Genomic DNA, 55999 nt, shown 5'->3' on the forward strand with positions numbered 1-55999 from the left:
ACTTCCGATCTACGACGCCATCTTCCAGCAGAACGACATCAAGCACATCCTGGTCCGGCATGAGCAGGCCGCCGTGCACGCCGCGGAAGGCTACGCCCGCTCCACCGGCAAGGTGGGCTGCGTGCTGGTGACCTCCGGTCCCGGCGCCACCAACGCCGTGACGGGCCTGCTCGACGCGCTGTGCGACAGCATTCCGCTGGTCTGCCTGTCCGGGCAGGTGCCGACCCACCTGATCGGCAACGACGCCTTCCAGGAGGCCGACACCACCGGCATCACGCGCCCCTGCACCAAGCACAATTACCTGGTGAAGGACGTCAACCAGCTCGCCCGCACCATGCACGAGGCCTTCTACGTGGCGCGCAGCGGCCGTCCCGGCCCGGTGCTGGTCGACATCCCGAAGGACGTGCAGTTCGCCGACGGCACCTACATCCCGCCGACCGAGGTGAAGCACAAGACCTACCGCCCGCAGGTGAAGCCCGAGATCGCCCGCGTGGAGGAGGCCATCGAGCTGATCGCCACCGCCAAGCGCCCGATCTTCTACACCGGCGGCGGCGTGGTGAACGCCGGCCCGATCGCGGCCAAGCTGCTGACCCAGTTCGTGAAGATGACCGGCTTCCCGATCACCTCGACCCTGATGGGGCTGGGCGCCTTCCCGGCGTCGGACCCGCAGTGGCTGGGCATGCTGGGCATGCACGGCACGTACGAGGCGAACCTCGCCATGTACAACTGCGACGTCATGATCAACATCGGCGCCCGCTTCGACGACCGCGTGACCGGCAAGCTGTCGGAATTCGCGCCGGGCTCGAAGAAGATCCACGTCGACATCGACCCCAGCTCGATCAACAAGAACGTCGCGGTGGACATCCCCATCGTCGGTGACGCCGGCGCCGTTCTGGAAGACATGATCCGCATCTGGAAGGCCCGCCAGAAGCGCGCCGACCAGACCGCCCTGAAGGAATGGTGGGGTCAGGTCGAGGGCTGGCGCGCCCGCAACTGCCTGAACTACAACCGCACCGAGGCGGTCATCAAGCCGCAGTACGCGCTGGAGCGGCTGCGCGAGGCGCTGCGCGGCAAGAACCACTACGTGACGACCGAGGTCGGCCAGCACCAGATGTGGGCCGCCCAGTTCCTGCCCTTCGACGAGCCGAACCGCTGGATGACCTCCGGCGGCCTGGGCACCATGGGCTACGGCCTGCCGGCGGCCATCGGCGCGCAGCTCGCCCACCCCGACGCCATCGTGGTGGACGTGTCGGGCGAGGCGTCCTTCCTGATGAACATGCAGGAGATCGGCACGGCGGTGCAGTACCGCGCCCCGGTCAAGATCTTCATCCTGAACAACAAGTACATGGGCATGGTGCGCCAGTGGCAGGAGCTGCTGCACGGCTCCCGCTACTCCAACAGCTACTCCGAGGCGCTGCCCGACTTCGTGAAGCTGGCGGAAAGCTGGGGCTGCGTCGGCCTGCGCGCGACCACGGTGGCCGAGGTGGACGAGGTCATCGAGAAGATGCTGGCCGTCACCGACCGCCCCTGCATCATCGACATCGCCGTGGACCCGAAGGAGAACTGCTTCCCGATGATCCCCGGCGGCAAGGCCCACAACGAAATCCTGTTCGGTCCGGAGGACAGCCCGTCCGACGCCACGCCGGAAGACGGCATGGTGCTGGTCTGATCGCGGCGACCAAGACGAACGGTTGAAGGCCCTCTGGCGGAGTACGGATCGTGGAAGAGAAGATCGAGAAGCACACCATCGCCGTGCTGGTGGACAACGAGCCGGGCGTGCTGGCCCGCGTCATCGGCCTGTTCTCGGGCCGCGGCTACAACATCGAAAGCCTGACGGTGGCGGAGGTGAACAACGCCGACCACCTGTCCCGCATCACCCTGGTCACCTCCGGCACCCGCATGGTGGTGGAGCAGATCAAGGCCCAGCTCGACCGCCTCGTGCCGGTGCACAAGGTGCACGACCTGACGGACGAGGGTCCGTCGGTGGAGCGTGAGCTGGCGCTGGTCAAGGTCGCCGGCACCGGCGAGCGCCGCATCGAGGCGCTGCGCCTGGCCGACATCTTCAAGGCGAAGGTCGTGGACGCCACCCTGACCTCCTTCGTGTTCGAACTGACCGGCACGACGGCCGAGGTCGACGATTTCGTCGGGCTGATGGCTCAGCTCGGCCTCGTCGAGGCCAGCCGCACCGGCGTCGTCGCCATGTCCAAGGGAGCCACCGGCTTCTGATTTTGGCCCTAAGCGGCGGGCTATGACGCCACCCATGACAGGGAGACGACCCAGCCCGCCGTCCTTTTGCAGGTCTGCCGAACAGTCTTGTGCTTGACGCGGCCCTTTCGCCGGTGGAGTAATTCCGCTGCGCAAAACTCGCACCACCAGATCGAAAAATCCAAGGAAGACCACCATGCGCGTCTATTATGATCGTGATGCCGACGTGAACCTGATCAAGGGGAAGAAGGTCGTCATCGTCGGCTACGGCAGCCAGGGCCACGCCCACGCCAACAACCTGCGTGACAGCGGCGTGAAGGACGTGCGCATCGCCCTCCGCCCGGGCTCGGCCACCATCAAGAAGGCTGAGAACGCCGGCTTCACGGTCATGTCCCCGGCCGAGGCCGCCGCCTGGGCCGACGTGGTGATGATCCTCACCCCGGACGAGCTGCAGGCCGACCTGTACCGCGACGACCTCGCCAAGAACCTGAAGGAAGGCGCCGCGCTCGCCTTCGCGCACGGCCTGAACGTGCACTTCAACCTCATCGAGCCGCGCGCCGACCTCGACGTGTTCATGATCGCGCCGAAGGGCCCCGGCCATACCGTCCGTGGCGAGTACCAGCGCGGCGGCGGCGTGCCCTGCCTCGTGGCCGTGCACCAGAACGCCTCGGGCAACGCGCTGGACATCGCCCTGTCCTACGCCTCGGCCATCGGCGGCGGCCGCGCCGGCATCATCGAGACCACCTTCAAGGAAGAGTGCGAGACCGACCTGTTCGGTGAGCAGGCCGTGCTCTGCGGCGGCCTGACCGAGCTGATCAAGGCCGGCTACGAGACGCTGACCGAGGCCGGCTACGCCCCGGAGATGGCCTATTTCGAGTGCCTGCACGAGGTGAAGCTGATCGTCGACCTCATGTATGAGGGCGGCATGGCCAACATGCGCTACTCGATCTCCAACACCGCCGAGTACGGCGACTACAAGACCGGCCCGCGCATCATCACCCCGGAGACCAAGGCCGAGATGAAGCGCGTCCTGGAGGACATCCAGACCGGCCGCTTCGTCCGCGACTGGATGCTGGAGTGCAAGGCCGGCCAGCCGTCCTTCAAGGCGACCCGCCGCCGCAACGCCGAGCACTCGATCGAGCAGGTCGGCGAGAAGCTGCGCGCCATGATGCCGTGGATCGCCGAGCGCCGTCTGGTCGACAAGTCCAAGAACTGATCGGTTCCTGGATCGAGAAACGGGAGAGCGCGCCGCGAGGCGCGCTTTTTCGTTTGTGGATAGTTCTGCTGTTGGCTTGTCCCCCTCCCGACCTCCCCCCCGCTTTGCAGGGGGAGGAGAAAATTCCCTCCCCTGCGAAGCGGGGGAGGGTTAGGGTGGGGGCAAGTGCAACCGGCTGGAAAACCTCACACATCCCCCCGTGACCGGTCCGCCTTCGGCCGCTCGTCGAGCAGCGGCCGGCCGGTGTGCACGAAATGCACGACCTCGGCGATGTTGGTGGCGTGGTCGCCGATGCGCTCCAGGCTCTTGGCGATGAACAGCAGGTGCATGTGGGCGGTGAACATCTCCGGCAGGCGGGCGGCCGACTGGTTGATGCTCTCGCACAGGCTGGTGTAGAGCGCGTCCACCTCGTCGTCGGTGCGCCAGACGCGCAGCGCCAGTTCGACGTCGCCGTCCACATAGGCGTCCACCGCGGTGGTCAGGCGCTGGCGCACCAGACGGCCCAGGTTGGGCAGGGTGCTCATCGCCGGGGATTCGGGGAACTCGGCCACGGAGACGGCGCGGCGGGCGGTGTTGGCGGCGTGGTCGCCGACGCGCTCCAGGTTGCCGGCGATCTTCAGCGCGGCGATCACCTCGCGCAGATCGTCGGCCACCGGCTGGCGTAGCACCAGCATGCGCATGCAATTGGCCTCGATCTCGTGCTCGTAGCTGTCGAGGCGCGCGTCGGACTCGACGATGGCGCGGGCCTGCTCCGGGTTGCGCTGGGTCAGGCAGGTCAGCGCGCCGTCGAGCTGGGTTTCCGCGGCGCCCGCCATCTGCACGATGCTGGCCTTCAGCCGCTTCATGGCGTCTTCGAACGCGGTGACGATGTGCGGGGCGGGGTGCTTCATGGGGCTGGCCTTATCGGTGCGGGCGTCGGTGGCGGACGGCCGGAAACCTTACAGTTTTGCGGCCCGGCAGGCCAGTACCGTCGCCGCGCGGCACGCGGCGGGCGCCGCATGGGAATGGTTGATTTCGCATGTGCGAAATGGCAAGAGTCCGGCCCTGCTACCCCTTATGACCAAGCACGGACGCCGACCGTCATGATCGAACGCCGTTTCGAACAGATCATCTTCGCCAGCCGCTGGCTGCTCGCCCCCTTCTATCTGGGGCTCGTCGTGTCGCTGGTGCTCCTGCTCGCGAAGTTCACCCAGGAGATCTTCCACATCGTCCCGCACGTGCTGGAGATGCAGGAAAAGGACGTCCTCCTGGCCGTGCTGACCCTGATTGACCTGTCGCTGGCCGGCAACCTGCTGCTGATGGTGATCTTTTCGGGATACGAGAACTTCGTGTCCAAGATCGACGTGGCCGACCACAAGGACCGCCCGGACTGGATGGGCAAGGTCGACTTCGGCGGGCTGAAGCTGAAGCTGATCGCCTCCATCGTGGCGATCTCCGGCATCCACCTGCTGAAAAGCTTCATGAACATCGACAACACCAGCAAGGAAAACCTGATGTGGATGGTCATCGTCCACATGACCTTCGTGGTGTCGGGCGTCCTGCTGGCCCTGATGGACCGGCTGGAAGGGAGCCATCACGGAGCGCACGGCAAGGCGGCGGCCGCGGCGAAATCCGATCATCATTGAGGGCGCCGGAGCGGTTTCAAACCCGACACAAAGCCGTTGCGGCGGGTTGGGAATCAGCCTAAGGATACCCCCGCCGCGAGCGGAGCGGTTTGGCCGGACGCCGGAGGTTCCCGCCTCCTGTTGACGGAAAATTAACCCTGACGCGGCAGTGTGGCGGGCACCGGAGGACGGCGTTCCGCCAGGACTTCGGGGACTGGACATTCCGCCGGGACCGGCCTTGCCTCAAGGACCGCCTCCCATCGACCAGAGCGCCGGACCGGCGCCGGCGTCCGCCCCACGGGCGCCGGAGACAAGGGTTCGGCAAGGCGTGCCGGTTGCACTCTCCGCTTGAGCGCGAAGGGGCATTCGTCTATGGAACCGTTGGCGGGCGTGGCCCTCCGCACCGGAGCGGGCACATCGCCGGCAAGGCCGTCTCAACCGCATTGAAGAGTTAGTCGGGTCCATGCTTTCCAAACTCCTCGGCGTGCTTTCCGCCGACATGGCGATCGATTTGGGGACGGCCAACACCCTGGTCTATGTCAAGGGCCGCGGCATCGTTCTGAACGAACCCTCGGTCGTGGCGATCGCCAACGTCCGCGGCAAGAAGCAGGTGCTGGCCGTCGGCGACGAGGCGAAGATGATGCTGGGCCGCACGCCCGGCAACATCCAGGCCATCCGCCCCCTCCGCGACGGCGTCATCGCCGACTTCGAAGTCGCCGAGGAGATGATCAAGCACTTCATCCGCAAGGTGCACAACCGGCGCAGCTTCGCCAGCCCGCAGGTCATCATCTGCGTGCCGTCGGGCTCCACCGCCGTGGAGCGCCGCGCGATCCAGGAATCGGCGGAGGCCGCCGGCGCCCGCCGCGTCTTCCTGATCGAGGAGCCGATGGCCGCCGCGATCGGCGCCGGGCTCCCGGTGACGGAGCCGACCGGCTCCATGGTCGTGGACATCGGCGGCGGCACCACCGAGGTGGCCGTGCTGTCGCTGGGCGGCATCGTCTATTCCCGCTCGGTCCGCGTGGGCGGCGACAAGATGGACGAGGCCATCATCGGCTACATCCGCCGCACCCACAATCTGCTGGTCGGTGAAGGCTCGGCGGAGCGGATCAAGAAGGAAATCGGCTCGGCCTGCCCGCCGGAAGACGGCGAGGGCCGCATCCTGGAGATCAAGGGCCGCGACCTGATGAACGGCGTGCCCAAGGAACTCATCATCTCCGAGCGGCAGATCGCCGAGTCCCTGGCGGAGCCGGTGTCGGCCATCGTCGAGGCGGTGAAGGTCGCCCTGGAGCACACGGCGCCGGAACTGGCCGCGGACATCGTGGACAAGGGCATCGTGCTGACCGGCGGCGGCGCCCTGCTGGGCAACCTGGACTTCGTCCTGCGCCACGCCACGGGCCTGCCGGTGTCGATCGCCGACGACCCGCTGTCCTGCGTCGCGCTGGGCACCGGGCGGGCGCTGGAAGAGATGAAGACGCTGCGAAACGTCTTGGTCAGCGCCTACTGATTGGTGTATTGCTCGGTTGGGTTCCCCCGGTGGTTCGTCCATTCGCCAGCGTAGCCGGGGGCGGATCGCGTACCTGGACGGGATGATCCTGTGAAGCCTCGCAATTCCGGTTCCGTCGTGCGCCTTGCCGCCCCGCTGCGGGCGCTCGCCCAGCGCTTCTCCTTCCTTCTGCTGGTGCTCGCCTCCGTCGCCCTGATGATGGTGGGCCGGATCGACGCGCTGTCGGTGGACAGCGCGCGCGCGCGGGTGACCGACGCTTTCGCCCCGATCCTCGACGCGATCTCGCGCCCCGCCGCCACCGCCGCCCATGTCGTGGAGTCGGTGGTCGAGGTGCAGAACGCCTTCGAGGAGAACCAGCGGCTGAAGGCGGAGAACGCTCGGCTGCTGCAGTGGAAGCAGGCGGCGCTGCGGCTGGAGGCGGAGAACATCAGCCTGCGTTCCCTTCTCAAGGCGACGCCGGAGCCGTCCTCCTCCTTCATCACGGCGCGGGTCATCGCGGCTCCCGGCAGCTCCTTCCTGCGCACGCTGGTGGTCACCGCCGGCCGTCGCGACGGGGTGCGCAAGGGGCAGGCGGCCATCGCCGGCAGCGGGCTGGTCGGCCGGGTGATCGAGGTCGGGGAATGGTCGGCGCGCGTCCTCCTGCTGACCGACATCAACACCCGCATCCCCGTCGTGCTGGAGCGCTCGCGCCAGCGGGCGGTGATGGCGGGCGACAATTCCGACCAGACCCGGCTCCTCTACCTGCCGCCGGAAGCGCCGGTTCAGGTGGGCGAGCGGGTGGTGACCTCCGGTCACGGCGGGCAGTTCCCGCCGGGGCTGCCGGTGGGCGTGGTGTCCTCGGCCGGTGAACGTGGCGTCCGGGTGCAGCCGAACGTCGACCTGTCGCGGGTTGAACACCTGCAGCTGGTCGAGTTCAGCCTGCCGGGAAGCGAGACGGAACCGTCGTCCGAGTCGAAATGACGCTGACCTTGTGGCAGCGGCTGGACAAGACGGGGCGGAATCTCGCGCCCTTCGCGGTGACGGTCATGCTGGCGCTGGCCGGGATGATCCCGGTGCCGCTGCCCGGCTATGCGTCGGTGGCGCCTTTCCTGACCGCCATCGCCGTCTATTATTGGGCGATCCACCGGCCCGACCTGATGGGGCCGGGCACCGCCTTCCTGATCGGTTTGCTGCAGGACCTGCTGACCGGCGGACCGCTGGGGGTGAACGCGCTGGTGCTGGTGCTGGTCCATTGGGCGGTGTCCAGCCAGCGGCGCGTCCTGGTGTCCAGCACCTTCGCCCTGATGTGGTTCGGCTTCGGGCTGATCATGATGGGCGTGGCCTGCATCCAGTGGCTGGCCTTCTCGGCGCTCCAGGCGACGGTGCTGCCGTTCCGGCCGGCGCTGTTCCAGGCGCTGCTGACCATGGCCTTCTTCCCGGCCATCGCCTGGATGCTGATCCGCGTGCACCGCGCGTTTCTTCAGGGATGATGGGCCAGGTTGATGGACTGGGGTGAGGTCAGGGATAGCCGGCAGGGATGATCTGGCAGGGGATGTGAGCCTTTGACTGCGATGGACCGCGACACCGACCGCTACCGCCTGCTGACCCGCCGCGCCGCCGTGCTGGGCGGGTTGAAGCTCGCCGGTCTGTCCGCTCTGGTCGGGCGGCTCTATTACCTGCAGGTGGTGGAGTCCGCGCGCTTCACCATGCTGGCCGAGGAGAACCGCATCAGCCTGCGGCTGGTCGCCCCGTCGCGCGGCACCATCGTCGACCGGTTCGGCGCGCCGCTGGCGGTGAACCAGCAGAACTACCGCGTCGTCGTGGTGTCCGAGCGCACCCGCAACATCCAGGACACGCTCGACAAGATCTCCAAGATCGTCCCGCTGACCGACGGCGACCGCCGCCGCGTGATGCGCGAGCTGCATCGCAAGCGCCGCTTCGTGCCGGTCACCGTGCGGGAGAACCTGACCTGGGAGCAGGTCGCCACCATCGAGATGAACACGCCGGACCTGCCGGGCGTCGCCATCGAGGTCGGCGAGATCCGCCACTACCCGGAGGCGGAAGCGACCGCGCACATCCTGGGCTATGTCGGCGCCGTGTCGGAGGCGGAGCTGAACGGCGACCCCGTGCTGTCGCTGCCCGGCTTCCGCATCGGCAAGGCGGGGATGGAGAAGTATCACGAGAAGGCGCTGCGCGGCACGGCGGGCACCAGCCAGCTCGAGGTCAACGCGGTCGGGCGCGTCATCCGCGAGCTGTCGCGCGACGAGGGGCAGCCGGGCCGCGAGGTCCAGCTGACCATCGACATCGGCCTGCAAAAATTCGTGCAGCAGCGGCTGGCGCAGGAGGTCAGCGCCTCCTGTGTGGTGATGGACGTGCACACCGGCGGCATCTACGCCCTGTGCTCACACCCCAGTTACGACCCCAACCAGTTCACCATGGGCATCAGCGCCGAGCTGTGGGAGGAGCTGCTGTCCAACCAGGCGACGCCGCTGAACAACAAGGCGGTGGCCGGGCAATACCCGCCGGGCTCCACCTTCAAGCCGGTGGTGGCCCTGGCGGCCCTGGAATCGGGGCTGATCAGCCGCAACCACTCGGTGTTCTGCCCGGGCCACATGGACCTCGGCGACCACCGTTTCCACTGCTGGAAGAAGGGCGGGCACGGCACGGTGGACGTGGTCGGCGCGCTGCGCCATTCCTGCGACGTATGGTTCTACGACGTGTCGCGGCGCATCGGCATCGACCGCATCGCCGAGATGGCCAACCGCTTCGACATGGGGCAGCTGACCGGGCTGGACCTGCCGCACGAGCGCCCAGGCCTGATCCCGTCCATCGACTGGAAGAAGGGCGCGCTCGGCAAGCCCTGGGCGCAGGGCGAGACGCTGATCGCGGCGATCGGGCAAGGCTACGTGCTGTCCACGCCGATGCAGCTCGTCGCGATGACCGCGCGGCTGGCCAACGGCGGCTTCGCAGTGAAGCCCCACCTGACCAAGCAGATCAAGGCGCTGTCGGGCGAGCAGACGAGCTGGCCGCCGATCGGGGTGAAGAAGGAAAATCTCGACCTCGTCCTGCGCGGCCTCTACGAGGTGACGAACGCGCCGAACGGCACCGCCTACAAGTCGCGCATCACCGAACCCGGCTATGAAATGGCCGGTAAGACCGGTTCCGCCCAGGTCCGCCGCATCACCATGGCGGAGCGCAGCACCGGCGTGCGGAAGAACGAGGATTTGCCCTGGCGGGAGCGCGATCACGCGCTGTTCATCTCCTACGCCCCGGTCAGCGCCCCGCGCTACGCCTGCGCGGTGTTCGTGGAGCACGGCGGCGGCGGGTCCACCGCGGCGGCGCCGATCGCGCGCGACATCCTGCTGGAATGCCAGAAACGCGATCCGGGCCGCGCCGCCGTGGCGGAAAGCGCCCCGCCGCCCCCGCCGCCGGGCGGCACCCGGGGCTGAGGGGCTTTGGGGCTGTAGGGCTTTGGGACTGTAGGCTTCGGGACTGCGCGGCCGATCAGGCCGCACGCACTTCGGACAGGAACTGATCCACCTCGCGCTTCAGGCTCGATGCGCGCGCGGCCAGCTGGTCGGCCGCCTCCTTCACGCTGTGGGTGGCGGCGCTGGTCTCCGACTCCGCCTGCTGGATGCCGGCAACGTTGCTCGACACCTCGGCGGTGCCGTTGGCGGCCTGCTGGGCGTTGCGGCTGATCTCTCCGGTCGCGGCACTCTGCTGCTCGACGGAGGCGGCCATTTCCGCGGTGGAGCGGTCGATGTCCTCGACCTGGGTGATGATGGCGCGCATGGCCTCCACCGTCCGCCCGGAGGCGCTCTTCACCGCGGCGATCTGGTTGCCGATCTGCTCGGTCATCGCGTGGGTCTGGTTGGCGAGGTTCTTCACCTCGCTCGCCACCACGGCGAAGCCCTTTCCGGCCTCGCCGGCGCGGGCGGCCTCGATGGTCGCGTTCAGTGCCAGCAGGTTGGTCTGCGAGGCAACAGCGTTGATCGAGGCGACGATCTGGTCGACCTGCTCGATGGCGGCGGACAGGGCGTCGAGCTGGGCCTGGGCCTGGTTGGCCCCCTCGGCGGCGGCCTTGGAGCGGGCGGCGGAGCGGGCGACGCGCTCGGCCAGCTCATGGATGGAGGCGGACATCTCCTCGGACGCCGAGGCGACGGTCTGGACGTTGGCGCTGGCCTCTTCCGACGCGCCGGCGACGGCGTTGCATTGGGCGCCGACCTCCTCGACCGCCGAGGCGAGCTGGGCGGCGGTGGCCTGCAATTCGGTGGCGGCGCCGCCGACGTCGTTCACGATGACGCCCACCTGCGACTCGAAACGGCCGGCCAGGGCGAGCATCGCGGCGCGCTTTTCCGCCTGGGAGCGGGCCTCGGCCTCCTTGGCCTCGCGCTCCATGGCGCGGCTGTGCAGGAGATTGCGCTTGAAGACGTCGGCGGTGGCGGCGATGGCGCCGACCTCGTCCTTGCGGTCGGTCCCGTAGACCTCCGTGTCGAGCTTGCCGTCGGCCAGCCCGCGCAGGCAGGCGACGACGGCGGTCACCGGGCGGACGATTCCGAACTGCGACATCAGCCAGCCCAGCAGCAGGCCGACGAGAATGCCGACAGCCGCCGCCGCGATGAGCTGGACGGCCCGCCGTTCCGCCAGTTGGGAAGCGTCGTCGGATAGACGTGACGCCTTGTCGTCGGTGTAGGCGGTGTATTTAACGCTCAGATCCTGGAGATTCCGCGCGGCGATAGCGCTGTTTTCGACCGAAGCGAGAATGTCCTTATGAAATCCGACGGCACCCTTCGCGTTGATCTCACGGGCTACGGCCAGAGTCTGCTCCAATTGAGTCTTGTAGAGCGACAGCGCCGCTTCGAAGTCTGCCAGCAAGCGCTTCTGCTCGGGGTCGGCGGTCTCCTTGACCCTGGTGAGGTTTGCGGACAGCGAGTCGCGGCTCATCGCGATGGAGGGCAGAACTTGCGGCAGATCCGCAGGGTTGGCGGCAAGGCGGTATTCGTCGCGGAGCAATTCGACCACCAGGCGATTCAGTCGTGCACCGAGCCTCATCTCATCGCCGGAAGCCTTGATCTCGTCGGTGGCGCGGCTCAGCGCGTCCAGTCCGGTGACCGACGTGGCAGTAATTCCTGCGCAGATCGCTCCCAGCATGATGATGATGGACAAGATTTTCGTAGATATCTTGAAGTTGCTCAGAAGCATGGCGGTTCTCTCTCTTCTCACCATGGCGGAGTGAATGCGTCATGGCCGGTATCGGACAGAGACGTTCGACTGCATACGGGGGTGTGTACGTCTCTTGCCTATTTTATATCTAAGCATCTATCGCCCGAATGTGACATGCGGTTTCGCGCCGCGACATGGTTCAGGAACCGACGGCCTGCCGGCCTGTTTTTTCGAGGGATTAAAATTCGGGTGGGCAGACATGGCTGGCGGACTGACCAATTGGCTGGTCGATGTGATGCACACGATGAATTACGTGGGCATTTTCCTGCTGCTGGTCCTGGCGCGGGTGATCCCGCCGGTTCCCGCGGAGTCGGTCATCCCGTTGGCCGGCATCGCGGCGGCGCAGGGCGAGTACAATCTGTTCGGTGTCGCCTTGGCCGGTGGGCTGGGCTCGCTGGTCGGGCAGTTGGTCTGGTTTCTGCCCAGCCGTCTGATGGGCCGCGACCGGCTCGAGGCCTTTCTAAAACGCTACGGCCACTGGCTGACCATCCACCCCAAAAAGGTCCGACGAAGCACGGAGTGGTTCGGAAAGCATGGCGGGATCGCCGTGTTCCTGACCCAGCCGGTGCCGGGGGTGCGGACGCTGATCTCGATCCCGGCGGGGGCCTGCCGGATGTCGATCCCGCTCTACTGCCTGTATTCCGGGATCGGGTCGATCCTGTGGACGCTGCTGCTCGCCTGGACCGGCTACATGCTGTCCCGCTGGCCCTTCGCGCACAGCCTGGTGGGCTATTTCACGGTTGGGCTGCTGGTGGTCCTGGTCGGGCTGTACCTGTACCGGCTGGTCAGCCATTTCCACGGCATCCGCCGCGCCCAGAAATCGTCGCGGGGGCCGGGCGGCGATCCGCCGGTGGCGGGAGCCCCGCTCAGCCCTTGAGGTTCAGCGTTTAACGCTCATCCCATGGCCCAGCCGGCCATGCCGGTGACGGCCATGCCGAGCGCCCACAGGCCGAAGGCCGCCAGCGCCACCCCCGTGCAATGGTTCAGCCGGGTCAGCCCGCGGTCGGAGATGCGGTGGCGGACGGCGGCGACGCCCATGGACAGGGTGAACCACCACAGCGAGGCGCCGATGAAGACGCCGGCAACCAGCGTGGAGGCGTCCACCCGCCCCAGATTGCCGCCCAGCCCGAAGCCGGCGAAGATGGCGATGAAGGCCATGATGGTCGCCGGGTTGGTCAGGGTCAGGGACAGGCCGGTCATGAAACCGCCGAGGAAGGACGGCGTGTCGGGCGCGCTGGCGGCCTCGCGCTCCTCGTCCTCCGGCTTCTGACGGAAGGTGCGGATGGCGACGACGATCAGGAAGATGCCGCCGACGAGTTGGAAGGCGATCTCGTGCCCTTGCAGGAAGTCCAGGGCGGCGGAGACGCCGAAGGCGGCGATGGCGCCGTAGATGGTGTCGGCCACGGCGGCGCCGAAGCCGGTGAAGAAGCCCATCAGCGGCCCGTGCTGGAGCGTGCGGCGGATGCAGAGCAGGCCGATGGGGCCGACCGGGGCGGCGATGGCGATTCCCAGGACGATGCCCTGCAGCAGCACCACCAGACCATGCACGCCGATCACCTCGTCCAATCTGCGATTCCCTCCTCCGGGCCCCTCCTCCGGGCAATGGCGGGCGTGATAGCGGGCCACCGCCCTTCCGTCAACCGGCGTCGCGGAGGGAGGTCCCCCAGGGGCTGTGACCTGCGGCGGAATTCCCCCTGCCATGTGCCCCCTGTCGCGGGGCGGGAGGAGCGGCTATCCTGGCCGCCACGACCCGGCAAGCGGGCGCACCGGAACGGGGAAGCGGAACGATGACGATGACGCGCATTCTGACCATCCTGGCCCTGTCGCTGACGGCGGCGACCGTTCCCGCCGCGGGCCCGGCCCTGGCGGCGGACGAGTTCATGCCGGCGGTGGTGTTCGACCAGGGCGGCAAGTTCGACAAGTCCTTCAACGAGGCGGCCTACAACGGGGCGGAGCGCTTCAAGAAGGAGACCGGAATCGTCTACCGCGAGTTCGAGGTCACCAGCGAGAGCCAGCGCGAGCAGGCGCTGCGCAACATGGCGCGGCGCGGCGCCACCGTGATCACGGCGGTCGGCTTCTCCCAGTCCGCCGCCGTCGACAAGGTGTCGCGCGAGTATCCCAACACGAAATTCTGCCTGATCGACGACAAGCTGGACCTGCCCAACGTCCAGTCGGTGACCTTCAAGGAGCATGAGGGCTCCTTCCTCGTCGGCATGCTGGCGGCGCTGGCCTCGCAGAGCGGCAAGGTCGGCTTCATCGGGGGCATGGACATCCCGCTGATCCGCAACTTCCTGACCGGCTACGAGCAGGGCGTTCGCCATGTGAAGGCGGACGGCGAGGTCTTCACCAACATGACCGGCACCACCCCCGCCGCCTGGAACGACCCCACCCGCGGGGCGGAGCTGGCCAAGAGCCAGTTCGGGCGCGGCGCCGACGTGGTCTTCGCGGCGGCCGGGGCGACCGGGCTGGGCGTGCTGCAGGCCGCCGCGGACGCCGGCAAGCTGGGCGTCGGGGTGGACAGCAACCAGAACTGGATCCACCCGGGCAAGATCCTGACCTCGATGGTCAAGCGCGTGGACGTGACCGTCTACGACTGCATGAAGTCGGCCAGGGACGGCAGCTGGACGGCCGGGCACCGCGTCGTCGGGCTGAAGGAGGAGGGTGTTGGCTACGCGCTCGACGAGAACAACCGCAAGCTCGTCACGGCGGAGATGGAAAAGGCCGTCGAGGACGCCAAGCGCAAGATCATTGCGGGCGAGCTGGCGGTGAAGCCGTATCAGCCGTGAGCTGAGTTTCCGCGTCGCCGAGCATTGCCCCCTCCCTAACCTTCCCCCGCTCTTGGCGGACCAAAGGTCCGCCTGTCGCGTCAGCGCAAACCTCCGGTTTGCGCGAGAGCTGCGCAGGGGAGGGGATATAGCTCCCTCTCCTGCGAAGCGGGGGAGGGAAGGGGCCCGCGGCGAAGCCGTGGGAAGGGTGGGGGCACGGACCTTCCAATCATGAAAGTCCCCATGCCCCAACACCCTCCCGCTCTGGAAACCCGCGGCGTCAACAAGTGGTTCGGCGCCAACCACGCCAACCGCGACGTGTCGCTGGCCGTGCCGAAGGGCACCATCCACGGCGTGATCGGCGAGAACGGCGCCGGCAAATCGACGATCATGAGCATCGTCTACGGCTATCTGCCCGCCGACGGCGGGACGATCCTGGTGGACGGCCGCCCGGTGGCGGTGCACAGCCCGCGCGACGCCCTGGCCGCCGGGATCGGCATGGTCCACCAGCATTTCATGCTCGTCGATCCCTTCACCGTGCTGGAGAACGTGCTGCTGGGCGCGGAGGGCGGCATCACCCTGGCCGCCGGGATGGCACGGGCGCGGGCGGAGCTGACCCGGCTCGCCCGCGACTACGGGCTGGAGGTGGACCTCGACCGCCCGGTCGGCGAGCTGCCGGTGGGGGCGCAGCAGCGGGTGGAGATCCTGAAGGCGCTCTACCGCGGTGCCGACATCCTGATCCTCGACGAACCGACGGGAGTCCTCACCCCGCAGGAGACCGACCATCTCTTCCGCATCCTCCGCGCGCTGCGCGAGCAGGGGAAGACGGTCGTCATCATCACCCACAAGCTGCGCGAGATCATGGAGCTGACCGACAACGTGACGGTCATGCGCCGCGGACAGGTCGTGGCGAACGTCGCCACCGCCGACACCAGCCGCGAGGCGCTGGCCGAGCTGATGGTCGGGCGCAAGGTGCTGTTGGGGGTGGAAAAGGCGCCGGCCACGCCCGGCCCGGCGGTGCTGGAGGTCTCCGGCCTGCGCGTGCGCGACGGCGCCGGGGTGGAGCGGGTGAAGGGCGTCGGCCTGACCGTCCGCGCCGGGGAAATCGTCGGCATCGCCGGCGTGTCAGGCAACGGCCAGTCCGAACTGTTGGAGGCGCTGGCCGGCATGCGACCGCCGGCGGGCGGTTCCGTCCGCCTGCGTGGGGAGGAGCTGGCCGACCGGCCCGACCGCTTCACCGCGCGGGGGCTGCGCGCGCTCGGCGTCGGCCATGTGCCGGAGGACCGGCAGCGGGTCGGCCTCGTCACGAGCTTCGAGGCGCAGGAATGCGCGATCCTCGGCCATCAGGGCGATCCGGCCTTCAACGGGCGGCTCCTGATGGACCGAGGCGCGCTGTTCGACCGCTGCGCCGCGGAGATGGACGCCTACGACGTGCGCCCGCGCGACCCGCGCCTGCCCGCCGCCAACTTCTCCGGCGGCAACCAGCAGAAGATCGTGCTGGCCCGCGAGATGGAGCGGAACCCCGACTTGCTGCTGGTCGGCCAGCCCACCCGCGGCGTGGACATCGGCGCCATCGAGTTCATCCACCGCCGTCTGGTGGCCCTGCGCGACCAGGGCAAGGCAATTCTGCTGGTGTCGGTGGAGCTGGACGAAATTCGCGCCCTGTCCGACCGCATCCTCGTCATGTTCGACGGCCGGCTGGTCGGCGAGGTCGCCCCCGACGAGGCGGACGAGCGGCGTCTCGGACTGATGATGGCCGGGGTGGCGGAGGCAGCGTAAGGTTGACCCCGAACGCTCCCGCTTGCGCTGAACGGTGGCGCGGGGCACTTTCCTTGACGCTGGGACGCGGACGCCGTCCGGCTTGTGAACGGGCGTGACCACGGATGGAGCCGGGATGGCGCAGGACGCGGCGCAGGGGGTGACGGGCCGGGGCTTCGGCCGGCCGGGCGAGGCGCCCGGCTGGGTCGGCTACGCGCTTCTGCCGCTGCTGAACCTGCTCGCCGCCCTCGTCCTGTCCGGGCTGGTCATCCTGGTGATCGGCGAGAATCCGCTGGACGTGCTGGCGCTGCTGGTGACCGAGGCGGTCGGCTATCCCGAGGCCATCGGCTACACCCTCTACTACACGACCAGCTACATCTTCACCGGGCTGGCGGTCGCCATCGCCTTCCATTGCGGGCTGTTCAACATCGGCGGAGAGGGGCAGGCCTATCTCGGCGGGCTGGGGGCCGGGCTGGTCGGTCTGGCGCTGACCGGCTGGCCCTGGCCGGTGGCGGCGCTGGGCGCGGTGGCCCTGTCGGCGCTGTTCGGGGCGGCGTGGGGGGCGGTCCCCGGCTGGCTCCAGGCCAAGCGCGGCAGCCACATCGTCATCACGACGATCATGTTCAACTTCATCGCCGCCGCGATCATGACCTATCTGCTGGTGGACGTGCTGATCCGCCCCGGATCGCAGTCGCCGGAAACGCGGGAGTTCGATCCGGGGGTCTGGCTGCCGACCATGGACCGGGCGCTCGGCTGGGTCGGCGTCGCCATCCCGGCCTCGCCGCTGAACCTGTCCTTCCTGTGGGCGCTGGCCTGCTGCGCGCTGTTTTACGTGTTCCTGTGGCGGACACGCTGGGGCTACGAGATCCGCACGGTCGGGCGGAACGAGCGGGCGGCGGTCTACGCCGGCATCTCCCCGGCGCGGAACATCATCCTGGCCATGGCGATCTCCGGGGCGCTTGCCGGCTTCGTCGGCGTGAACGAGATCATGGGGGTGCAGCACCGCATTCTGTTGAACTTCACGGGCGGGGTGGGCTTCGTCGGCATCGCCGTGGCGCTGATGGGGCGCAACCACCCGGTGGGGATCATCCTGGCGGCGCTGCTGTTCGGCGTGCTGGCGCAGGGGGGCGGGCAGGTGTCCTTCGAATACCCCACCGTGAACCGGGAGCTGGTGATGGTCATCCAGGGCCTTGTCATCCTCTTCGCCGGGGCGCTGGAGAACCTGTTCAAGCCGCGGGTCGAGGCGCTGTTCCGCCGCCGCAGCGGGGGCCATGACGGGGGGACGGCGCATGGATGACGCCCTGCTCGTCGTCCTGCTGCTGGCCGACGCCACCATCCGCGTGGCGACCCCGCTGGTGCTGGCCGCCTTCGCGGCGCTCTACAGCGAGCGGGCGGGGGTGGTGGACATCGGGCTGGAGGGCAAGATGCTGGCCGGCGCCTTCTTCGCCGCCGCCGTCGCCTCCTCCACCGGCAACCCCTGGCTGGGGCTGGCCGCCGCGGTCGCGGCCTCGGTGGCGCTGGCGCTGGTCCACGGCTTCGCCTGCATCACCCACAAGGGCAACCAGGTCGTCTCGGGCATGGCGATCAACATCCTGGTCGCCGGGCTGGCGCCCACGCTGGCCTACGCCTGGTTCCGCCAGGGCGGCCAGACTCCGCTGCTGCCGGGGGAGGCGCGGCTGCCGCAGGTCCATCTGCCGGGGGTGGCGGCGCTGTCCGGCATCCCGATCCTCGGTCCCGTCTACCGGGAGCTGATCGACGACGCGAACGTGCTGATCTGGCTGACCGTCCTTCTGGTGGTGGCGACCCATTGGGTGTTCACCCGCTCGCGCTTCGGGCTGCGGCTGCGGGCGGTGGGGGAGAACCCGTCGGCGGTCGACACGGCGGGCCTGTCGGTCACGCGGCTGCGCTATCAGGCGGTGATCATCACCGGGGTGCTGACCGGCATCGCCGGCGCCTATCTGTCCACCGCGCACGGCGCCGGCTTCGTGCGCGACATGACGGCGGGCAAGGGCTATCTGGCGCTGGCCGCGCTGATCTTCGGGAAATGGCGGCCCTGGCCGACGCTGTTCGCCTGCCTGCTCTTCGCCTTCACCGACGCGGTGCAGGTCCGCCTGCAGGGCGTGCCGCTGCCGGTGGTGGGGGTGATCCCGGTGCAATTCATCCAGATGCTGCCCTATGTGCTCACCGTGCTCCTGCTCGCCGGCTTCGTCGGCCGGGCGGTGGCGCCCAGGGCCAGCGGCGTCCCCTATGTGAAGGAGCGGTGATGAGCGACCCGCAAGACGCCCCGATTGCCGACTCCCTGATCGCCGCCGCCCGCGACGCGATGGCGCAGGCCTACGCGCCCTATTCTCATTTTTCGGTCGGTGCGGCCATTTTGGGCGAATCCGGGCGCATCCACGCCGGGGCGAATGTGGAGAACGCCGCCTACCCGCAGGGCCAATGCGCCGAGGCCTCGGCCATCGGGGCGATGATCCTGGCCGGGGACCGCAGCGTTCGGGCGATCGTCGTGATGGGCGGCCAGCCCGGCGACGGTCGGCTCTGCACCCCCTGCGGTGGCTGCCGCCAGCGGCTGCGCGAGTTCGCCAAACCCGACACGCCGATTCATGTTTGTGGACCGGAAGGGCTTCGGCAAACGTTTAGGTTGGACGAGTTGCTGCCGCACTCCTTCGGCCCCGACAATCTCGATTTCTGAGGGGAACTGACCGCCATGACCGCCGCACGCGCCGCCGCGGAAATCCTGCACCGGGTCCCCGGCTTCCGCCCGCGGGTGGGGATCGTGCTCGGCTCCGGCCTGGGCGGGGTCGCCGACCGGATCGAGGGGGCGACCGTCATGCCCTACGGCGACCTGCCCGGCTTCCCGCTGCCCAGCGTCGAAGGGCACATGGGCCGGCTGGTGCTGGGCCATCTCGGCGGCCAGCCCGTCGCCTGCATGCAGGGCCGCGTCCATGCCTACGAGGGCAACGGGTTCGACGCGCTGAAGACGGCGGTCCGCGCGCTGAAGCTGGCCGGCTGCGACACGCTGGTGCTGACCTGCGCCGCCGGCTCGCTGCGGGTGGAGGTCGGGCCGGGGCGGCTGATGGCGATTTCCGACCACATCAACATGCTGGGCGCCAACCCGCTGACCGGCCCCAACGAGGACAGCTTCGGCCCGCGCTTCCCCAGCATGACCGACGCCTGGGACCCCGCCCTGCGCGCGCTGATGCGGCGCCGGGCGCTGGAGCTGAACATCGATCTGGTCGAGGGCGTGTACGCCGCCTATCCCGGTCCCTCCTTCGAGACGCCGGCCGAGGTCCGGATGTTGAAGGTCCTGGGCGCGGACGCGGTCGGCATGTCCACGGTGCCCGAATGCATCGTCGCGCGGCATTGCGGCCTGCGGGTCGTGGGCTGCGCGGTCATCACCAACCTGGGGGTGGGACTCGGCGACGGGCCGGTGGACCATGACCAGACCCTGCGCGCCGCCTCGGCCGCCGCCTCCGATCTGGAGCGGCTGCTGACCGGCTTTCTCGACGGGCTGAACATAGACGAAGGACGCCGGTCATGAAACTTCCCGCCGATCTGCAACGGGCGCTCGACACCGCGGTCGCCGTCAAGGCCGACGCCAAGGGGGCCGGCCGGGCCATCGGTCTGCTCGACCTGACCAGCCTGAACGACGACGATACCGACCAGACGGTGGAGGCGCTGTGCAAACGCGCCGTCACCCCCGCCGGGAAAGTCGCCGCGGTGTGCGTCTGGCCGCGCTTCGTCAAGACCGCGCGCAAGGCGCTGAAGGGCAGCGGCGTGAAGATCGCCACCGTCGTCAACTTCCCCTCGGGGGAGGCTGACGCGGCGACGGTGGCGGCGGAAACCAAGGCGGCCATCAAGGACGGCGCGCAGGAGATCGACGTGGTGCTTCCCTACCGCGCTTTCATCGACGGCGCGCGCACCCAGCCGATGAACGTGATCCGCGCCTGCCGCGAGGCCTGCGGGACCGACGTGACGATGAAGGTGATTCTGGAATCCGGCTGCTTCCCCGATCCGGAGCTGCTGGCCTGGGCCGCCCGCGACTCCATCGCCGCCGGGGCGGATTTCCTGAAGACCTCCACCGGCAAGGTACAGCCCGCCGCGACGCTGGAGGCGGCGGCGCTGCTGCTGCACGTCATCCATGAGTCGGGCAAGCCGGTGGGCTTCAAGGCGGCTGGCGGCATCCGCGACGCCGACGGGGCGGCGGCCTTCCTGGCGCTCGCCACCGCGATCCAGGGCAAGGGTTGGGCCAAGCCGGACAGCTTCCGCTTCGGCGCCTCGGCCCTGCTGGACTCGCTGCTCGCCACCGCCGGCCATGGCGGCGGCAAGGGCGAGGGGAAAGGCGAGGGCAAGGACAAGGACGGCAAAGACGGCAAGGGCGACGGCAAGGGCGGCGGGGCGGTTGCCCAGCCGGCCACCGCCGGCTATTGATCCGCGCGACAGACCAGACCACGGAACGGACGCACGGATGCTTCCCCAGGAACTGATTCGCAAGAAGCGCGACGGCGGGCGCCTGGACGCGGCGGAGATCGGCGCCTTCGTGCGCGGCATCACCGACGGCTCCGTCAGCGAAGGACAGGCGGCGGCCTTCGCCATGGCCGTCTTCTTCCGCGGCATGGCGCTGGAGGAGCGGGTGGCCCTGACGCTGGCCATGCGGGATTCCGGGACGGTGATGCGCTGGGACCATCTCGACCTGCCCGGACCGGTGATCGACAAGCATTCGACCGGCGGCGTGGGCGACAAGGTCAGCCTGATCCTCGCCCCGGCGCTGGCCGCCTGCGGCGGCTTCGTGCCGATGGTGTCGGGCCGCGGACTGGGCCACACCGGCGGCACGCTCGACAAGTTCGAGAGCATCCCCGGCTACCGCGCCAAGCCCGACCGGGCGACGCTGGAGCGGGTGGTGAAGCAGGTCGGCTGCGCGGTGATCGGGGCCACCGACGACATCGCACCCGCCGACCGCCGGCTCTACGCCATCCGCGACGTGACGGCGACGGTGGAAACCATCGACCTGCTGACCTCCTCGATCCTGTCGAAGAAGCTGGCGGCGGGGCTGGACGCGCTGGTGATGGACGTGAAGTTCGGCTCCGGCGCCTTCCTGCCCGACATCGCCAAGGCGCGGGAGCTGGCCGACAGCCTCGTCACCGTGGCCGAGGGCGCCGGGCTGCCCACCGTCGCGCTGCTGACCGACATGAACGAGGTGCTGGGCCTGACCGCCGGCAACGCGCTGGAGATGCGGGAGTGCATCGACATCCTGCGCGGCGGCGCGGCCGACTCCCGGCTCTACGAGGTCACCGCCGCCCAGGCCGCCGAGCTGCTGGTTCTGGCCGGACTGGCGCCGGACGTCGCGACGGGGCGCGACCGGTTCGATCAGGCGATGAGCAGCGGGCAGGCCGCCGAGCGCTTCGCCCGCATGGTCCACGCGCTGGGCGGTCCGGCGGACCTGCTGGACGCGCCGGACCGCCATCTGGACGCCGCCCCCGTCGTCCAGCCGGTCTTCGCCGATCGGGTGGGCGTGGTGGCGGCCATCGACGTGCGGGCGGTCGGCATCGCCGTGGTGGCCCTGGGCGGCGGGCGGACCAAGACGACCGATCCCATCGACTTCGCGGTCGGGCTGGCCGACGTCGCCGGGCTGGGCGCGTCGGTGGGGCCGGCGGAGCGCCCGCTCGCCGTCGTCCACGCCCGCAGCGCGGCGCAGGCGGAGGACGCGGCGGCGTTGCTCCGCCGGGCCTTCACCGTGGCCGACACCGCCCCGCCGGCCGGGCCGCTGATCGCCGATCGCATCCGGCTGTAAAAGGCGGCTTTAAGCGGCGCGGCGCCCATCCTTGGCTTGCCGCGCCCGCACCGGCCCGACCAGGGCCTCCGCGGCGAGGCGGCCCGAGATGACGCAGGCCTCCACCCCCGGACCGGGGAAGACCCCGCCGCCGGCCAGCAACAGGCCGGGCAGCGGTGACTTGGTGGGGAGCGCCGGATCGGTGCCGTAGATCGCCCCCTCCGTCGTGTGGGCGTAGCGGGCGAAGGTGGCGGCGCTGGCCTCCTGCCGGTGCAGAATGTGGCGCTCCAGATCCGGGATCACGGCCGCGGCTGCGGCGATCATCGCATCGCCCTCCCGCGTCTTCCGCGCGCGGTAGTCGGCGGCGGCGCGGTCCGAGGTGCCGCCCGCCGGGTCCAGCCGCATCAGCGTCAACGCCGCGCAGCCCGGCGGCGCCAGGGTGGCGTCGTGGGCCGACGGAAGGGCCAGCGCCATCCCCTCATCCCTCAGAAAGGTCATCGCCGACAGGTCCGGGCGGATGTCCAGCGCCAGCGTGACCAGGAAGGCGGAGGTGGTGGGGCGCAACGCCCGGTATTGTGCCACGCAACCGGCGGGCAGATGCTCCTCCCCCACCAACTCCAGCAGGGTCCGCCGGGCGTCGGCGTTGGAAATCACTGCAGCGGCGGCGATGCGCTCCCCGTCCAGGGTCTCGACCCCGGCGGCACGGCCGTCCTCGGCCAGGATGCGGCGGACGGCGGTGCGCAGCCGGACCTCGCCGCCCTTGGCGCGAATCGCCTCGGCCAGCGCGTCGGCCAGCCGCTGCGATCCGCCCTCCGGGTAGGCGCCTCCGTCGAAGAAATAGCCGAAGATCGGCGCCATCTGGGTGGCGCCCAGCCGCTCCGGCCGGTCGGAAAGATAGCCGGTCAGGCTGGACAGCAGCGCGCGGGCTCCGGCGTCGGGCACGTAGTGCTCCAGCATCTCCAGGAAGCCGCGGTCCTGCCAGCGGGAAGCCTGCGGGCATTCCAGCGGGTAGGCGCGCATCGCCGCGACGTCGCGCGGGATGTGGGGAAGGCCGGTCTCGGCGCAGCCGCGGTAGAGGTTCCGGTGGACGCCGCGCATCTCCTCCAGGAAGGCGGCGGTTCCGGCGGCGCTGCCGGGATGCTCCCGCGCGATCAGGGCGGCCAGACCCGCGGCGTTGCCGGGCAGCGGCTCAAGAACACCGCTTCGGACGATGCCGCGCGTCACCGGCTGCCAGCGCACGCGGTCCGCCACGCCCACCGTGCGCAGCAGATGCCCGACCGGGCCATCTGGCCGGGTGCCGCTGACGTCATGCACGCCGGCGTCGAAGGTGAAACGCCCGACCGTCCCGTCGCGCAGCCGAACCTTGCGCTCCCAGGAGGAGCAATAGCCGCCCGGCCGGTCGTGCGCCTCCAGGACGGTGACGCGGACCCCGGCCTCCGCCAGCAGGGCCGCCGCGGTCAGCCCGCCGATGCCGGCGCCCACGACGACGACACCACCCTTTTTTCCGAGCACGGCGGGAGCGGGCCAGCGGTGGGGCTCCCGCTCCTCCAGCCGGCGGGTGACGGCTCGGTTGACCAGCCAATCCGGCAGTCGGCGGTTTCCCAACACACCGGCCAGGGTGGCGAGGGCGGAGGTGACGACGCCGACCTCCGTCGCGACGGCGAAGCCGACGGCGCCGGCCAGGAAGACCACCCCCCACAGCGCGGTGACCGCCTTGTTGACGGCGACGAACTGCGGCAGGTGCCACAGGCCGGGCGGTGTCGTCTCGCGGGCGTAGGGCAGGGTGAAGGGACGGCCCAGCGCGAGCGAGGCGAAGGCCATGCCGGCCAGGGCGAGATGGACAATCACCCCCATGCGCTCCAGCGGTCCGATGAGCAGCAGCGCGGCGAAGAACGCGGCGGCGACGAGTTCCGGCGCCTTCAGCGAACCCCGCCGCCGATCATGGGCGCAGAGCGTCAGGCTGAGCAGCAGCGCCGCCAGCGCGGCCGCAGGATGGCCCGCCGGCTGGAGGACGCCGAAGGCGATCCAGGGCGAGACGCCGACGAGGATGCGGATCGATTGGGGCATCGGCTTTGACAGGAGCATGGCGGACCCTTGCGGTGGTGATGCCCGCCAGACTGTTCAAAGCACCGGCCGGAGCCAGCGCCGATCCGCGAAAGGCCGGCTCCGCTTCGCCAAACGCCCGCCCGTCGGTTCACGAAGCGTGAAACGCCGGCGCTCCGCCGGGCGCCGCCGCGCGGGCCAGACCTGCGGTTGCGGCATTGGGCAGCGTCATGGTTGCTCAGATACTGTGCAATCATGACCCAGGCCGCCGCTCTTCCCGCCGTTGACAGCGATGACACCCGCCGCGCCATCGGCTGCTTCCTGCTGGCCATCTTCCTGTTCGCGGGAATGGACACGCTCATCAAGTATCTGAGCAGCGGGTATCCGGTGGCGCAGCTCATGTTCGCGCGGTCGGTGGTGGCGCTGGTGCTGGTCGGCGGCATTTCGGTGGCGCGCGGTGGCTGGGGCGGGATGCGCACGCGGCGGCCCTTCGCCCACGTCTTCCGCTCGCTGGCCGGGCTGCTGTCGATGGGCTGCTTCTTCTACGCTTTTCGGCATCTGCCGCTGGCCGAGGTCTATGTGCTGAGCTTCGCCGGGCCGCTGTTCATCACAGCGCTGTCCATGCCGCTGCTCGGCGAGCCGGTGGGCTGGCGGCGCTGGGCGGCGGTGCTGGTCGGCTTCGGCGGCGTGGTGGTGATGGCCCGTCCGGAGGCCGACGCGCCGCTCCTGCCGATTCTCGTCGGCGTGGCCGCGGCTTTCTTCTACGCGCTGGCGATGATCGCGGTGCGCGGCCTGTCGCGGACCGAGAGCAACACGGCCATCGTCGTCTATCTGCTGCTGACCACCACGGTGGTGAGCGGCGTTGCGGCGATCCCCGACTGGGTGCAACCGGGCGGCTTCGACCTTGGGCTGATGCTCCTGGTCGGCACGCTGGGCGGGGCGGCGCAGGTGCTGATGACCCAGGCCTTCCGTCTGGGCCGCGCCGCGGTGGTCGCACCCTTCGAGTACACGGGGATGATCTGGGCGACCCTGCTCGGCTTCCTGGTCTTCGGCGACGTGCCGACCCCCACCGTGCTGGCCGGGGCGGGGATCATCATCGCCAGCGGTCTCTACATCCTTTATCGGGAAACGCTGCGCCGCGGCGGCTGACGGGTCAGGCGGCGGCGGGAAGCGCCGAGCAATCATTTTGGGAGAGCGGCGGGCCGGTCAGCGCGATGATCCGGCTGCGCTCCAGCACCCGCCGGATTCGCGGCGGGTGATTCTCGAAGGCGATGGCGCCGCCGCGGTCGAGCACCGCGTTGCGGAGCGCCAGCAGAATGCCGATGCCGCAGGAATCGAGGACCTCCACCCGTCCCAGATCGACGCACAGGGTCAAGGCCCGCGCGTCGGCGACGCGGCGGAGCAGGGGCGTCAGGCCGGGCAGGGCGGCGTGGTCGACCCGCCCCGACAGGACGGCGCACAACCCGCAGCCGCCCCGCGCCGTGGCGAAGGGGTGCAGGGTGACGGTGCTGTGCGACGGGGTGGGCCGCATGCTTCGTGACGACTTTCCGGTTGGGACGACGGTCCGGCGCGGGCCGGGGGCGGCGGAAGGAACCACGGGAAGCGCGACTTTCCGGTGTCTGTTGCGTTGCAAAATTGTGAAAAGGCGCCGGGCCGCCGCTTGACAGCCGGGCGCCGGCCTCACACTGTGCACACGAACGGCTGGGGTGCCTGCCGCAAGGCGGGCTGAGACCACACCCATCGAACCTGATCTGGGTCATGCCAGCGAAGGGAGCCAAGCGTTCGAGGCTGTGCCGCCGCTATCCTCCCGGCCTCCTCGTCCTCGCGCGGTTCTTCGCCGGGCAGGAGGAGACACATCCATGCGGCGCTTCCTTTCCATCCTCTCGGCAACGGCTTTTTCGGCGGTCTTTTCGGCGTCGGTCCCCCACGGCGCGGCGCTGGCCGGTGAGGCCTCGGTCCCCGTGCTGGTGCCGCTGACCGGCTTCCTGTCGCTGGAGGGGACGAGCCAGCGCAACGGCGCCGTCCTGGCGCTGAAGGACGCGCCCGCGGGTGTGGCGGTGCGGTCGGAGGTGATCGACACCGGCACCTCGCCGGAGGCCGCCGTTACGGCGCTGGAGCGTGCGGCGGGCGGCAAGGTCACGGCGGTGGCGGCCAGCATGCTGGGCACGCAGATGCTGGCGATGCTGCCGCTGGCCCAGGACTACAAAATTCCGCTGGTCACCGTGTCGGGTACGGCAAGCATCACCGAGCAGGGCAACCCCTGGGTCTTCCGCTTCTTCCCCGGCGACGCGGTGACCAAGGAGGCCCACGCCCGCTACGTGGCGGAGGAGCTGGGGAAGAAGCGCCCGGCGGTGATCTACCAGACGACGGCCTACGGGCAGAGCGGCAAGGCCCATCTGGAGCAGGCCTTCAAGAAGCTCGGCGTCGAGCCGGTGTTCGAGGAGGGGGTGGACCCCGCCGCCAAGGATCTGCTGCCGGTCCTGACCAAGGCGCTGGCCGCCAAGCCCGACGTGCTGGTGCTGCATCTGCATTCCGGCCCGACCGCCCTGTTCATCCGGCAGGCGGCGGCCAACGGGGTGGCGGTGCCGATCGTCGCCGGCTCCGCCATGCACCAGCCGAGCACCGCGGCGCTTCTGGAGCCGGCCGAGCTGAAGGGCGTCTGCGCCGAGACGGCGGCCTCGCCGATCTCCGGCGGCAGCCCGGAGGTGGAGGCCTTCACCGCCGCCTACCGCGCCGCCTTCAACGCGGAGCCCGACGCCTTCGCGCTCGGCCAGTATGACGGCATCCGCATGGTGCTGGGGGCGGTGCAGGGCGGTGCGGACAGCGCGGATGCGGTGCGCAAGGTCCTGTCCGCCGGGACCCACCAGGGCCTCGCCATGACCTACAAGTCGGACGGCAAGGGCAACATGGCGCATTCCGCGGTGATCGTCTGCTACGACGGCGCCTCGCGCGTGCCGGCGATCGCCAAGCGCTACGACAATGTGACCGGTGTGGTGACCGGGATGGTGAAGTGAGCCAGCCTTGATCACCCTGCAGCTTCTCGTCAACGGCCTCGCCCTGGGCGCGGCCTATGCGCTGGTCGCGCTGGGCTTCGTGCTGGTGCTGAACGCCACCGCGGCGGTGAATTTCGCGCAGGGCGATCTCGTGATGGCCGGCGGGCTGCTCGGCGTGGCGCTGGCGCCGCATCTGCCGGGGTATCTGCCGCTGCCCGGGCTGCTCCTGCTGCCGGTGGTGCTGGTGCTGATGGCCGGGCTTGGGCTTCTGCTGGCGGCGGCGGCCTATCTGCCGCTGCGCCGCCGCCCGCCGGTGGCGGTCTTCATCAGCACCATCGCGGCGGGGATCATCCTGCAGAACGGCGCCTCCGTCCTGTTCGGGCCGGAGCCGCGGGCGGCACCGCCGCTGCTGGGCGGCGGGACGCTCGACCTCGGCGGGCTGGTGGTGGCGGAGCAGTCGCTGGCGATCATCGCCGTCGCCGCTCTGCTGATCGCCGGGCAGCAATGGCTGTTCGGGCGGACCCAGCTCGGCCGGCGCCTGCGCGCCACGGCGCAGGACCCGGAGATGGCGCGGGCCTGCGGCGTGCCGGTGACGGCGATGATCCTGATCACCTTCGCGCTCGGCACCGCCTTCGCCGGTGCGGCGGGGCTGCTGCTCGCCAACCGCTACTTCGTCACGCCAACGGCCGGCGGCGACCTGATCCTGAAGGCCTACATCGCGGTGACCATCGGCGGCTGGGGCTCCGTGCCCGGGGCGGTCGCCGGCGCGCTGCTGATCGCGCTGTTCGAGGTGGGGGTGTCGTCGGTGCTGTCCTATCCGGTGGCGCTGGGGCTGCTCTACGCGACGCTGCTGGTCATCCTGGTCGCCCGCCCGCAGGGGCTGTTCGGGGAGGCGGCGCGGCGCCGTGCGTAACGGTGTGCGCAAGTTGTGGGCGCTGGCCCCCACCCTGACCCTCCCCCGCTGGGCGGGAGAGGGAATGATGCTTGCGGTGCTGGTGGCGTACGCGCTGCTGTACGCGTCGCCCTATGGGCTGCGCGTGCTGACCGTGGCGGGGGTGTACGCGCTGGCCGCCATCGGCTTCCAGATCGTCTTCGGGCTGGGCGGCGCGCTGTCGCTGGCTCATGGTGCCTTCTTCGGGATCGGGGCCTACGCCACCGGTATTTTGGGGAGTCAGTGGGGTTGGGGCTTCGCCGCGACCTTTCCGGTGTCGCTTTTGGTGCCGCTGCTGCTGGCCCTGCTCGTCGGGCTGCCGGTGCTGCGGCTGGAATCCCATTACTTCGCCCTGGCGACGCTCGGCATCGCGCAGGTCGTCCATCTGCTGGCGGTCAACAGCCCTGACCTGACCGGCGGCGCCAACGGCTTGCCTGGGGTACCGGGCATCGTCCTGTTCGGCTGGGCGGTGCCGCGCGGCCTGCCGCTGGCGGCGGTGGTCTGGGGCTTCGTGGCCCTGGGCGGGCTGTTGGCCTGGAGGCTGGCGCGCGGGCGCTGGGGGCGGGCGCTGACGCTGGTGCGCGACGACCCGCTGGCCGCCGGCACGCTGGGTCTGGACGTCGGCGGGCTGAGGCTGGCCGCCTTCGCGCTGAGCGCCGTCTATGCCGGGGCGGCGGGCGCCTTGGCGGTGCACACCCAGCGCGTCGTCTCGCCGGAGGTGCTGGAGTTCCCCGTGATGGTCTCCGTCCTGACCATCGCCGTGGTCGGCGGGCGGGGGCGGGTGGCCGGGGCGATCCTGGGGGCGGTGCTGCTGCTCCATCTGCCGGAGTGGTTCCGCTTCCTGGAGCGCAGCTATCTGATCGTCTACGGCGTGGCCCTGCTCGCCACCATCGTGCTGGCGCCGCACGGGCTGACCGGCCTGCTCGACCGGCTGTTCCCGGCCCGCCCGGCGCCGATGCCCAGGCCCGAAGCGCCGCCGGAAAAGGCCATTCCAAACGGGCCTTTGCTGCGGGTCGAGGGGCTGATCAAGGGTTTTGGCGGGGTGCGGGCGGTGGACGGCGTGTCGCTGACGCTGGAGGCCGGGACCATCACCGGGCTGATCGGCCCCAACGGCTCCGGCAAGACGACGCTGGTCAACCTGATCTCCGGCCTGGAGACGCCGGACGGCGGGCGGGTGCTGATGGGCAATGCGGATTTGGCGGGACAGCGGCCCGACCGCATCGCCCGCGCCGGGATCGCCCGTACCTTCCAGGCGGTCAGCCTGCCGGAGGGCGCCAGCGTCCTGGCCGCCGTCGCCGCGGCGCGGCTGGAGCGCGACGGCTCGATCGCCCTGGCCGAGGCGCACGCTCTGTGGGCGCTGGAGCGGCTGGGCGCGGCGGACCTCGCCGCCAAACCCTGCGCCGGCCTGCCGGCGGCGCTGCGCCGCCGGGTGGAACTGGCCCGCGCGCTGGCCCGCCAGCCCGCCGTGCTGCTGCTCGACGAACCGGCGGCCGGGCTGACCGACGGGGAGAAGGCGGAGTTGGCCGGTCATCTGCGCGCCATCGCCGCCACCGGCACCGCGCTGCTGGTGGTGGAGCACGACATGGGCTTCCTGCTGCCGCTCGCCGGCCATGTGCTGTGCCTGGACCAGGGGCGCCCGCTCTACGCCGGCCCACCGGAGGGGGTGCGCAGCGATCCCGCCGTGGTCGCCGCCTATCTGGGGGAGGGGGCATGACGGGGGCTCCCCTGCTGCAGGTCGAGGGGCTGAGCGCTGGCTATGGCGGGGCGGTCGCCGTGGACCGCCTGTCGCTGTCCGTGGCGGCGGGCGAGGCGGTGGCTCTGCTGGGCGCCAACGGGGCGGGCAAGTCGACGCTGCTCAAGGCCATCCTCGGCCTCGTCCCGGCGATGGGTGGGCGCATCCGGCTGGATGGCGAGGAGATCGGCGCCCTTGCCCCGGAACGGCGGGTGCGCAGCGGCCTGGGCTATGTGCCGGAGGGCCGGCGCGTCTTCCCCGGCATGAGCGTGCGCGACAATCTGGAGGTGGCGAGCTGGCTGGGCCGGGCCGAGCGTGCCCGCGACCTGGAGCGCGTCTTCGCCCTGTTCCCCGCGCTGGAGGGCAAGGCGGAGGAGCGGGCGTGGCGCCTGTCCGGCGGGCAGCAGCAGATGCTGGCGGTGGGCCGCGCGCTGATGGGCCGCCCGCGGGTGCTGCTGCTCGACGAGCCGTCGCTCGGCCTGTCGCCCAAGCTGGCCGGGGAGGTCTTCGCCGCCGTCCGCGCCATCGCCGCGACCGGAACGGCGGTGCTGGTCGCCGAGCAGAGCGCCGCCCGCGCCCTGTCCGCCGCCGGTCGTGTCGTCCTGCTGCGCCTCGGCCGGGCGGTCCATGACGGGCCGGTGGAAACCCTGCCCGCCGACGCGTTGAGGGACGCCTTTCTGGGCGGCTGATCCACGGGTGCAGGGCGGCGCCGGACGCAATTCGGCATTGCGGCAACAGGCCGGGATCTTTGTCGTGACTTTCTCGTCTTGCGCTTGCCGATCCCAGACGGCGGGGCTAGCTTCCGGCGTCGCCCTGCCCGTAAGGATTACCTCTGCCATGCTGGACAAAGCCGTCGCTGCTGCACTCTCCTCCCTTCTTCTGCTGGGCGCCGCTGCCGCCCACGCCGATGGGGCGCAGGTGGCGGAGCTGGTCCCCGTCAACCCGCCAACCATGTATTACCCGGCACCGTCCTCCGGCCCGGCGCCGGCGCCCCGCACCGTCGCTCCGTCGGCGCCGTCGGCTCCGGCCGCCGCCGATCCGGCCGAGAAGACCGGGCCGGCCGAGCTTGAGGACGGCTGGGAAGGCGGACCGTCGCGCGACCGGGACGGCAAGTTCGCCTATTGCGCCATCGAGGGCCGTTTCGACACCGGCCATGTCCTGATGATCGCGCGCAACGTCAAGGGCGAGGTCAATCTCGGCATGGGCATCCCCGGCGCCGAGCTGCCGGGCAGCGAGCAGTGGAAGGTCAAGGTCGTGGTGGACGGCAAGCTGACGCGCGAGCGCCGCGCGCTGGCGCCCAAGCCGGACATGCTGGTCATCCCCAACGGCAAGGACGAGGAACTCTACGCCGCCCTTATGAACGGCAAGGAGGTGGTGTTCTCCTCCGACGCCGACCGCATGGCCTTCGCGTTGAAGGGCACCAAGAAGGTGCTCACCGACCTGAAGACCTGCGTGGACAAGGCCGGCGCCGTCCCCCCCATCGACACCCGCACCAAGAAGGTTGCCACCCGACCCGACGAACTGCCGGAAGGGCTGGCCGACCTGCTGAAGGCGGCCGGCGTGCGCGACGTCAAGCGCGTGTCGCTGGAGAACGTGCCGAAGGGCGAGCGGCCCGCCGACATGGCCTGGCGCATCGGCCCGATTGTCGGCGGCATCCGCGAGCGGATGGTCGAGGAGGGCTCCAAGCTGGAGGACCTGTCCGCCGGCTACATCGACGCGATGAAGAAGCGCTGCGAGGGCGGCACGCCGACCGCGTCGCTGAGCGCCGTCGAGGATCTGCCCGGCCTGATGCTGCGCACCGGTTCGGTGGATTGCGCGCTGAAGGAGGGCAAGATGCACGTCTCGCTGACCTTCTTCCTGTCGCCGGGCCGCCTCTTCACGATCCTGTTCCACGAGGCCCAGGAGGCCGACATCGGGCTGGCCGACAAGGTGCGCGACAATCTGGCGGAGGTGCTGCGCCGCCTCGCCGTGAACCCGCCCTCCGCCCAGCCGTCCTCCGGCCAGTCGCCGGCCTCTCCGGCGCCGGCCCAGACGGGCAAGCCCTAAGGGGGTAGGTCCGCGCCCTGCGGTTGACGGGGCGGACGCAGGGCACACATTGACCGGCATGCCGGACGACATGACGGGAATCCGGGGCGCCGCGGGGGACGCGGCCGGCGCCCTGACCAAAGCACACAACCCCGGCCGGCGGTTCCTCAGGGTGCTGACACGGCGGAGCCTGCGCGACAGCGTCCTGGGCGTGCTGATGCTCGCCGGGGCCATCGGCGCCGGGGTCGGGCTGGCCGTGGCCCTGCTGCACGAGGCCGTGGTCTGGACGCAGTCCTTCGTCTTTTCGGTCGCCCACGGGCAGGCTCTGGGTGAGGCCGCGCTGGCCGACCCCTGGCGGACCCTGCTGGTGCCGGCCGGCGGCGGTCTGTTGCTCGGCGTGATGGTGAAGCTGGTGCGGCGCTGGCGCTCCAACGACATCGTCGACCCCGTCGAGGCGAACGCCCTCTACGGCGGCAAGATGTCCCTGATCGACAGCTTGCGCCTGACCCTGGCGACCCTGCTGTCCAACGGCTCCGGCGCGTCGGTGGGGATGGAGGCGGCCTACACCCAGGCGGGGGCGGGCATCGCCTCGACGCTTGGGCAAAGGCTCCATCTGCGGCGGGCGGACCTGCGCATGCTGGTCGGCTGCGGGGCGGCCGCGGCGATCTCCGCCGCTTACGGCGCGCCGCTGGCCGGCGCCTTCTACGCCTTCGAGCTGGTCATGGGCGGCTACACCATCGCCACGCTGGCCCCGATCGGGGCGGCCTCGGTCGCCGCGGTGGCGGTGGCCCATTGGCTGAGCGACCCGTCCCCGGTCCTGTTCTTCGGCCGGCCGGCGGCGGTGGAGGGCTGGGATTACGTGGCCTGCGGGGTCCTCGGCTTCCTGGCGGGCTGGCTCAGCATCCTCGCCATGCAGGCGGTGACGGTGGCCGAGCGCGGCTTCCGCGCGCTGCCCATCCCCGTCTGGGGGCGCCCGGCGCTGGGTGGGCTCGCGCTGGGTGCTCTGGCTCTGGCGGTGCCGCAGGTGCTGGGCGCCGGTCCCGGCGCCGACCCGTCGCAACTGGCCCGCGGGCTGGAGGCCATGGCAATCCTGCTGGTCGCCAAGATCGTGGCGTCGGCTCTGTCGCTCGGCTCCGGCTTCCGCGGCGGGCTGTTCAGCGCCTCGCTGCTGCTGGGCGGGCTGTTCGGCGGGCTGGCCTATGGGGTGCTCGACCTGCTGGTGCCGGGGCTGGGGCTCGACCGGATGCTGCTGGTGCTGGCCGGCATGGGGGCGGTGGCCGCCGGCATCATCGGCGCGCCGGTCACCATGGTGCTTCTGGTGCTGGAGGCGACGCAGGATTTCTGGGCGGCGTCCGGCGTGCTGATCGGCGTGGTGGTGTCGACCACCGTGGTCCGGCAGGCCTTCGGCTATTCCTTCGCGACGTGGCGTTTCCACCTGCGCGGCGTGCCGATCCGCGGCGCCTACGACGTTGGCTGGGTGTCGGAGTTGACGGCGATGCGGCTGATGCGCGGCGACGTGAAGACGATCCTGACCACCCAGACGCTGGACACGCTGCGCCGCCTGCACCCGCTGGGCGCCGCCAAGACCGTCTTCGCGGTGGAGCCGGACGGTTCCTACGCCGGCATCATCGACATGGGCGCCGTTCATGACCCGTCGCTGGGCGAGGAGGACGCGAAGACGCCGGTCGGCGAACTGGCCAAGCACGCCGACGACTTCCTGCGGCCCGGCGACGACGTGCGCAGTGTGCTGCATCGCTTCAGCAGCGCCGAGGTGGAGTCCCTGCCGGTCCTCGCCTCACCCACCGACCGCCGGATCGTCGGCTACGTCACCGAGGCCTACGCCCTGCGCCGCTACAGCCAGGAGCTGGAGCGGCAGCGCGGCGAGGAGCTGGGCGAACGCAGCCTCTACGGGCGGGACTGACCGACGCCCTTGTCCGGCGACGGTTACGGCGCGGATGGTCGACGCCGCGGGTTCGCGAGGAAGAAGCGCAGCATCTCCCGCGAGGCGTCCGGCCCGCGCGGGTCGGTGTAGGAACCGGATGGACTGCCTCCGGCCCAGGCGTGCCCTGCGCCTCGTATCGTCCACTGCTCGCAGAGCACACGACCGGAGGCATCGGTGTGGAGGTGGCGGCTGTAGCCATGCCCGCCCGGTACTTGACCGTGTTCCACCGCAACCCGCGCTCCCGCCGTTCCCATCTTGGATTGCGCGGCGACGTCGTCGCCGTTGCGCGGGTGAACCGTGGTATCCCGGTCGCCGTGAAAGACGATTGTCGGTACGGCGGGCACGGCGGGGCCGGGTTGCGGTTCCACCGCTCCCCCGCCCTGGCGCATGGCGACGAAGGCGGAGGGAATGTCGGAGGCTGCGCCCCGGGGGAGGCCGGAATGCACCCCGACGGCGGCGTAGAGATCGGGATAGGCGGCCCCCATGATGGCCGCCGCCGCCCCGCCGGCCGAGAGGCCCGCGACGAAGACGCGGTCCGGGTCGACGGCGTGCTCGCGCATGACCTGCCGGGTGATCCCCGCGATCAGCGAGGGCTCTCCGTCGCCGCGCCGCTGGTCGAGCGGGTTGAACCAGTTCCAACACTTCTGAGCGTTGGCCGAGGACGGCTGTGCCGGGTAGACGACCAGACAGCCGTGCTCTTCCGCCAGCATGTTCATGCGGGTGCCGGCGGCGAAATCGTCCGGCGACTGGGTGCAGCCGTGGAGCATCACCACCAGGGGAAGTGGCTGGCCGTCACGGCGGTTCGCGGGAACATAGAGCTTGTAGGAGCGCGTGCCGGCCTTGTTCCCGAAGGAGCCCGACGTGAACGCAGCGCCGTCCGGCAGCGGGTCGGCGGCGGGACGGATGGTGCCGTTCGCCCCGAAACCGGCGCCAGCCGGCATGACCCCGGCGGCAAGGCCGCGCAGGGTCTCGCCCAGGCCCGCCCGCGGTCCGGGATGGAAGCGGCCGGCAAACGCGCCGGCGGGTCTGAACGCGGTGGCACGGTGCGGCGGCGCCGGGTCCTGCGTGTCCGGTGCGGCGTTCACCGTGACCGGCTCGACATCGATGATGGTTGGGTCGGCGCCGGGCGGCACCGGCGCGGCACCCCGCAACAGGCGTTGGAGGTGAGCGGTCGCCCCGGCGAGGTCGCCGGCCTGGGTGAGGCGCAGCGCCTCGGCCATTCCGGTGGGGACTCGGTTGTTCATGTCGGGAGCTTTCTGGGCTCGGACAGGGCACGTTAAAAAGCCCGGTCCGTCGTCTTTCAGGAATTCGGCCAGGAATTCGGCCAGGAATGTGGCCCGTGCCCTCAGCGCATGCGGTCCGCGAGAGCCGCCTTGACGGCGCTGCTGGCGTGCAGCGCCCCCAGCACGGCGACCGAGGCGATGGTGGCGCGGGCAAGTTCGGGGGTGACGTCCCGGGCGATGGTGGCCAGACCGAGGACACGGATGTGGAGCATCTGTCCGGCCTCCCGCGCCGCTTCGAGGTCGTCGCGGGAGTAGTGGCGCAGGCCGAGGTCGACGCTCTTGCGCGTCACGGCCTGCCGCAAGGCGTCTCCATGGCGGTCGATCTGGTTGCGGATGGCGGTGCGGATGAGGTCCGTGCGATTCGCGTAGAAACCTTCCTGCACCAGGAGATCAATGTGACCGAGGTCGATGTAGCCAAGGTTGATCGTGATCTTTTCGCTGTCGCCGGACTTCGGCTTCGGATCGAGTGCGTTCGAGGACATCCCGGTGCCATCCTTGTACCATCCACTGGGATGGTAAATGGGTGCGCTGGCGAATCGATCAAGGGGGCACGGCGTCGTTGGGGGATGGCGTCCCGCGGAGGCACGTCTTGAGGCACGACCGCTCAGGGGCCGGATGGCCGGATGGACAGATGGCCGGTCTGCCCGGCGGCATCCCTGTGGATGCAGGAGAGATGGCGCGCCGCTTGGCGACGGTTTGCAGAACGAGCCGAGAGGGGCGGTGACGGGAAGCGCTTGTCCACCGGCAGCCATCCGCACCCAGGCTCGACCGCGTCCGTCCGCGGCCTTCACCTTGCGCCATTGGCGCCTTCACGTTTGAAATTCCCTCTCCCCAAAGGAGAGAGGGTTGAGACGGCGGACGGCGAAGGCCTCGTCAGTACACTTCCGGCACCCAGTTCTGCTTGGACTTCTTCGGCCGCTTGTAGCCGTCGTCGCTCTGCCGCGGCGGCAGGTCCAGCTCGACCGGAGCGATGTCCTGGTAGGGGATTTGCTGCAGCAGGTGGCTGATGCAGTTCAGCCGCGCCTTTTTCTTGTCGTCCGCGTCGACGATGTACCAGGGCGTCAGCTTCTTGTCGGTGTGCTCCAGCATGGCGTCCTTGGCCTTGGAGTACTCGACCCAGTGCTTGCGCGATTCGAGGTCCATCGGGCTGAGCTTCCAGCGCTTGATCGGGTTGCGCATCCGCTCGGTGAAGCGCTTCTCCTGCTCATCGTCGCTGACCGAGAACCAGTATTTGATCAGGATGATGCCGGATTTGACGAGCATCTCCTCGAACAGCGGGCAGGCGCGCAGGAACTCCTGATACTCCGCGTCGGTGCAGAAGCCCATGACATGCTCGACGCCGGCCCGGTTGTACCAGCTCCGGTCGAACAGGACGATCTCGCCCTTGGCGGGAAGCTGCGCCACGTAGCGCTGGAAGTACCATTGCCCGCGCTCCTTCTCGGTCGGCGTGCCGAGCGCCACGATCCGGCAGACGCGGGGGTTGAGGCTTTCGGTGATGCGCTTGATGACGCCGCCCTTGCCGGCCGCGTCGCGCCCCTCGAACAGCACGCAGACCTTCAGGCCGTTGACCCGCACCCACTCCTGCAGCTTGATCAGCTCGAACTGCAGCCGGGCCAGCTCGTCGATGTATTTCACCTTCTTGCCGCCCTTCGCCGGCTTGCCGCCGCCCTTTCCGCCGCCGAGATCGCGCCAGTGGGATTCGATGGCCGCGACCTCCTTGGCGTCGCGCAGCACCTCGCCGCCAGTGGCCGGCACGCCGAGCCCGAGGTCCTTCAGCTTCAGCGCCTTGCGCTTCTTCCGCGGCTTCTCCTCCACCCCGGCCCCGGTCCCCGTCTTGACCTCGTCCATCGAACGCACCCTGCTTATTGTTTTACCCGCCAACCAACGCTAGGAGATGCCGGCGCGTCAGGCAACCGCCCGCGCGCTCACCGCGACGAAGTGACCAGGGGCGAGGGGGCCGCGTTCAGTCCTTTTCCTTCGTGTCGAAGGTCAGATGGACGCCCAGGACTTCCGCGGCGATCCGGGCGACGGTCAGGTCGATGGGCGGCGGCGCGACGTTGACGCCGCGGCTCAGCGCCTCGGTCACGATCTCCATCACCTTCAGGCGGGCGTGCCATTTGGAGTTGGCCGGAACCGCCTGCCAGGGCGCCGTCTCGGTCGAGGTCTTGTCGAACATCGCCTCGATGGCCTTGCTGTAGTCGTCCCAGCGGGCGCGGTTGCGCAGATCCTCCTCGGTCAGCTTCCAGCGCTTGTAGGGGTTGCTCAGCCGCTCGCGGAAGCGGTTGAGCTGCTCGTCCGGCGTGATGTGCATGAAGATCTTGATGATGCGGGCCCCATCGTCGGTCAGCATCTTTTCGAACTGGTTGATCTCGTCATAGGCGCGCTTCCACTGCTCCTTGTCGGCGAAGCCCTCCACCCGCTCCACCAGCACGCGGCCGTACCAGGAGCGGTCGAAGATGGCGAAGGTGCCGGGGGCGGGCAGCTTGGTCCAGAAGCGGTAGAGATAGTGCTTTCCCTGCTCCTCCGCCGTCGGGGTGCCGATCGGCCAGACGTGGAAGCCGCGGGGGTCGAGCGGTTCGGTCAGGCGGCGGATGCAGCCGCCCTTGCCGGCGGCGTCCCAGCCCTCGAACACCAGGATGGCGCGGCGCTTCTCGTGCCAATAGGTCTGCTGGATGTGCAGCAGGTCCTTCTGGAGCTTGGCGAGGCGGCGTTCGTAGTCGTCCTTGCTGCCGATTCCCTCCGCCGTCATATCGAGCTTGTCGAGACGGATCTTGCCGTTTCCGTTGCCCATGCACGCACCTTTCGAAATGTCTGGCCCAAGTGTTTTGGCCCAAGTGTCAGGTTTCGGAACCTTCGCGCTTCGCAGGGGTTGAGCGCGTGCGCCCCGCAGGGCGCGCGTTGCAACCTCGCGATGGTCCTTCCGGTGATGGTCCTTCGGCCGGTGACGGTCTTCTGGACGATCCATGGGAGGCGCCACGCTTGTCAACCAGCGGCGACCGGCTGGCGTGCCGCTGCCGACCAGGAGGAATTCCCCGATGGCCACCGCCGGACCGCGCATCTACAACCTGTTTCCCACGCTCGTCGGCCCGATGCGCGACTGGGCCGGGCATCTGCCCCGCATCCAGGGGATGGGCTTCGACTGGCTGTTCCTGAATCCGATCCATTATCCGGGCTTCTCCGGCAGCCTCTACGCCGTGAAGGATTATTACCGGCTGCATGACCGCATCCAGGGCGGCGCGCCGGAGCATCCGGACGAGCTGCTGCGCGGCTTCATCGCCGAGGCGGGGCGGCACGGCCAGTCGGTCATGCTCGACCTCGTCATCAACCACACCGCCAAGGACGCGATCCTGGTGGGGGAGCATCCGGACTGGTACCGGCGCGACGCCAACGGCGACCTCTACAGCCCGCGCGCCGTCGACCCGGTGGACCCGTCGCGGGTGACCATCTGGGGCGATCTCGCCATGCTCGACTACGAGCGGGCGGAGGTCCGGGCGGGGCTGACCGACTATTGGACGCGCTACCTGCGCCATTACATCGGGCTGGGCGTGAAGGGCTTCCGCTGCGACGCCGCCTACCAGATCCCGGCGGAGGTGTGGAAGACGCTGATCGACCGCTCCCGCGAGGCCGATCCCGAGGTGACGTTCTTCGCCGAGACGCTGGGCTGTACGGTGGAGCAGGTGCGCGACCTTTGTGGGGCGGGCTTCGACTTCCTGTTCAACAGCGCCAAATGGTGGGACTTCAAGTCCGACTGGCTGCTCGACCAGTATGACGAGTTCCGCTGGATCGCCCCCTCCATCGCCTTCCCGGAAAGCCACGACACCGACCGGCTGGCGGCCGAGGTCGGCAGCCAGGACAGCGAGCGGCTGGCCGCCCAGCTGAAGATGCACTATCTGTTCGCCGCTTCCTTCTCGACCGGCGTGATGATGCCGGTTGGGTTCGAATACGGCTTCACCCGCAAGCTCGACGTGGTGAGCACGACGCCGGACGACTGGGAGCCGCCGAAGCTCGACCTGACCGGCTTCATCGGCGCGGTCAACGCCATGAAGGCGGACAGCCCGGCGCTGAACGTCGAGGGCCCGCAGCGCCGCGTGACCGCGCCGCACAACCCGGTGATCGGGCTGATCCGCGAGACCAGCGGCTGGGCCAACGGGAGCGGGGAGGGCTGCTCCGTCCTGCTCATCAACCCCGACGAGACCCAGCCGCACGCCATCGACCCCGGCCCGCTGCTGGCCAGCTCCGGCGGCGGCTTCGCCGACTTCGAGGACGTGACGCCGGAGGCGGCGCCGCTGCCCTTCGAACCGGGCCACGACCTGCGCCTGCGCCCGCTGGAGATGCGCGTCTTCCGCGCCCGGCCGGCGCAGAGCCGCCCCATCGAGCTGAACCATCTCGGCGAGCGCGGGGCGGAGCACGACTCCGCCACCCGCGCCTGGATGGACGAGCTGGCCTCCCGCCGCGTCACCATCGAGAACGTCTATCCGGAGCTGGACGGCGGGCGCTTTCCGGTCAAGCGGGTGGTCGGCGACGTGATGGAGGTGTGGGCCGACATCTACACCGACGGCACCTTCGTCCTTGGCGCCGCCGTCACCTACCGCCCGGTCGACGAGGAGGACTGGCGCGAGGTGCCCATGACCTTCTTCGACAACGACCGCTGGGTGGGCAAGCTGCCGCTGACCCGCAACACGCGCTACCAGTACAGCATCCTGGCGTGGCGCGACGTGTGGGAGAGCTGGCGCGCCGACTTCAAGAAGAAGAACGACGCCGGCCTCGACGTCGGGCTGGAGCTGATCGAGGGCCGCCGCTTCGTCGAGCACGCCGTGGGCCTGAACGAGGGCGAGGGCCGCGCCGCGCTGGAGCGGGTGGTGGAGCGGATGAACAGCCTTCAGGGGGCGGAGCTGACCGCCTACGCCCTGTCGGACGAGCCGCGGCAGGCCATGGCGAAATATGGCGAGCGGCAGTATCTGTCCCGCTACGGCTGCGACCTGGAGGTCTATGTGGACCGCACCGCGGCCCGCTACTCCGCGTGGTTCGAGATCTTCCCGCGCTCGGCCTCGCCGGACCCGTCGCGGCCCGGCACCTTCGACGACGTGTCCAACATGCTGCCCTTCATCCGGGGCATGGGCTTCGACGTGCTGTATTTCCCGCCGATCCACCCGATCGGGCGGAGCTTCCGCAAGGGACGCAACAACACGCTGAACCCCGGCCCGAACGATCCCGGCGTGCCCTACGCCATCGGTGCCTCGGAGGGCGGGCACGCCGACATCGACCCGATGATCGGCGACTTCGAGGGCTTCCGCCGGCTGGTCAAGGAGGCGCGGCGGCATGGGATCGAGATCGCGCTGGACTTCGCCGTCCAGTGCTCCCCCGACCATCCCTGGATCAAGTCGCACCCGCAGTGGTTCTACTGGCGGCCCGACGGCACGATCCGCTACGCCGAGAACCCGCCGAAGAAGTACCAGGACATCGTCAACGTCAGCTTCTACCGCGAATCCTACCCGGACCTGTGGTACGCGCTGCGCGACGTGGTGCTGTTCTGGTGCGACGAGGGGGTGCGCATCTTCCGCGTCGACAACCCGCACACCAAGCCCTTCCCCTTCTGGGAATGGATGATCCGCGAGGTGCAGGACCGCTTCCCCGACGCGATCTTCCTGGCCGAGGCCTTCACCCGGCCCAAGCTGATGCGGCGGCTGGCGAAGATCGGCTTCACTCAGTCCTACAGCTACTTCACGTGGCGCAACACCAAGGCGGAGCTGACCGAGTATCTGACGGAGCTGACCCAGGGCGAGTCCAAGGACTACATGCAGCCCAACTTCTTCGCCAACACGCCGGACATCCTGCCGCCAATGCTGGTTCATGGCGGGCGGCCCGCCCACATGATGCGCGCCGTGCTGGCCGGGACCTTGTCGGGAGTGTATGGCCTCTACACCCCGTATTTCGTCTGCGAGGCCGATCCTTATCCTGGCAAGGAGGAGTACAACCACTCCGAAAAATACGAGATCCGGCACTGGGACTGGAACAAGCCCGGCAACATCGTCGACTACGTGACGCGGCTGAACAAGATCCGCGCGGAGAACCCGGCGCTTCACAAATTCACGAACCTGAAGTTCTACAACGCCTACGACGACAACATCCTGCTCTACGGCAAGATGACGGAGAGCAAGGACAACGTCATCCTGATCGCGGTGAACCTCGACCCGCACAACGGCCACGGCGGCACCATCGAGGTTCCGTTGTGGGAGCTGGGGCTGGACGACGGCGCCCATGTCCAGGTGGAGGATCTGTTCACCGGCCAGCGCTTCACCTGGATCGGCAAGTTCCAGCATGTCTGGCTCGACCCGCAGCAGAACCCGGCGGCGATCTGGCGCATCCGCCCGCCGGGGCGGTGAGGGAAGGGGAGCGTAGGGCCCCCACCCAAACCCTCCCCCCGTAGAGCCCCCCTCCCAACCTCCCCCCGCTGCGCAGGGGGAGGAGTTAAGCCCTCCCCTGCGAAGCGGGGGAGGGTTGGGTGGGGGCTCGCCGCAACCACTCCACACCCCCGCCAGCTCACCGAAACTCTGGCATTCCCGCCCAACCCAAGCTAGAACCCGGCCGGTCCGTGACGGTTCTTCCTGGCGGGGACGGGTGCAGTACCGACTCGACGACGAGGCGTCCCTGTGTTCGATCGACATCCTGGCTCAGGCGGTCGAGCGCATTTGCGTCAAAGGCGTGCTGGAACTGCGCATGCTGCGCAACGCGCTCCGCGAGGCCGCCACCAGCCCCACCCCCGACGCGGTCAAATTCGCCTTCGCCATGTTCTCGCGGGTGGACGGTGACTATCGCCGCCTGATCGCGCACGAGGCGCTGACCCTCGCGACCGAGCAACGGGGGCGCTACGCCGCCCCCCGGCCGCGGGCGGTGCGCCGCCCGCGGATGCTGTGACAGGCCACCGTCCTCAGGCTCCCGTCCTCAGGCTCCCGCCGCCGCGAAATCCATGGTGGGCACCGCCAGCGTCTCCACCGCCGGGCGGGCGAACAGATAGCCCTGCATCAGCGTGATCCCCAGATCGCGCAGAGCCTTCGCCTCGCCGGGTGTTTCGATGCCCTCGGCCACCGGAGTGATGCCGAGATCGCGGCACACGGTGAGGATCGCGCTGACGATGCTGCGGCGGGCGCGGTCGGTGTCGATGGAGCGGGTCAGCTCCATGTCCAGCTTGATGATGTCCGGCTGGAACTCGGCGAGCAGGTTCAGGCCGGAATAGCCCGACCCGAAATCGTCGATGGCGGTGTGGAAGCCCTGGCGCTTGTACTCGGTGAAGATGGACTTCAGATGCGCGCCATCCACCACCCGCTCGTTCTCCGTCACCTCGAAGATGATGCGCTCCGGCGGGAAGCCGGTGCGCTTGGCGGCGGCCAGCGTGGCGCGGATGCAGGCTTCGGGCTGGTAGACGGCGTTGGGGAGGAAGTTGATCGACAGCCGGGTGTCGGGCTGCTGGCCCATGCCCAGGCTGGCGGCAAGCTCGATGGCCTTGACCCGGCAGGCTTGGTCGAAGGCGTAGCGGTTGGCCTCGGTTACTTGGCTCAGCACCCAACCGGCACCCTGGCCGTCGAGGCCGCGCACCAGCGCCTCGTGCGCCCAGGGCCGCCCGCCGCCGACATCGACGATCGGCTGGAAGGCCATGGTGAAGTCGAACCCCAAACCCTCGGTGCACTGCCCGCCGCACCCGCCGCCCCTGATCCGTTCCGCCGTCATGCCCGTTTCTTTCGTGGGGTGATTTTATGTTAACTCATTATAGCACGTATATTGTCTCAAATTTATTCAACGCAAGGTGTGACATCGGGTCTGGAAACAAGGCCTATGACGTCACTACTCCATTCTTCCTCATTCCGCGGCGGCTTTACTATGCGTCTGGATCGCGGTCCATACGGACAGCGGGGTCGCCGGCATGTCGATGTGGTCGATTCCATACTCCGACAGCGCGTCCACCAGAGCGTTGATGACCGCGGGCGGCGCGCCGATGGCCCCGGCCTCGCCGGCGCCCTTCATGCCCAGCGCGTTGGTGGTGCTGGGCACGCAGTTCAGCTTGATGCGGATGTCCGGCACGTCCACCGCGCGCGGCATCTGGTAGTCCATGAAGGAGCCGCTGAGGAGCTGGCCGCTGTCCGGGTCGAAGACCACCCGCTCCTGGAGCGCCTGCCCGATGCCCTGGGCGACGCCGCCATGGACCTGACCCATGACCAGAAGCGGGTTCACCACCGTGCCGAAATCGTCGACCACCGTGTAACCGACGACCTCGACCACCCCGGTGTCGGGATCGACCTCGACCTCCGCCACATGGCAGCCGTTGGGGAAGGTGTTGGCCGGCGGGGTCCAGCGGGCAACCTCGGTGAAGGCGATGGGGCCTTGCGCGGCGGCTTTGGCGGCCACCTCCTTGAAGGAGACGCTGCGGTCGGTGCCGACGACACTGAAGCGGCCCTCGACGAACTCGACGTCCACCGCGGCGGTCTCCAGCAGGTCGGCGGCGACCTCGGTCGCCTTGGTCACCACGCGCGCGGCACCCTCGGCCAGCGCCGCCCCGCCCACCGGGACGGAGCGGGAGCCGCCGGTGCCGGCGCCCCAGGTCACGCGGTCGGTGTCGCCCTGGATCACCTCGACATCCTCCGGCGGGACGCCCAGCCGGTCGGCGATGATTTGCTTGTAGGCGGTCTCGTGACCCTGGCCGTTGGTCTGGGTGCCGATCATCAGGACGATGCGCCCGTCGCCGTTGACCTGCACCGTCGCCTGTTCCGCGCCGCCGCCCGCGCAGGCCTCGATGTAGGTGGCGATCCCCGCCCCGCGCAGCTTCCCGCGCGCCTTCGCCGCCGCCTTGCGGGCGGGCAGGCCGGCGTGGTCGGACAGCTCCAACCCGTCGCTCAAATTCTGCTCGAACTCCCCGGTGTCGTAGGTCTGGCCCATCGGCGTGGCGTAGGGCATGGCGGCGGGCGGGATGAAGTTGCGCCGCCGGATCTCCGCCGGGCCGAGGCCGGTGACGCGCCCGGCATGGTCGATGAGGCGCTCCAGAAGATAGGCCGCCTCCGGCCGGCCGGCGCCGCGGTAGGCGTCCACCGGCTGGGTGTTGGTGAAGACGCCCTTGACCCGCACATAGACCGCCGGCGTGGTGTAGGAGCCGACGAGCATCGCCGACCCGGCGTCGGTCGGGATGAAGGGGCCGTAGTTCGACAGGTAGGCCCCCAGGTTGGCGACGGTGTCCACCCGCAGCCCGAGGAAGCGCCCGTCGCCGTCCAGCGCCAGCCGGGCGCGGCTGACATGGTCGCGCCCGTGATCGTCGCTGAGGAAGCCCTCGGTCCGCTCCGCCGCCCATTTCACGGGCCGGTTCAGGCGGCGCGCCGCGAACAGGCAGACCATGTATTCCGGGTAGTTGAACAGCTTCATGCCGAAGCCGCCGCCGACGTCGGTGGTGACGACGCGGAACTTGGATTCCGGCAGGCCGAAGAGCTGGGCGAACTGCTTGCGCAGCCCGTGCACGCCCTGGCTGGTGACGTAGATGACCAGCCGCCCGGTCTCCGCCTCCACCGCGGCGAGGCAGGCGCGGCCCTCCATCGGGTTGGCGACGACGCGGTTGTTGACGATCTCCAGCTCCACCACGCGGGCGGCCTTGGCAATCGCCGACTCCACCGCCTCCTCCTCGCCCTGCTCCCAGTCGAAGCAGAGGTTGCCCGGCGCCTCGTCCCACACCTGCGGGCGGCCCGCCTCCAGAGCCTCCGCCGTCCCGGTGATGGCGGGCCGGTCGTCGTAATCGACCATCACCAGTTCCGCCGCGTCGCGGGCGGCGTCCAGTGTTTCGGCCACCACCACGGCGACCGGATCGCCGACATGGCGCACCCGTCCCTTGGCCAGCGCCGGGCGGGGCGGGGCGACGTAGGGGGAGCCGTCGCGCTGGGTCAGCGCCGCGGCGCAGGGAATCGGCTGGACGCCCTCGGCCTCCAGGTCGGCGATGGTGAAGACGCCCAGCACCCCCGGCTGCGCCGCCGCCTCCGCCATGTCGATGCCGCGGATGTCGGCGTGGGCGTGGGGGGAGCGCACGAAGACCGCGAATGTCTGGCCGGGAAGCGACACGTCGTCGGTGTAGCGCCCGCCGCCGGTCAGCAGGCGCGCGTCTTCGGTGCGGGGAACCGGCTGGCCGATGCCGAACTTCATCATGGGGCGGGGTCTTTCCTGTTGCGCGGGCCTGTCGCGTGGAGAAACACCCGGAGAAGATAGGCGGAGCCTTGGCCGGCGAAAACCCTCGGTTGGGCATAAGCCGGCGGTGGCGTGGGGGCGCCAGGCCACCTATTCTTAGGCCATGTGCGGACGCATGATACTCGCCACGCCGGCCGCGGAGGTTCAGCGCCTGTTCGGCTTCCCCGAACTGCCGAACCTCCAGCCCCGCTGGAACGTGGCCCCCACCCAGCCGGTGCCCGCCGTGCGGCGGGAGGAGGATGGGCGCCATCTGGTGACCCTGCGCTGGGGACTCGTGCCCTTCTGGGCCGACGATCCGTCCATCGGGGCGCGGCTGATCAATGCGCGCGGAGAAACGCTGGCCGAGAAGCCGTCCTTCCGGGAGGCCTTCCGCAAGCGGCGCTGCCTCGTCCCCGTGGACGGATTCTACGAGTGGAAGGCCGAGGGCAGGCGCAAGCAGGGCTACGCCATCCGCCGCCGCGACCGCGCGCCCTTCGCCTTCGCCGGCCTGTGGGAGCGCTGGAACGGCCCGAAGGGCGGCCCGGCCCTCGCGGAGCCCCTGGAGACGCTGACCATCGTCACCACCACGGCCAACGCGGTGCTGAAGCCGCTGCACGAGCGCATGCCGGTGATCCTCGACGAGACGGACTGGGACCTGTGGCTGGACCCCGCCGCCCCGCTGCCGGTGCTGGAAGACCTGCTGAAGCCGGCGCCCGACGCGCTCCTGGAGGCCCATCCGGTGGGGCCGCGCGTCAACAACGTGCGCAACGACGACGAGGCGTGCGCGGCTCCCCTCGACGATGCACCGCCCGATGACGCGCCGACCTTGTTCTGAGTGGCTCGCCCCTTTGGTGGCAATTTCCTTGTTGTGCTCAACCGGAACGGCGTATGCCCAGGGAGGGACGACCAAAGGCAAGGTCGCCAACACCCCCAATGAAACGTTAAAAGGACAGGGCGTCGCCATGGAGGGCGATACGCTGTCCATCAAGGGCGCGCCGGTTCGCCTGATGGGGATCGACGCCCCCGACGTCGGGCAGAAATGCCGGAACCGTTACGGGCATGAGTTGGACTGCTTCCGCATCGCCACCGCGGTGCTGGCCAGCCTGATCAAGGACCAGGAGGTGACCTGCACCATCGCCGAACGCGACCGCAACGGCCAGCAATTGGGCGAATGCCGGGTGCTCGGCGTCGATCTGGGGGCGGCCATGGTGGCGCGCGGCTGGGCCTTCGCCTACCGCAGCCTGTCGCCGGCCTACGCCTCCAGCGAGGCCTTCGCGCAGAGCCGCCGTCTGGGCCTGTGGGCGGGGCAGGTGGAGAAGCCCTGGCAATGGCGATCGCGCCAGCAGCGTGAGCAGGCGCGGTAGGCCCAGCGATGCGGTTCGGCCATGCGGCCTCTGCCAACGGGGGAAGGGGGACTCGGCCTTTTTTTCGGTTCGCCCTCCTTGGGGGGCGTGATAGTGTTTCAGAGTGTTAACAAGTTATGAATCAAGCCGACCGGCCAGCGCCCCTCGGTGCCGAAGGCCGGACGGACCCACCCACCGGCGCGGAAGAACGGGTCATGCGAGTCTACGCACGCCAGCTTTACGATCATCTCCCCTATCTGCGCCGCTACGCGCGCGCGCTGACCGGAGCGACCGAACGCGGTGACGATCTCGTGACGCGCTGCGTCGAGGTCGCCGTGATGGCTCCCTCCCGCTTCGGGCTGGAAGGGGGGATGCGGGTTCCGCTCTACGCCCTGCTGAATCTGCTGTTCGACGAGGATGGGGATGGGCGGCCGACTCCGTCGCCGCACCCCATCGAACGGGCGCTGGCGTCTCTCCCGGAAGGCGAGCGGCGGATGTATCTGCTGATCACGCTGGAGGGGCTGACGGTTCCCGAAGCGGCCCAGGTGCTTCAGATCCCCGCGCCGGAGGGCCAGGATCGGCTGACCATCGCCCGCGACAAGGTGCGCAACGCCCTGACCCAGCGGGTGCTGGTGGTCGAGGACAACCCGATCCTGGCGATGGAGATCGGCTCGCTGGTCACCGACATGGGGCACGTCGTCTGCGGCACCGCCAACAATGAGCAGGAGGCCCTGGAACTGCTGGAGGCCGAGAAGCCGACGCTGGCGCTGCTGGACGTCCGGCTGGCCGACGGCGGCAGCGGGGTCGAGGTTGCCCGCCGGCTGCGCCAGAAGCGCGCCATGCGGACCATTTTTGTCACGGCCTTCGACGGCGACCTGGAGGAGGCGGACGCCCGCCATCTCGGCCAGATCGTCCGCAAGCCCTTCACCAACGAGGCGATCCAGGCGGCGATCTCGCGCGCGGTCTTCATGCCGAGCCCGGTGGCCCTGGCGTGATAACTGCGGCCCGGTGATCTGCGGTCCGGGTGGAAAAGCGAAAGGGCGGCCCCGTCGGGCCGCCCTTTGCGTGTGCGGTGTAGTGTGCCGCTGTCTCAGACGGTGGTCCGGCGCCCGGCGATCATGCGGTAGATGGCCAGGATGATGATGGCGCCGACGATGGCGCCGATGAAGCCGGCCCCTTCGCCCGCCCGGTACCAGCCAACGGCCTCGCCCAGATAGGTGGCGACGAAGGCGCCCGCGATGCCGAGCAGCGTGGTGATGATGAAGCCGCCCGGATCACGGCCCGGCATCAGGAACTTGGCGACGATGCCGGCCAGGAAGCCGATGATGATCGTCCACAGAATACCCATAACCTCTCTCCCTCCAGTATCGATGTCCTCGATCCCACGCAGCCATAACGCCCGGAACGGCGTTTGGTTCTGCCCGAAGGAGGACCCTCTTGCGGATAAACCCACCTGGAGCATGGCCGGGAGGGAGAGGGGCAGGGCCGGCGGTCAGCTCCGCAGGGCGCGAATGTTGGCGGCGTAGCGGTCCGGCCCGCCGGTGAAGGTGGCGGTTCCGGCGACCAGAACGTCGGCGCCCGCCTCGATGGCGATGCGGGCGGTTTCGCCGTTGATCCCGCCGTCCACCTGGAGGTCGATGGGCTTGCCCAGCGCGTCGATGCGGCGGCGCAGCTCATGGATCTTGGGAAGCTGGCTGGCGATGAAGCTCTGCCCGCCGAAGCCGGGGTTGACCGTCATGACCAGGACGAGGTCGAGCTCTTCCAGCAGATAATCCACGACCTCCAGCGGGGTGGCCGGGTTCAGCGACAGGCCGGCCTTCTTGCCCAGCGACTTGATGAGCTGGATGGTGCGGTGGACGTGCGCGCCGGCCTCCGCATGGACGGTGATGATGTCGGCGCCGGCGTCCGCGAAGGCGGCGATGTAGGGGTCCACTGGGGCGATCATCAGATGCACGTCGAAGGTCTTCGCCGTGTGCGGGCGCAGCGCCTTCACCACCGCCGGGCCGATGGTGATGTTGGGGACGAAATGGCCGTCCATCACGTCGATGTGGATGTAGTCGGCGCCCGCCGCATCGATGGCGCGCACTTCCTCGCCCAGCCGGGCGAAATCGGCGGAGAGGATGGACGGGGCGATCTTGACCGGGCGCATGGCGGAAATCCTTGGCGTGAACGGTGCGGGAAAGGGTGGTGGAAAATCCGCCTTCCCATACCACGGCTCCCCCGCCGCCCCAACCCCTCTCGCGGTTCCGGCCCTCTCGCCGTCCGGAGGAACCGTCAGGCCGGCTTGCAGCCCGGCTTCAGGCCCGGATCGCCGGAGAAGCTGCCGTCGTCCGCGGGGTCGCTTCCCGCGCCGTAGTCGGCGTTGAGCATCCCCTCCAGCGCCGCCAGCCGGGGCGTGGCGGCGGCGAAGGCGTCGCGCTCGACCGCGCGGTAATGCTCGATTACCCGTTCGCCGAAGGCGGTGAGCGCGGTCCCGCCGCCGTGCTTGCCACCCACCGCGGCGAAGACCACCGGTTCGGCGAAGATGCGGTTGAGGTCGTCGACCAGCAGCCAGGCGCGGCGGTAGGACATGTCCAGCGTCCGCGCCGCCGCGGAGATGGAGCCGGTTTCCCGGATCCGCTCCAGCAGCATGATCTTGCCCGGCCCGACCGAGCCGCCGGTGTCGAAATCGATGCGGATGCGCAGGCGGGTCATGGCGCCATCCAGGACGCACTGGTCTCGCCGGCCCGCTCCCGGCATCCTATCCATTTCACCCCGGCCACTCCCGCTCGTCCGCTCCGCCCTTTTGGGGCGGGAGACTGGCCGTCCCCCGCCGAAAAGGCAAGGCGCGGATCAGAAGCCGGCCAGCACGATCTTGCCCTTGGCCCGCCCGCTTTCGAGCAGGGCATGGGCGCGCGTCAGGTTGGCGGCGTTGATGGTGCCGAACGTCTCGGCCAGTGTCGTGCGGACGGTGCCGGCGTCGACGAGGCGCGACACCTCGCTGAGCAGCGCGTGCTGGGCGGCGATGTCGGCGGTGCCGAACACCGGCCGGGTGAACATGAACTCCCAATGCAGCGACACGCTCTTGCGCTTCAGCACCATGACGTCCAGCCCCGCCGGATCGTCGATCAGCGCAACGCGGCCCTGCGGGGCGATCAGGGCGGCGATCTCCGGCAGATGGGCGCCGGTGTCGTTGGTCGAGAAGACGAAGGCCGGGGCGCCGATGCCCAGCGCCTCCACCTGCGCGGCCAGCGGTTTGCGGTGGTCGACGACGTGATGGGCGCCGAGGTCCCGGCACCAGGCCTGCGTCTCCTCGCGGGAGGCGGTGGCGATGACCGTCAGGTCGGTCAGTTGCCGGGCGAGCTGGATGGCGATGGAGCCGACGCCGCCGGCCCCGCCGACGATCAGGATGGCGTTGGCCGCCCCCGGCACCGGGCGCCGCACGTCCAGCCGGTCGAACATGGCTTCCCACGCGGTGATGCTGGTCAGCGGCAGGGCGGCAGCCTGGGCGAAGTCGAGGCTGGCCGGCTTCGGCCCGACGATGCGCTCGTCCACCAGATGGAATTCGGCGTTGGTGCCGTCACGGTCGATGGCTCCCGCGTAGAAGACGGCGTCGCCCGGCTTGAACAGCGTGGCCTGCGGCCCGGCGGCGACCACGACACCGGCGGCGTCCCAGCCCAGCACCTTCATGGCGCCCGGCGCGGGGGGCATGTTGCGGCGGACCTTGGTGTCCACGGGGTTGACCGAGACGGCCTTGATCTCGACCAGCAGGTCGCGGCCCTGGGGCTCGGGGCGGGGGCGCTCGACGTCGATCAGGGCGTCGGGGGCGTCGATGGGCAGGGATTGGGTGAAGGCGACGGCGCGCATGGCCTGAAGTCCTTGTGCTTGTTGTTGGGTGCTTGTCGTTGGGTGCTTGTTGCGGCGTGTTGTGCTCTGCCGACAGACTTGCGCCTTGCAGCACCGGGGCGCAAGAATGCACATGAAACGCACATAGTGTCGAAAAGGATACCGTCATGGCCCGCGTTCCCCACGCCAACCTGGACTGCTCGCCGGGCTGCCCGGTGGAGGGCGTCCTCGCCATCATCGGCGGCAAGTGGAAGGGGCTGATCCTCTACCATCTGCTCGCCGGCACGCTGCGCTTCAACGAGATCCGCCGCCGCGTGCCGAACGTCACCCAACGCATGCTGACCACCCAGCTTCGCGAGCTGGAGGCGGACGGGCTGCTGGTCCGCACCGTCTATGCGGAGGTGCCGCCGCGCGTCGAATACAGCCTGTCGCCGCGCGGGCGGAGCCTGGAGCCGATCATTCTGGCGCTGAAGGCCTGGGGGGAGGAGCATCTGCGCCCCGCTGACACCACCTCTGCCGCCGCCTCTGCTGCTGTCGTCGCGGCATGAGCGCCTTCGTCCCGCCGCCGCCGCAACGTCCCTGGGGGCATCGCCTGTTCTTTCCCGCCGCCGCGCTCTACGGGGCGCTCAGCGTGCCGCTGTGGGTGGCCGGCTATTTCGGCTGGCTCGGCATCGGCTGGACCCCGGCGCTGCACGCGCACGAGATGCTGATGGGCTACGCGCTGGCGGTGGTCGGCGGCTTCCTGCTGACGCGCCCGTCCGGGGTGGCGCTGAGCGTCGCCTTCGCCGCATGGCTGGCCGGGCGGCTGGCGGTGCTGGCCGGCCTGCCGCCGGAGGTCGCGGCGCCGGTGGCGCTGGCCTATCCGGTGGCGCTGTTCGTGATCGCCGGCATCCCCTTCCTGCGCGCCGCCAAGAGCGGCCACAACAGGCTGTTCGGCCCGGTGATCGGCGCCTTCGCGCTGGCCGAGGCGCTGGTCTGGTGGGGCGGCGACGGCGGACGGACGGGGGCGCTGTTCGCGCTGCATCTGGTCGGCATCCTGATGCTGGTGATGGGTGGGCGCATCATCCCCTCGGCCACGGCGGGAGAAGTCCGCAAGCAGGGCGGGACGCTGGTCGAGCGGGTGCAGCCGCGCCTGGAATGGGCGGGCGTCGCCGGTGCGGTGCTGGCCGCCCTGACCGTGGCCGCCGGGGTGGCGAGCGGTCCGCTGGCCTGGATCGGAGCGGCGGGTGCGGCGCTGGCCGGGGTGACCGCCTGGGCGCGTCTCGCCCGCTGGCGGACCGGCGCCGTGCTGAAGCGCCCGGACCTGTGGAGCCTGCATCTGGGCTACGGCTGGCTCGGGCTCGGCTGGCTGTTCCTGGGGGTCGAGCGGCTGGCTCCGCTGACCGGCGGGGCGGGCTGGCACGTGATCGGGGCGGGCGCGCTGGGCACGCTGGCCGCTTCCATGATGGTGCGCGCGACCCTGCAGCGGGAGGCGCTGCCGCCGGACTTCTCCCGACCCGCCACCGCCGCCATCGCTCTGGTCGGCCTGTCCGCCGCGCTGCGCGTCGCCGCGGCCAGCACGGCGCCGGACCTGCTCATGCCCGCGGCGGCGCTGGCCTGGATGGCGGCGCATCTTCTGGTGCTTTGGGTGCTGCTGCGCGTCCCGAAGCGGATCAGGGCGTGAACCCGACACCCTGATTTTGGGCGTTCCGCTTCTGGCCTTCGCGCATCGCGGCCGCTATGGTGCGCCGGGTGCAACTGACGTCGGCGCGTGCCATGGAGACTTTGCCGTTCGAGGCCGAAACCGCCGTCGTCATCTGCGCCGATCGCGGCGTGTTCGAGCTTCTGGTCGGGCTTCTGCTGTCGCTGCGCCCGCTGGACCGCCGGCGCTACCGGGTCTGCCTGATCGATGTCGGGCTGACCGCCGCGCAGCGCGACCATGTGGCGCCGCTCTGCGACCGCATCGCGCCGGTGCGGGACGATCTGGTGGTCTGGCCGCACCCGCAGCTCGTGGCGCAGCTGGACCGGCAGATCCCGTTCTGGAAGGCGATGCTCTGCCGCCCGTTACTGCGCGACTATTTCCCCGGTTTCCAATGCTACCTGCATCTGGACGCCGACATCTGGGTCCAGAATACCGCCGCGCTGGACGCCGCCGTCGCGGGTGTCCGCAGCGGGCGCGCCGTGATCGTTCCGGAGGCCGACGCGGCCTATCCCTTTCTGGCCTCGCACACCGCCAACGCCCAGTCCGTGGCGGAGCGCGCCAAGCTCATCACCCGCTTCTTCGGGGAGGAGATCGCCGCGCTGGCCGGCTCGCTGCCCTATTACAATCTGGGTTTCTACGGGCTTCGCCACGACGCGCCCCATTGGGACCTGTTCCGCGACAGCCTGCGTGACGCGACGCGGACCACCTTCCATTTCCTGTGCGAGCAGATCGTCCTCAACATCGTGATGTTCCAGGTGCGAAACACCCTGCTCCTGCCGGCGACGGCCAACTGGATGTGCAGCATGGCCGTGCCGGTGCGCGGCGCGGACGGGCTGTGGCGCTCGCCCGTCTACCCCCACACGCCGATCGATCTTCTGCACCTGACCGGCACGGACAAGCTGGAACGCTACCAGCCGCTGGGGCTGCTCCACGACGGGGGGCGCTATCTGGAGGGCATCGCGCACTTGGCGGCTCCGCACGCGCGGGTCGGCTGATCCCCGGACCTTGCGCAACGGCTTGACGGTCCCCGTCCCAACCCCCGACACTCCTGGCAACGGCCTCCACCGAGGGGCATGAGGGGCGGGCGAACCCGCAGGGGGGATCATGAGCGACGCGTTGGAACCGGTCCGCAGCGCGGGCGTCGTCGGGCTCGGCTCCATGGGCATGGGGGTGGCGCTGTCGCTGCTCCGCGCCGGCTTCCGGGTCGTCGGCTGCGACCTCGACGCCGCCAAATGCATGAGCCTCGTCACCCATGGCGGGGAGGCCGCGGGGTCGCCCGCCGACGTCGGGCGCCGGGTGGACCGCGTCATCGTCCTGGTCGCCACGGCGGAGCAGGCGGAGGAGGTGCTGTTCGGCGCCGAGGGCGTGGCCGGCACCCTGCCGAAGGGCGGCGTGGTCGTCCTGTCCACCAGCGTCCCGCCGGACATGGCCGCCGCCGTCGGGCGCCGCCTCGCCGAGCGGGACCTGCTGATGCTGGACGCGCCGGTCGGCGGCGGTCCGGTGCGGGCGGCGGAGGGGCGCATGGTGGTGATGGCCTCCGGCCCCGAGGACGCCTTCGCGCGGGCCGAGGACCTGATCGCCGCCGCGTCGGGCACGCTGCACCGCGTCGGCACGGAGCACGGGCAGGGCTCCGCCGTGAAGGCGGTGGAGCAGATGCTGACCGGCATCTACGCCGCCGCGGTGGCGGAGGCCACGGCCTTCGGCGTCCGCGCCGGGGTCGATCCGCAGCGGCTGGCCGAGATCCTCGCCGCCGGTCCCTTCCACATCCCGTCGCAACGGCCGCTGGGCATCGTCGGGGCCGACCTGGGCAACGTGATGGACGCCGCGCGGCGGCTGACCGTGCCGACGCCCTTGGCCGCCTCGGCTTTGCAACTCTTCACCATGGCCGCCGCGGTCGGGCTGGGGCGCGAGGGCGACGGCGCGCTCGCGCAAATCTTCGACCGGCTGGCCGGCAACCCGCAGGAGGGCTGAGGAACCATGTCCACCACGCTCACATCGCTGGTCGTCACCGGAGGCAGCCGGGGCATCGGGGCGGCGGTCGCCCGCATGGCCGCGCAGCGCGGCCACGCCGTCACCTTCTCCTACATCGGCAACGAAGCGGCGGCGGAGGCCACGCTGGCGGCGATCTGCGAGGCCGGCGGGCAGGCCCAGGCCGTTAAAGGCGATGCGGCTCGCGAAGACGACATCCGCGCCCTGTTCGACGCGGCGGAGGAGCGCTTCGGCCCCACCGCCGGGCTGGTCAACAACGCCGGAATCGTCGGCCCCTACGGGCGGCTCGACGCGGCCGCGCCGGACGAGCTGCGCCGCATGCTGGACATCAACGTGACCGGCGCCGTCCTCTGCGCGCGGGAGGCGGTGCGCCGCATGTCCACCCGCCACGGCGGGAAGGGCGGGGGGATCGTCAACATCGGCTCCATCGCCGCCGTGCTGGGCTCGCCCAACGAGTATGTGGGCTACGCGGCCAGCAAGGGCGCGGTGGACAGCCTGACCGTCGGCCTTGCCCGCGAGGTGGCGAAGGAGGGCATCCGCGTGAACTGCGTGCGGCCCGGCCTGATCGACACCGACATCCAGATCATCCCCGGCATCGGCAACCGGCTCGACAACCCCGCCCTGATCCCGCCCGCCGGGCGCGCCGGGACGGCGGACGAGGTCGCCGAAACCGTGCTGTGGCTGCTGTCCGACGCCGCGTCCTACGTGACCGGCGCCCTTCTCAACGTTTCCGGAGGCCGCTGAGCCATGCCCGCGTCGAATTCCTTTGCCATCGGCCATCAGGACATCGTGGAGGCCGCGGCGCGGCTGGACGGTTTCGCCGTGCGCACGCCCCTGCTGGAGAACGCCCTGCTCAACGAGCGGGTCGGCGGCCGCGTCCTGCTGAAGCCGGAGGTCCTGCAACGCAGCGGCTCCTTCAAGTTCCGCGGCGCCTTCAACCGGCTCTCCCAACTGACGCCGGAGGAGCGCAAGGGCGGGGTGGTCGCCTGGTCGTCGGGCAACCATGCCCAGGGCGTCGCGGCGGCGGCGGCGCTGCTCGGCATGCCCGCGGTCATCGTCATGCCCAGCGACGCTCCGGCCCTGAAGATCGCCAACACCCGCGGCTACGGCGCCGAGGTGGTGCTCTACGACCGCTGGACCGAAAGCCGCGAAGGCATCGCCACGGCCATCGCGGCGGAGCGGGGTGCCGCCACCGTGCCGCCCTACGACCACCCGCAGATCATGGCCGGGCAGGGCACGGTCGGGCTGGAGATCGCCGCCCAGGCGCAGACCATCGGCGCGGTTCCCGACGACGTGATCGCGCCGTGCAGCGGCGGCGGGCTGATGTCCGGGGTCGCCACGGCGGTGCGCCACAGCTTCCCCGACGCCCGCCTGTGGGCGGCGGAGCCGGCGGGCTTCGACGACGTGGCGCGCTCCCTGGCCGCCGGGGAGCGGGTGGAGAACGCCGCCGGGCAGCGCTCCATCTGCGACGCGCTGCTGACTCCGACGCCGGGCGCCCTGACCTTCCCGGTGATGAAGGACCTGCTGTCCGGCAGCCTCGCCGTCACCGACGCCGAGGTGAAGGCCGCCATGGCCTACGCCTTCACCGTGCTGAAGCTGGTGGTGGAGCCGGGCGGGGCGGTCGGGCTGGCCGCCGTGCTGACCGGCAAGCTGCCGGCGGCGGGGCGGACCGTCGCCGTGGTGCTGAGCGGCGGCAACGTCGACGCGGCGACCTTCACGGACGCGCTGGCGTCGTCGTAGCGCGCTCCAGCACGTAATAGGCGGCGCCGGGTGCGAACTTCCTGCGCAGCGAGTCGCGGTGGTAGGCGATGTTCCACCGCGTCAGCGCGCAGGCCGCCTCGTCCAGCCGCACCAGCAGCGGGTTGCCGTAGGGCAGGGGGACGCCCAGCAGCGGCCCCAGCCGCTCGGTCAGCGGAAAGGAGCAGAAGCGGCGCTGCCGCACCGTGAAGCCCAGCCGGGCGAAGCGCTCCTCCAGCCACGCCACGGGGAAGCCGCGC

51 protein-coding genes and 1 riboswitch (2 of these 52 only partly in view) are annotated in these 55999 nt (G+C 70.0%); of the genes, 35 read left to right on the top strand and 16 right to left on the bottom strand.

Features of this window, described 5'->3' with window-relative positions:
* The 3 genes from D3869_RS12395 to ilvC form a co-directional block, all read left to right on the top strand.
* Positions 1-1669, top strand: the 3' portion of a protein-coding gene (locus D3869_RS12395) for an acetolactate synthase 3 large subunit (RefSeq protein WP_014239994.1). It extends 95 nt beyond the left edge of the window; only the last 1669 of its 1764 coding nucleotides appear in the window; its start codon lies beyond the left edge, outside the window; the stop codon is at positions 1667-1669.
* Positions 1670-1719: 50 nt separating this feature from the next.
* On the top strand, positions 1720-2226 hold the full coding sequence (ilvN, locus tag D3869_RS12400) for an acetolactate synthase small subunit (RefSeq protein WP_014239995.1): 507 nt from the start codon (positions 1720-1722) through the stop codon (positions 2224-2226).
* Between the two features lie 175 nt (positions 2227-2401).
* A complete protein-coding gene (gene ilvC / locus D3869_RS12405; RefSeq protein ID WP_035672698.1) occupies positions 2402-3421 on the top strand; it encodes a ketol-acid reductoisomerase in 1020 nt (339 codons plus the stop codon).
* A 185-nt stretch (positions 3422-3606) separates the two neighbouring features.
* Here ilvC and phoU read toward each other — a convergent pair whose 3' ends face one another.
* Positions 3607-4311: a phosphate signaling complex protein PhoU gene (gene phoU / locus D3869_RS12410; RefSeq protein ID WP_035672701.1), complete on the bottom strand. Its 705-nt coding sequence runs from the start codon at positions 4309-4311 to the stop codon at positions 3607-3609.
* 192 nt (positions 4312-4503) lie between these two features.
* Here phoU and D3869_RS12415 point away from each other — a divergent pair, with 192 nt between their 5' ends.
* The 5 genes from D3869_RS12415 to mrdA all read left to right on the top strand — a co-directional run bounded on the left by D3869_RS12415 (position 4504) and on the right by mrdA (position 9957).
* Complete coding sequence (locus D3869_RS12415; protein WP_014239998.1) at positions 4504-5046, top strand: TIGR00645 family protein; 543 nt, start codon at positions 4504-4506, stop codon at positions 5044-5046.
* A 442-nt stretch (positions 5047-5488) separates the two neighbouring features.
* Complete coding sequence (locus tag D3869_RS12420; protein ID WP_014240000.1) at positions 5489-6529, top strand: rod shape-determining protein; 1041 nt, start codon at positions 5489-5491, stop codon at positions 6527-6529.
* 90 nt (positions 6530-6619) lie between these two features.
* A complete protein-coding gene (mreC, locus tag D3869_RS12425; protein ID WP_137140290.1) occupies positions 6620-7489 on the top strand; it encodes a rod shape-determining protein MreC in 870 nt (289 codons plus the stop codon).
* Complete coding sequence (mreD, locus tag D3869_RS12430) at positions 7486-7998, top strand: rod shape-determining protein MreD (RefSeq protein WP_137140291.1); 513 nt, start codon at positions 7486-7488, stop codon at positions 7996-7998. The genes mreC and mreD overlap by 4 nt, the downstream gene beginning before the upstream one ends.
* An 81-nt stretch (positions 7999-8079) precedes the next feature.
* A complete protein-coding gene (mrdA, locus tag D3869_RS12435; RefSeq protein WP_137140638.1) occupies positions 8080-9957 on the top strand; it encodes a penicillin-binding protein 2 in 1878 nt (625 codons plus the stop codon).
* 55 nt (positions 9958-10012) lie between these two features.
* On the opposite strand, the gene D3869_RS12440 is transcribed toward mrdA, so the two are convergent.
* On the bottom strand, positions 10013-11710 hold the full coding sequence (locus D3869_RS12440) for a methyl-accepting chemotaxis protein (protein ID WP_175426455.1): 1698 nt from the start codon (positions 11708-11710) through the stop codon (positions 10013-10015).
* A gap of 220 nt (positions 11711-11930) precedes the next feature.
* On the opposite strand from D3869_RS12440, the gene D3869_RS12445 reads away from it, so the two are divergent.
* Entirely contained in the window at positions 11931-12608 is a 678-nt protein-coding gene (locus D3869_RS12445) for a DedA family protein (RefSeq protein WP_137140293.1), read from the top strand.
* Between the two features lie 17 nt (positions 12609-12625).
* On the opposite strand, the gene D3869_RS12450 is transcribed toward D3869_RS12445, so the two are convergent.
* Complete coding sequence (locus D3869_RS12450) at positions 12626-13288, bottom strand: LysE family translocator (protein ID WP_247876521.1); 663 nt, start codon at positions 13286-13288, stop codon at positions 12626-12628.
* A gap of 230 nt (positions 13289-13518) precedes the next feature.
* On the opposite strand from D3869_RS12450, the gene D3869_RS12455 reads away from it, so the two are divergent.
* From D3869_RS12455 to deoA, 8 genes are all read left to right on the top strand, one after another.
* Entirely contained in the window at positions 13519-14517 is a 999-nt protein-coding gene (locus D3869_RS12455; protein ID WP_137140294.1) for a BMP family lipoprotein, read from the top strand.
* Between the two features lie 222 nt (positions 14518-14739).
* The gene (locus tag D3869_RS12460) at positions 14740-16275 is read left to right on the top strand and encodes an ABC transporter ATP-binding protein (protein ID WP_137140295.1); all 1536 of its coding nucleotides are present in this window, start codon (positions 14740-14742) and stop codon (positions 16273-16275) included.
* Positions 16276-16390: 115 nt separating this feature from the next.
* Complete coding sequence (locus D3869_RS12465) at positions 16391-17551, top strand: ABC transporter permease (RefSeq protein WP_137140296.1); 1161 nt, start codon at positions 16391-16393, stop codon at positions 17549-17551.
* Positions 17544-18518, top strand: coding sequence for an ABC transporter permease (locus tag D3869_RS12470; RefSeq protein WP_137140297.1), 975 nt, complete (start codon positions 17544-17546; stop codon positions 18516-18518). The genes D3869_RS12465 and D3869_RS12470 overlap by 8 nt, the downstream gene beginning before the upstream one ends.
* Positions 18518-18946, top strand: coding sequence for a cytidine deaminase (cdd, locus tag D3869_RS12475; protein ID WP_137140298.1), 429 nt, complete (start codon positions 18518-18520; stop codon positions 18944-18946). Before D3869_RS12470 ends, cdd begins: the two co-directional genes overlap by 1 nt.
* A gap of 15 nt (positions 18947-18961) precedes the next feature.
* Positions 18962-19795: a purine-nucleoside phosphorylase gene (locus D3869_RS12480; protein ID WP_014240013.1), complete on the top strand. Its 834-nt coding sequence runs from the start codon at positions 18962-18964 to the stop codon at positions 19793-19795.
* Positions 19792-20685, top strand: a complete 894-nt coding sequence (deoC, locus tag D3869_RS12485) for a deoxyribose-phosphate aldolase (RefSeq protein ID WP_137140299.1) — start codon at positions 19792-19794, stop codon at positions 20683-20685. Before D3869_RS12480 ends, deoC begins: the two co-directional genes overlap by 4 nt.
* A 37-nt stretch (positions 20686-20722) precedes the next feature.
* Complete coding sequence (deoA, locus tag D3869_RS12490; RefSeq protein WP_137140300.1) at positions 20723-22045, top strand: thymidine phosphorylase; 1323 nt, start codon at positions 20723-20725, stop codon at positions 22043-22045.
* Positions 22046-22054: 9 nt separating this feature from the next.
* Here deoA and D3869_RS12495 read toward each other — a convergent pair whose 3' ends face one another.
* A complete protein-coding gene (locus D3869_RS12495; RefSeq protein WP_137140301.1) occupies positions 22055-24109 on the bottom strand; it encodes a phytoene desaturase family protein in 2055 nt (684 codons plus the stop codon).
* Between the two features lie 213 nt (positions 24110-24322).
* Between D3869_RS12495 and D3869_RS12500 the strand changes: the two genes are divergently transcribed.
* Positions 24323-25216, top strand: a complete 894-nt coding sequence (locus tag D3869_RS12500) for a DMT family transporter (protein ID WP_137140302.1) — start codon at positions 24323-24325, stop codon at positions 25214-25216.
* A 4-nt stretch (positions 25217-25220) separates the two neighbouring features.
* Here the strand turns inward: D3869_RS12500 and D3869_RS12505 are convergent, their stop codons facing one another.
* A complete protein-coding gene (locus tag D3869_RS12505) occupies positions 25221-25598 on the bottom strand; it encodes an STAS domain-containing protein (RefSeq protein ID WP_137140303.1) in 378 nt (125 codons plus the stop codon).
* A 161-nt stretch (positions 25599-25759) separates the two neighbouring features.
* Positions 25760-25857: riboswitch (TPP riboswitch) on the top strand.
* Between the two features lie 69 nt (positions 25858-25926).
* Here D3869_RS12505 and D3869_RS12510 point away from each other — a divergent pair.
* The 6 genes from D3869_RS12510 to D3869_RS12535 all read left to right on the top strand — a co-directional run bounded on the left by D3869_RS12510 (position 25927) and on the right by D3869_RS12535 (position 33669).
* A complete protein-coding gene (locus D3869_RS12510) occupies positions 25927-27081 on the top strand; it encodes an ABC transporter substrate-binding protein (RefSeq protein WP_137140304.1) in 1155 nt (384 codons plus the stop codon).
* 7 nt (positions 27082-27088) lie between these two features.
* Positions 27089-27973 carry a branched-chain amino acid ABC transporter permease gene (locus D3869_RS12515; protein WP_094304366.1) on the top strand — a complete coding sequence of 295 codons (885 nt, stop codon included), beginning with the start codon at positions 27089-27091 and terminating at the stop codon, positions 27971-27973.
* Positions 27974-28037: 64 nt separating this feature from the next.
* Positions 28038-29705, top strand: a complete 1668-nt coding sequence (locus D3869_RS12520; protein WP_247895636.1) for a branched-chain amino acid ABC transporter ATP-binding protein/permease — start codon at positions 28038-28040, stop codon at positions 29703-29705.
* A complete protein-coding gene (locus tag D3869_RS12525; RefSeq protein ID WP_137140305.1) occupies positions 29702-30412 on the top strand; it encodes an ABC transporter ATP-binding protein in 711 nt (236 codons plus the stop codon). The genes D3869_RS12520 and D3869_RS12525 overlap by 4 nt, the downstream gene beginning before the upstream one ends.
* Before the next feature lie 148 nt (positions 30413-30560).
* Positions 30561-31769: a hypothetical protein gene (locus D3869_RS12530; protein WP_137140306.1), complete on the top strand. Its 1209-nt coding sequence runs from the start codon at positions 30561-30563 to the stop codon at positions 31767-31769.
* A 70-nt stretch (positions 31770-31839) separates the two neighbouring features.
* On the top strand, positions 31840-33669 hold the full coding sequence (locus D3869_RS12535; RefSeq protein WP_247895637.1) for a chloride channel protein: 1830 nt from the start codon (positions 31840-31842) through the stop codon (positions 33667-33669).
* A gap of 23 nt (positions 33670-33692) precedes the next feature.
* Here the strand turns inward: D3869_RS12535 and D3869_RS12540 are convergent, their stop codons facing one another.
* From D3869_RS12540 to D3869_RS12555, 4 genes are all read right to left on the bottom strand, one after another.
* Complete coding sequence (locus D3869_RS12540; protein ID WP_137140307.1) at positions 33693-34934, bottom strand: extracellular catalytic domain type 1 short-chain-length polyhydroxyalkanoate depolymerase; 1242 nt, start codon at positions 34932-34934, stop codon at positions 33693-33695.
* Positions 34935-35035: 101 nt separating this feature from the next.
* Positions 35036-35455: a CopG family transcriptional regulator gene (locus D3869_RS12545; RefSeq protein WP_137140308.1), complete on the bottom strand. Its 420-nt coding sequence runs from the start codon at positions 35453-35455 to the stop codon at positions 35036-35038.
* A 391-nt stretch (positions 35456-35846) separates the two neighbouring features.
* Positions 35847-36821, bottom strand: coding sequence for a polyphosphate kinase 2 (ppk2, locus tag D3869_RS12550; RefSeq protein ID WP_211114942.1), 975 nt, complete (start codon positions 36819-36821; stop codon positions 35847-35849).
* Positions 36822-36936: 115 nt separating this feature from the next.
* The gene (locus D3869_RS12555; RefSeq protein ID WP_137140309.1) at positions 36937-37764 is read right to left on the bottom strand and encodes a polyphosphate kinase 2 family protein; all 828 of its coding nucleotides are present in this window, start codon (positions 37762-37764) and stop codon (positions 36937-36939) included.
* A 244-nt stretch (positions 37765-38008) separates the two neighbouring features.
* Between D3869_RS12555 and D3869_RS12560 the strand changes: the two genes are divergently transcribed.
* Positions 38009-41356, top strand: coding sequence for a maltotransferase domain-containing protein (locus tag D3869_RS12560; protein WP_137140310.1), 3348 nt, complete (start codon positions 38009-38011; stop codon positions 41354-41356).
* Positions 41357-41591: 235 nt separating this feature from the next.
* Entirely contained in the window at positions 41592-41888 is a 297-nt protein-coding gene (locus tag D3869_RS12565) for a hypothetical protein (protein ID WP_038528541.1), read from the top strand.
* 27 nt (positions 41889-41915) lie between these two features.
* Here D3869_RS12565 and D3869_RS12570 read toward each other — a convergent pair whose 3' ends face one another.
* On the bottom strand, positions 41916-42698 hold the full coding sequence (locus tag D3869_RS12570; protein ID WP_137140311.1) for an EAL domain-containing protein: 783 nt from the start codon (positions 42696-42698) through the stop codon (positions 41916-41918).
* A 129-nt stretch (positions 42699-42827) separates the two neighbouring features.
* Positions 42828-45146 carry a xanthine dehydrogenase family protein molybdopterin-binding subunit gene (locus tag D3869_RS12575; RefSeq protein WP_137140312.1) on the bottom strand — a complete coding sequence of 773 codons (2319 nt, stop codon included), beginning with the start codon at positions 45144-45146 and terminating at the stop codon, positions 42828-42830.
* A 154-nt stretch (positions 45147-45300) separates the two neighbouring features.
* Between D3869_RS12575 and D3869_RS12580 the strand changes: the two genes are divergently transcribed.
* From D3869_RS12580 to D3869_RS12590, 3 genes are all read left to right on the top strand, one after another.
* On the top strand, positions 45301-45999 hold the full coding sequence (locus tag D3869_RS12580; protein WP_137140313.1) for an SOS response-associated peptidase: 699 nt from the start codon (positions 45301-45303) through the stop codon (positions 45997-45999).
* A 127-nt stretch (positions 46000-46126) separates the two neighbouring features.
* The gene (locus D3869_RS12585) at positions 46127-46528 is read left to right on the top strand and encodes a thermonuclease family protein (protein WP_038528531.1); all 402 of its coding nucleotides are present in this window, start codon (positions 46127-46129) and stop codon (positions 46526-46528) included.
* A 194-nt stretch (positions 46529-46722) separates the two neighbouring features.
* Positions 46723-47502, top strand: coding sequence for a PhyR family response regulator anti-anti-sigma factor (locus D3869_RS12590; protein WP_137114286.1), 780 nt, complete (start codon positions 46723-46725; stop codon positions 47500-47502).
* A gap of 95 nt (positions 47503-47597) precedes the next feature.
* Here the strand turns inward: D3869_RS12590 and D3869_RS12595 are convergent, their stop codons facing one another.
* The 4 genes from D3869_RS12595 to D3869_RS12610 form a co-directional block, all read right to left on the bottom strand.
* Positions 47598-47855 (bottom strand): GlsB/YeaQ/YmgE family stress response membrane protein, encoded by a 258-nt coding sequence (locus tag D3869_RS12595; RefSeq protein WP_014240033.1) that lies wholly within the window; start codon positions 47853-47855, stop codon positions 47598-47600.
* A 144-nt stretch (positions 47856-47999) separates the two neighbouring features.
* Complete coding sequence (rpe, locus tag D3869_RS12600) at positions 48000-48656, bottom strand: ribulose-phosphate 3-epimerase (protein WP_137140314.1); 657 nt, start codon at positions 48654-48656, stop codon at positions 48000-48002.
* A gap of 125 nt (positions 48657-48781) precedes the next feature.
* Complete coding sequence (locus D3869_RS12605; RefSeq protein WP_137140315.1) at positions 48782-49201, bottom strand: winged helix-turn-helix domain-containing protein; 420 nt, start codon at positions 49199-49201, stop codon at positions 48782-48784.
* Between the two features lie 138 nt (positions 49202-49339).
* Positions 49340-50353, bottom strand: a complete 1014-nt coding sequence (locus tag D3869_RS12610; protein WP_137140316.1) for a zinc-binding alcohol dehydrogenase family protein — start codon at positions 50351-50353, stop codon at positions 49340-49342.
* 146 nt (positions 50354-50499) lie between these two features.
* Between D3869_RS12610 and D3869_RS12615 the strand changes: the two genes are divergently transcribed.
* From D3869_RS12615 to D3869_RS12640, 6 genes are all read left to right on the top strand, one after another.
* On the top strand, positions 50500-50880 hold the full coding sequence (locus tag D3869_RS12615; RefSeq protein WP_137140317.1) for a winged helix-turn-helix transcriptional regulator: 381 nt from the start codon (positions 50500-50502) through the stop codon (positions 50878-50880).
* Positions 50877-51995, top strand: a complete 1119-nt coding sequence (locus D3869_RS12620; RefSeq protein ID WP_137140318.1) for an NnrS family protein — start codon at positions 50877-50879, stop codon at positions 51993-51995. Before D3869_RS12615 ends, D3869_RS12620 begins: the two co-directional genes overlap by 4 nt.
* Before the next feature lie 92 nt (positions 51996-52087).
* Positions 52088-53008, top strand: coding sequence for a hypothetical protein (locus tag D3869_RS12625; protein WP_137140319.1), 921 nt, complete (start codon positions 52088-52090; stop codon positions 53006-53008).
* A 109-nt stretch (positions 53009-53117) separates the two neighbouring features.
* Positions 53118-53984 carry an NAD(P)-dependent oxidoreductase gene (locus D3869_RS12630; protein ID WP_137140320.1) on the top strand — a complete coding sequence of 289 codons (867 nt, stop codon included), beginning with the start codon at positions 53118-53120 and terminating at the stop codon, positions 53982-53984.
* A gap of 6 nt (positions 53985-53990) precedes the next feature.
* Positions 53991-54746: an SDR family oxidoreductase gene (locus D3869_RS12635; protein ID WP_175426457.1), complete on the top strand. Its 756-nt coding sequence runs from the start codon at positions 53991-53993 to the stop codon at positions 54744-54746.
* A gap of 3 nt (positions 54747-54749) precedes the next feature.
* Positions 54750-55742 carry a threonine ammonia-lyase gene (locus D3869_RS12640; protein WP_137140321.1) on the top strand — a complete coding sequence of 331 codons (993 nt, stop codon included), beginning with the start codon at positions 54750-54752 and terminating at the stop codon, positions 55740-55742.
* Here the strand turns inward: D3869_RS12640 and D3869_RS12645 are convergent.
* Positions 55717-55999, bottom strand: the 3' end of a protein-coding gene (locus D3869_RS12645) for a class I SAM-dependent methyltransferase (RefSeq protein WP_137140322.1). It continues 605 nt past the right edge of the window; 283 of the gene's 888 nt are visible here — the last part of the coding sequence; the start codon falls outside the window, past its right edge; it ends in the stop codon at positions 55717-55719. The two genes, D3869_RS12640 and D3869_RS12645, sit on opposite strands and share 26 nt — an antisense overlap.

This window comes from Azospirillum brasilense, assembly GCF_005222205.1.
GTDB classification, from domain to species: domain Bacteria; phylum Pseudomonadota; class Alphaproteobacteria; order Azospirillales; family Azospirillaceae; genus Azospirillum; species Azospirillum brasilense_G.

What these genes read in the sequence shown, in the direction of transcription:
- D3869_RS12585 (WP_038528531.1), top strand. Translation starts at nt 46,127, where the DNA reads ATGGAGGGCGATACGCTGTCCATCAAGGGCGCGCCGGTTCGCCTGATG.
- mreD (WP_137140291.1), top strand. Translation starts at nt 7,486, where the DNA reads ATGACGCTGACCTTGTGGCAGCGGCTGGACAAGACGGGGCGGAATCTC.
- D3869_RS12625 (WP_137140319.1), top strand. Translation starts at nt 52,088, where the DNA reads ATGGAGACTTTGCCGTTCGAGGCCGAAACCGCCGTCGTCATCTGCGCC.
- D3869_RS12570 (WP_137140311.1), bottom strand. Translation starts at nt 42,698, where the DNA reads ATGACGGCGGAACGGATCAGGGGCGGCGGGTGCGGCGGGCAGTGCACC.
- D3869_RS12465 (WP_137140296.1), top strand. Translation starts at nt 16,391, where the DNA reads ATGGCGCAGGACGCGGCGCAGGGGGTGACGGGCCGGGGCTTCGGCCGG.
- D3869_RS12595 (WP_014240033.1), bottom strand. Translation starts at nt 47,855, where the DNA reads ATGGGTATTCTGTGGACGATCATCATCGGCTTCCTGGCCGGCATCGTC.
- D3869_RS12560 (WP_137140310.1), top strand. Translation starts at nt 38,009, where the DNA reads ATGGCCACCGCCGGACCGCGCATCTACAACCTGTTTCCCACGCTCGTC.
- D3869_RS12580 (WP_137140313.1), top strand. Translation starts at nt 45,301, where the DNA reads ATGATACTCGCCACGCCGGCCGCGGAGGTTCAGCGCCTGTTCGGCTTC.
- D3869_RS12610 (WP_137140316.1), bottom strand. Translation starts at nt 50,353, where the DNA reads ATGCGCGCCGTCGCCTTCACCCAATCCCTGCCCATCGACGCCCCCGAC.
- D3869_RS12535 (WP_247895637.1), top strand. Translation starts at nt 31,840, where the DNA reads ATGACGGGAATCCGGGGCGCCGCGGGGGACGCGGCCGGCGCCCTGACC.
- D3869_RS12420 (WP_014240000.1), top strand. Translation starts at nt 5,489, where the DNA reads ATGCTTTCCAAACTCCTCGGCGTGCTTTCCGCCGACATGGCGATCGAT.
- D3869_RS12620 (WP_137140318.1), top strand. Translation starts at nt 50,877, where the DNA reads ATGAGCGCCTTCGTCCCGCCGCCGCCGCAACGTCCCTGGGGGCATCGC.
- D3869_RS12575 (WP_137140312.1), bottom strand. Translation starts at nt 45,146, where the DNA reads ATGATGAAGTTCGGCATCGGCCAGCCGGTTCCCCGCACCGAAGACGCG.
- deoC (WP_137140299.1), top strand. Translation starts at nt 19,792, where the DNA reads ATGAAACTTCCCGCCGATCTGCAACGGGCGCTCGACACCGCGGTCGCC.
- D3869_RS12455 (WP_137140294.1), top strand. Translation starts at nt 13,519, where the DNA reads ATGACGATGACGCGCATTCTGACCATCCTGGCCCTGTCGCTGACGGCG.
- D3869_RS12605 (WP_137140315.1), bottom strand. Translation starts at nt 49,201, where the DNA reads ATGACCCGCCTGCGCATCCGCATCGATTTCGACACCGGCGGCTCGGTC.
- D3869_RS12590 (WP_137114286.1), top strand. Translation starts at nt 46,723, where the DNA reads ATGCGAGTCTACGCACGCCAGCTTTACGATCATCTCCCCTATCTGCGC.
- D3869_RS12460 (WP_137140295.1), top strand. Translation starts at nt 14,740, where the DNA reads ATGCCCCAACACCCTCCCGCTCTGGAAACCCGCGGCGTCAACAAGTGG.
- D3869_RS12495 (WP_137140301.1), bottom strand. Translation starts at nt 24,109, where the DNA reads ATGCTCCTGTCAAAGCCGATGCCCCAATCGATCCGCATCCTCGTCGGC.
- D3869_RS12540 (WP_137140307.1), bottom strand. Translation starts at nt 34,934, where the DNA reads ATGAACAACCGAGTCCCCACCGGAATGGCCGAGGCGCTGCGCCTCACC.
- D3869_RS12480 (WP_014240013.1), top strand. Translation starts at nt 18,962, where the DNA reads ATGACCGCCGCACGCGCCGCCGCGGAAATCCTGCACCGGGTCCCCGGC.
- D3869_RS12440 (WP_175426455.1), bottom strand. Translation starts at nt 11,710, where the DNA reads ATGCTTCTGAGCAACTTCAAGATATCTACGAAAATCTTGTCCATCATC.
- D3869_RS12445 (WP_137140293.1), top strand. Translation starts at nt 11,931, where the DNA reads ATGGCTGGCGGACTGACCAATTGGCTGGTCGATGTGATGCACACGATG.
- D3869_RS12640 (WP_137140321.1), top strand. Translation starts at nt 54,750, where the DNA reads ATGCCCGCGTCGAATTCCTTTGCCATCGGCCATCAGGACATCGTGGAG.
- phoU (WP_035672701.1), bottom strand. Translation starts at nt 4,311, where the DNA reads ATGAAGCACCCCGCCCCGCACATCGTCACCGCGTTCGAAGACGCCATG.
- D3869_RS12470 (WP_137140297.1), top strand. Translation starts at nt 17,544, where the DNA reads ATGGATGACGCCCTGCTCGTCGTCCTGCTGCTGGCCGACGCCACCATC.
- D3869_RS12415 (WP_014239998.1), top strand. Translation starts at nt 4,504, where the DNA reads ATGATCGAACGCCGTTTCGAACAGATCATCTTCGCCAGCCGCTGGCTG.
- deoA (WP_137140300.1), top strand. Translation starts at nt 20,723, where the DNA reads ATGCTTCCCCAGGAACTGATTCGCAAGAAGCGCGACGGCGGGCGCCTG.
- ppk2 (WP_211114942.1), bottom strand. Translation starts at nt 36,821, where the DNA reads ATGGACGAGGTCAAGACGGGGACCGGGGCCGGGGTGGAGGAGAAGCCG.
- D3869_RS12635 (WP_175426457.1), top strand. Translation starts at nt 53,991, where the DNA reads ATGTCCACCACGCTCACATCGCTGGTCGTCACCGGAGGCAGCCGGGGC.
- D3869_RS12630 (WP_137140320.1), top strand. Translation starts at nt 53,118, where the DNA reads ATGAGCGACGCGTTGGAACCGGTCCGCAGCGCGGGCGTCGTCGGGCTC.
- rpe (WP_137140314.1), bottom strand. Translation starts at nt 48,656, where the DNA reads ATGCGCCCGGTCAAGATCGCCCCGTCCATCCTCTCCGCCGATTTCGCC.
- D3869_RS12500 (WP_137140302.1), top strand. Translation starts at nt 24,323, where the DNA reads ATGACCCAGGCCGCCGCTCTTCCCGCCGTTGACAGCGATGACACCCGC.
- D3869_RS12615 (WP_137140317.1), top strand. Translation starts at nt 50,500, where the DNA reads ATGGCCCGCGTTCCCCACGCCAACCTGGACTGCTCGCCGGGCTGCCCG.
- D3869_RS12530 (WP_137140306.1), top strand. Translation starts at nt 30,561, where the DNA reads ATGCTGGACAAAGCCGTCGCTGCTGCACTCTCCTCCCTTCTTCTGCTG.
- D3869_RS12555 (WP_137140309.1), bottom strand. Translation starts at nt 37,764, where the DNA reads ATGGGCAACGGAAACGGCAAGATCCGTCTCGACAAGCTCGATATGACG.
- cdd (WP_137140298.1), top strand. Translation starts at nt 18,518, where the DNA reads ATGAGCGACCCGCAAGACGCCCCGATTGCCGACTCCCTGATCGCCGCC.
- ilvC (WP_035672698.1), top strand. Translation starts at nt 2,402, where the DNA reads ATGCGCGTCTATTATGATCGTGATGCCGACGTGAACCTGATCAAGGGG.
- D3869_RS12545 (WP_137140308.1), bottom strand. Translation starts at nt 35,455, where the DNA reads ATGTCCTCGAACGCACTCGATCCGAAGCCGAAGTCCGGCGACAGCGAA.
- D3869_RS12505 (WP_137140303.1), bottom strand. Translation starts at nt 25,598, where the DNA reads ATGCGGCCCACCCCGTCGCACAGCACCGTCACCCTGCACCCCTTCGCC.
- D3869_RS12510 (WP_137140304.1), top strand. Translation starts at nt 25,927, where the DNA reads ATGCGGCGCTTCCTTTCCATCCTCTCGGCAACGGCTTTTTCGGCGGTC.
- D3869_RS12520 (WP_247895636.1), top strand. Translation starts at nt 28,038, where the DNA reads ATGATGCTTGCGGTGCTGGTGGCGTACGCGCTGCTGTACGCGTCGCCC.
- D3869_RS12525 (WP_137140305.1), top strand. Translation starts at nt 29,702, where the DNA reads ATGACGGGGGCTCCCCTGCTGCAGGTCGAGGGGCTGAGCGCTGGCTAT.
- mrdA (WP_137140638.1), top strand. Translation starts at nt 8,080, where the DNA reads ATGGACCGCGACACCGACCGCTACCGCCTGCTGACCCGCCGCGCCGCC.